The sequence below is a fragment of the Streptomyces sp. NPDC102279 genome (assembly GCF_044766365.1).
GTDB lineage: Bacteria > Actinomycetota > Actinomycetes > Streptomycetales > Streptomycetaceae > Streptomyces.
On record NZ_JBIWLU010000004.1, the window covers coordinates 409,099 to 464,091 of the forward strand.

At 70.5% G+C, this 54,993-nt stretch carries 56 protein-coding genes (2 of these 56 cut by a window edge); 28 read left to right on the forward strand and 28 right to left on the reverse strand.

What is annotated here, in order from left to right; all coding sequences use genetic code 11:
- From dps to ACIRQH_RS11800, 3 genes are all read left to right on the forward strand, one after another.
- Positions 1–508, forward strand: the 3' portion of a protein-coding gene (gene dps, locus ACIRQH_RS11790; RefSeq protein ID WP_388873153.1) for a DNA starvation/stationary phase protection protein Dps. Its footprint begins 53 nt before the window's first position; only the last 508 of its 561 coding nucleotides appear in the window; the start codon falls outside the window, past its left edge; its stop codon occupies positions 506–508.
- Positions 509–634: 126 nt separating this feature from the next.
- Entirely contained in the window at positions 635–1,201 is a 567-nt protein-coding gene (locus tag ACIRQH_RS11795; protein ID WP_404225445.1) for a type 1 glutamine amidotransferase domain-containing protein, read from the forward strand.
- 301 nt (positions 1,202–1,502) lie between these two features.
- Positions 1,503–3,083: a GMC oxidoreductase gene (locus ACIRQH_RS11800; protein WP_404225447.1), complete on the forward strand. Its 1,581-nt coding sequence runs from the start codon at positions 1,503–1,505 to the stop codon at positions 3,081–3,083.
- Between the two features lie 10 nt (positions 3,084–3,093).
- On the opposite strand, the gene ACIRQH_RS11805 is transcribed toward ACIRQH_RS11800, so the two are convergent.
- The 3 genes from ACIRQH_RS11805 to ACIRQH_RS11815 form a co-directional block, all read right to left on the reverse strand.
- Complete coding sequence (locus ACIRQH_RS11805) at positions 3,094–3,633, reverse strand: gluconokinase (protein WP_388873144.1); 540 nt, start codon at positions 3,631–3,633, stop codon at positions 3,094–3,096.
- A 70-nt stretch (positions 3,634–3,703) separates the two neighbouring features.
- Positions 3,704–4,690: a cyclase family protein gene (locus tag ACIRQH_RS11810; RefSeq protein WP_404225449.1), complete on the reverse strand. Its 987-nt coding sequence runs from the start codon at positions 4,688–4,690 to the stop codon at positions 3,704–3,706.
- Complete coding sequence (locus tag ACIRQH_RS11815; RefSeq protein WP_404225721.1) at positions 4,665–6,524, reverse strand: glycoside hydrolase family 15 protein; 1,860 nt, start codon at positions 6,522–6,524, stop codon at positions 4,665–4,667. The genes ACIRQH_RS11810 and ACIRQH_RS11815 overlap by 26 nt, the downstream gene beginning before the upstream one ends.
- Before the next feature lie 174 nt (positions 6,525–6,698).
- Here ACIRQH_RS11815 and ACIRQH_RS11820 point away from each other — a divergent pair, with 174 nt between their 5' ends.
- Complete coding sequence (locus tag ACIRQH_RS11820) at positions 6,699–7,133, forward strand: hypothetical protein (protein WP_404225451.1); 435 nt, start codon at positions 6,699–6,701, stop codon at positions 7,131–7,133.
- 84 nt (positions 7,134–7,217) lie between these two features.
- Here the strand turns inward: ACIRQH_RS11820 and ACIRQH_RS11825 are convergent, their stop codons facing one another.
- The 9 genes from ACIRQH_RS11825 to ACIRQH_RS11865 all read right to left on the reverse strand — a co-directional run bounded on the left by ACIRQH_RS11825 (position 7,218) and on the right by ACIRQH_RS11865 (position 16,836).
- On the reverse strand, positions 7,218–7,688 hold the full coding sequence (locus tag ACIRQH_RS11825; protein ID WP_404225453.1) for an STAS domain-containing protein: 471 nt from the start codon (positions 7,686–7,688) through the stop codon (positions 7,218–7,220).
- Positions 7,685–8,770, reverse strand: coding sequence for a B12-binding domain-containing protein (locus tag ACIRQH_RS11830; RefSeq protein WP_404225455.1), 1,086 nt, complete (start codon positions 8,768–8,770; stop codon positions 7,685–7,687). Before ACIRQH_RS11830 ends, ACIRQH_RS11825 begins: the two co-directional genes overlap by 4 nt.
- A complete protein-coding gene (locus tag ACIRQH_RS11835; protein WP_388932610.1) occupies positions 8,767–10,389 on the reverse strand; it encodes a PP2C family protein-serine/threonine phosphatase in 1,623 nt (540 codons plus the stop codon). Before ACIRQH_RS11835 ends, ACIRQH_RS11830 begins: the two co-directional genes overlap by 4 nt.
- Before the next feature lie 390 nt (positions 10,390–10,779).
- Positions 10,780–11,256, reverse strand: a complete 477-nt coding sequence (locus ACIRQH_RS11840) for a DUF6210 family protein (protein ID WP_388873127.1) — start codon at positions 11,254–11,256, stop codon at positions 10,780–10,782.
- Positions 11,257–11,339: 83 nt separating this feature from the next.
- Positions 11,340–12,248, reverse strand: coding sequence for a Gfo/Idh/MocA family protein (locus ACIRQH_RS11845; protein ID WP_388873124.1), 909 nt, complete (start codon positions 12,246–12,248; stop codon positions 11,340–11,342).
- 34 nt (positions 12,249–12,282) lie between these two features.
- The gene (locus ACIRQH_RS11850; protein WP_404225458.1) at positions 12,283–13,497 is read right to left on the reverse strand and encodes an ROK family protein; all 1,215 of its coding nucleotides are present in this window, start codon (positions 13,495–13,497) and stop codon (positions 12,283–12,285) included.
- 3 nt (positions 13,498–13,500) lie between these two features.
- On the reverse strand, positions 13,501–14,367 hold the full coding sequence (locus tag ACIRQH_RS11855; RefSeq protein WP_388873604.1) for a carbohydrate ABC transporter permease: 867 nt from the start codon (positions 14,365–14,367) through the stop codon (positions 13,501–13,503).
- A 14-nt stretch (positions 14,368–14,381) separates the two neighbouring features.
- Complete coding sequence (locus ACIRQH_RS11860) at positions 14,382–15,401, reverse strand: carbohydrate ABC transporter permease (RefSeq protein WP_388873118.1); 1,020 nt, start codon at positions 15,399–15,401, stop codon at positions 14,382–14,384.
- Positions 15,402–15,432: 31 nt separating this feature from the next.
- On the reverse strand, positions 15,433–16,836 hold the full coding sequence (locus tag ACIRQH_RS11865) for an extracellular solute-binding protein (RefSeq protein WP_358816177.1): 1,404 nt from the start codon (positions 16,834–16,836) through the stop codon (positions 15,433–15,435).
- Between the two features lie 125 nt (positions 16,837–16,961).
- Here ACIRQH_RS11865 and ACIRQH_RS11870 point away from each other — a divergent pair, with 125 nt between their 5' ends.
- The 4 genes from ACIRQH_RS11870 to ACIRQH_RS11885 are packed head-to-tail and all read left to right on the forward strand — an operon-like array spanning position 16,962 to position 22,123.
- On the forward strand, positions 16,962–18,008 hold the full coding sequence (locus ACIRQH_RS11870) for a zinc-binding alcohol dehydrogenase (protein WP_388932617.1): 1,047 nt from the start codon (positions 16,962–16,964) through the stop codon (positions 18,006–18,008).
- Positions 18,009–18,021: 13 nt separating this feature from the next.
- Positions 18,022–18,822, forward strand: coding sequence for a sugar phosphate isomerase/epimerase family protein (locus ACIRQH_RS11875; RefSeq protein ID WP_358816179.1), 801 nt, complete (start codon positions 18,022–18,024; stop codon positions 18,820–18,822).
- A complete protein-coding gene (locus tag ACIRQH_RS11880) occupies positions 18,819–20,183 on the forward strand; it encodes an MGH1-like glycoside hydrolase domain-containing protein (RefSeq protein ID WP_404225461.1) in 1,365 nt (454 codons plus the stop codon). Before ACIRQH_RS11875 ends, ACIRQH_RS11880 begins: the two co-directional genes overlap by 4 nt.
- Positions 20,180–22,123 (forward strand): glycogen debranching N-terminal domain-containing protein, encoded by a 1,944-nt coding sequence (locus tag ACIRQH_RS11885; protein WP_388873111.1) that lies wholly within the window; start codon positions 20,180–20,182, stop codon positions 22,121–22,123. Before ACIRQH_RS11880 ends, ACIRQH_RS11885 begins: the two co-directional genes overlap by 4 nt.
- A gap of 26 nt (positions 22,124–22,149) precedes the next feature.
- Here the strand turns inward: ACIRQH_RS11885 and ppk2 are convergent, their stop codons facing one another.
- The gene (gene ppk2 / locus ACIRQH_RS11890; protein WP_404225464.1) at positions 22,150–23,103 is read right to left on the reverse strand and encodes a polyphosphate kinase 2; all 954 of its coding nucleotides are present in this window, start codon (positions 23,101–23,103) and stop codon (positions 22,150–22,152) included.
- Between the two features lie 250 nt (positions 23,104–23,353).
- Between ppk2 and ACIRQH_RS11895 the strand changes: the two genes are divergently transcribed.
- Positions 23,354–23,560, forward strand: a complete 207-nt coding sequence (locus ACIRQH_RS11895) for a hypothetical protein (RefSeq protein ID WP_388873105.1) — start codon at positions 23,354–23,356, stop codon at positions 23,558–23,560.
- Between the two features lie 69 nt (positions 23,561–23,629).
- Here the strand turns inward: ACIRQH_RS11895 and ACIRQH_RS11900 are convergent, their stop codons facing one another.
- A complete protein-coding gene (locus ACIRQH_RS11900; RefSeq protein WP_404225466.1) occupies positions 23,630–24,571 on the reverse strand; it encodes a LysR family transcriptional regulator in 942 nt (313 codons plus the stop codon).
- Between the two features lie 70 nt (positions 24,572–24,641).
- On the opposite strand from ACIRQH_RS11900, the gene ACIRQH_RS11905 reads away from it, so the two are divergent.
- Both ACIRQH_RS11905 and ACIRQH_RS11910 read left to right on the forward strand, forming a co-directional pair.
- On the forward strand, positions 24,642–25,529 hold the full coding sequence (locus ACIRQH_RS11905; RefSeq protein WP_388873100.1) for an SDR family NAD(P)-dependent oxidoreductase: 888 nt from the start codon (positions 24,642–24,644) through the stop codon (positions 25,527–25,529).
- Positions 25,530–25,801: 272 nt separating this feature from the next.
- On the forward strand, positions 25,802–26,092 hold the full coding sequence (locus ACIRQH_RS11910) for a DUF3303 family protein (RefSeq protein ID WP_388873097.1): 291 nt from the start codon (positions 25,802–25,804) through the stop codon (positions 26,090–26,092).
- A gap of 160 nt (positions 26,093–26,252) precedes the next feature.
- Here ACIRQH_RS11910 and ACIRQH_RS11915 read toward each other — a convergent pair whose 3' ends face one another.
- Entirely contained in the window at positions 26,253–26,867 is a 615-nt protein-coding gene (locus tag ACIRQH_RS11915) for a TetR/AcrR family transcriptional regulator (RefSeq protein WP_404225469.1), read from the reverse strand.
- A 191-nt stretch (positions 26,868–27,058) separates the two neighbouring features.
- Between ACIRQH_RS11915 and ACIRQH_RS11920 the strand changes: the two genes are divergently transcribed.
- The 3 genes from ACIRQH_RS11920 (at position 27,059) to ACIRQH_RS11930 (ending at position 29,433) form a co-directional block, all read left to right on the forward strand.
- Positions 27,059–28,192 (forward strand): FAD-dependent oxidoreductase, encoded by a 1,134-nt coding sequence (locus tag ACIRQH_RS11920; protein ID WP_388932628.1) that lies wholly within the window; start codon positions 27,059–27,061, stop codon positions 28,190–28,192.
- Between the two features lie 118 nt (positions 28,193–28,310).
- Entirely contained in the window at positions 28,311–28,952 is a 642-nt protein-coding gene (locus tag ACIRQH_RS11925; protein ID WP_358816188.1) for an HAD-IA family hydrolase, read from the forward strand.
- A gap of 235 nt (positions 28,953–29,187) precedes the next feature.
- A complete protein-coding gene (locus tag ACIRQH_RS11930) occupies positions 29,188–29,433 on the forward strand; it encodes a DUF5133 domain-containing protein (protein ID WP_358816189.1) in 246 nt (81 codons plus the stop codon).
- A 60-nt stretch (positions 29,434–29,493) separates the two neighbouring features.
- Here the strand turns inward: ACIRQH_RS11930 and ACIRQH_RS11935 are convergent, their stop codons facing one another.
- Positions 29,494–31,218, reverse strand: a complete 1,725-nt coding sequence (locus ACIRQH_RS11935) for an MOSC domain-containing protein (protein WP_404225471.1) — start codon at positions 31,216–31,218, stop codon at positions 29,494–29,496.
- 211 nt (positions 31,219–31,429) lie between these two features.
- Complete coding sequence (locus ACIRQH_RS11940) at positions 31,430–31,918, reverse strand: MarR family winged helix-turn-helix transcriptional regulator (protein WP_358818596.1); 489 nt, start codon at positions 31,916–31,918, stop codon at positions 31,430–31,432.
- A gap of 54 nt (positions 31,919–31,972) precedes the next feature.
- Between ACIRQH_RS11940 and ACIRQH_RS11945 the strand changes: the two genes are divergently transcribed.
- The 3 genes from ACIRQH_RS11945 (at position 31,973) to ACIRQH_RS11955 (ending at position 35,252) form a co-directional block, all read left to right on the forward strand.
- Positions 31,973–33,031 carry an ABC transporter permease gene (locus ACIRQH_RS11945; RefSeq protein WP_388932631.1) on the forward strand — a complete coding sequence of 353 codons (1,059 nt, stop codon included), beginning with the start codon at positions 31,973–31,975 and terminating at the stop codon, positions 33,029–33,031.
- A gap of 161 nt (positions 33,032–33,192) precedes the next feature.
- A complete protein-coding gene (locus ACIRQH_RS11950; protein ID WP_404225474.1) occupies positions 33,193–34,695 on the forward strand; it encodes an MFS transporter in 1,503 nt (500 codons plus the stop codon).
- Positions 34,692–35,252, forward strand: coding sequence for a TetR family transcriptional regulator (locus ACIRQH_RS11955; protein WP_388878151.1), 561 nt, complete (start codon positions 34,692–34,694; stop codon positions 35,250–35,252). The genes ACIRQH_RS11950 and ACIRQH_RS11955 overlap by 4 nt, the downstream gene beginning before the upstream one ends.
- Positions 35,253–35,282: 30 nt before the next feature.
- Here the strand turns inward: ACIRQH_RS11955 and ACIRQH_RS11960 are convergent, their stop codons facing one another.
- The gene (locus ACIRQH_RS11960; RefSeq protein WP_404225476.1) at positions 35,283–35,693 is read right to left on the reverse strand and encodes a cupin domain-containing protein; all 411 of its coding nucleotides are present in this window, start codon (positions 35,691–35,693) and stop codon (positions 35,283–35,285) included.
- 130 nt (positions 35,694–35,823) lie between these two features.
- Positions 35,824–36,147: a carboxymuconolactone decarboxylase family protein gene (locus ACIRQH_RS11965; protein ID WP_388878157.1), complete on the reverse strand. Its 324-nt coding sequence runs from the start codon at positions 36,145–36,147 to the stop codon at positions 35,824–35,826.
- A 212-nt stretch (positions 36,148–36,359) separates the two neighbouring features.
- On the opposite strand from ACIRQH_RS11965, the gene ACIRQH_RS11970 reads away from it, so the two are divergent.
- Both ACIRQH_RS11970 and ACIRQH_RS11975 read left to right on the forward strand, forming a co-directional pair.
- A complete protein-coding gene (locus tag ACIRQH_RS11970) occupies positions 36,360–37,262 on the forward strand; it encodes a helix-turn-helix transcriptional regulator (protein WP_404225724.1) in 903 nt (300 codons plus the stop codon).
- A 186-nt stretch (positions 37,263–37,448) separates the two neighbouring features.
- Positions 37,449–37,805, forward strand: a complete 357-nt coding sequence (locus ACIRQH_RS11975) for an N-acetyltransferase (protein WP_404225478.1) — start codon at positions 37,449–37,451, stop codon at positions 37,803–37,805.
- 34 nt (positions 37,806–37,839) lie between these two features.
- On the opposite strand, the gene ACIRQH_RS11980 is transcribed toward ACIRQH_RS11975, so the two are convergent.
- Entirely contained in the window at positions 37,840–39,180 is a 1,341-nt protein-coding gene (locus ACIRQH_RS11980) for a DUF1254 domain-containing protein (protein ID WP_404225480.1), read from the reverse strand.
- A 179-nt stretch (positions 39,181–39,359) separates the two neighbouring features.
- Entirely contained in the window at positions 39,360–40,397 is a 1,038-nt protein-coding gene (locus ACIRQH_RS11985; RefSeq protein WP_388878379.1) for an ArsR family transcriptional regulator, read from the reverse strand.
- A 170-nt stretch (positions 40,398–40,567) separates the two neighbouring features.
- Here ACIRQH_RS11985 and ACIRQH_RS11990 point away from each other — a divergent pair, with 170 nt between their 5' ends.
- The 4 genes from ACIRQH_RS11990 to ACIRQH_RS12005 all read left to right on the forward strand — a co-directional run bounded on the left by ACIRQH_RS11990 (position 40,568) and on the right by ACIRQH_RS12005 (position 44,157).
- Positions 40,568–40,966 (forward strand): hypothetical protein, encoded by a 399-nt coding sequence (locus tag ACIRQH_RS11990; RefSeq protein ID WP_388878169.1) that lies wholly within the window; start codon positions 40,568–40,570, stop codon positions 40,964–40,966.
- Between the two features lie 68 nt (positions 40,967–41,034).
- Entirely contained in the window at positions 41,035–41,460 is a 426-nt protein-coding gene (locus ACIRQH_RS11995) for a hypothetical protein (protein ID WP_358818586.1), read from the forward strand.
- 42 nt (positions 41,461–41,502) lie between these two features.
- Positions 41,503–42,252, forward strand: a complete 750-nt coding sequence (locus ACIRQH_RS12000) for a D-Ala-D-Ala carboxypeptidase family metallohydrolase (RefSeq protein ID WP_358818585.1) — start codon at positions 41,503–41,505, stop codon at positions 42,250–42,252.
- A 330-nt stretch (positions 42,253–42,582) separates the two neighbouring features.
- Positions 42,583–44,157, forward strand: a complete 1,575-nt coding sequence (locus ACIRQH_RS12005) for an N-acetylmuramoyl-L-alanine amidase (protein WP_404225483.1) — start codon at positions 42,583–42,585, stop codon at positions 44,155–44,157.
- A 250-nt stretch (positions 44,158–44,407) separates the two neighbouring features.
- Here the strand turns inward: ACIRQH_RS12005 and ACIRQH_RS12010 are convergent, their stop codons facing one another.
- From ACIRQH_RS12010 to ACIRQH_RS12020, 3 genes are all read right to left on the reverse strand, one after another.
- Positions 44,408–45,001, reverse strand: coding sequence for a VOC family protein (locus ACIRQH_RS12010; protein WP_358818603.1), 594 nt, complete (start codon positions 44,999–45,001; stop codon positions 44,408–44,410).
- Positions 45,002–45,119: 118 nt separating this feature from the next.
- A complete protein-coding gene (locus tag ACIRQH_RS12015; RefSeq protein WP_404225485.1) occupies positions 45,120–45,674 on the reverse strand; it encodes a dihydrofolate reductase family protein in 555 nt (184 codons plus the stop codon).
- A 128-nt stretch (positions 45,675–45,802) separates the two neighbouring features.
- On the reverse strand, positions 45,803–46,549 hold the full coding sequence (locus tag ACIRQH_RS12020) for a DUF1838 family protein (protein WP_404225487.1): 747 nt from the start codon (positions 46,547–46,549) through the stop codon (positions 45,803–45,805).
- A gap of 158 nt (positions 46,550–46,707) precedes the next feature.
- Here ACIRQH_RS12020 and ACIRQH_RS12025 point away from each other — a divergent pair, with 158 nt between their 5' ends.
- Positions 46,708–47,226 carry a GNAT family N-acetyltransferase gene (locus ACIRQH_RS12025; RefSeq protein WP_404225489.1) on the forward strand — a complete coding sequence of 173 codons (519 nt, stop codon included), beginning with the start codon at positions 46,708–46,710 and terminating at the stop codon, positions 47,224–47,226.
- Positions 47,227–47,274: 48 nt separating this feature from the next.
- On the opposite strand, the gene ACIRQH_RS12030 is transcribed toward ACIRQH_RS12025, so the two are convergent.
- Positions 47,275–48,492: a saccharopine dehydrogenase family protein gene (locus ACIRQH_RS12030; protein WP_388932651.1), complete on the reverse strand. Its 1,218-nt coding sequence runs from the start codon at positions 48,490–48,492 to the stop codon at positions 47,275–47,277.
- A gap of 117 nt (positions 48,493–48,609) precedes the next feature.
- On the opposite strand from ACIRQH_RS12030, the gene ACIRQH_RS12035 reads away from it, so the two are divergent.
- The gene (locus ACIRQH_RS12035) at positions 48,610–49,326 is read left to right on the forward strand and encodes a TetR/AcrR family transcriptional regulator (RefSeq protein ID WP_404225491.1); all 717 of its coding nucleotides are present in this window, start codon (positions 48,610–48,612) and stop codon (positions 49,324–49,326) included.
- A gap of 144 nt (positions 49,327–49,470) precedes the next feature.
- Here ACIRQH_RS12035 and ACIRQH_RS12040 read toward each other — a convergent pair whose 3' ends face one another.
- On the reverse strand, positions 49,471–50,214 hold the full coding sequence (locus ACIRQH_RS12040; protein WP_404225493.1) for a transporter substrate-binding domain-containing protein: 744 nt from the start codon (positions 50,212–50,214) through the stop codon (positions 49,471–49,473).
- Positions 50,215–50,490: 276 nt separating this feature from the next.
- Here ACIRQH_RS12040 and ACIRQH_RS12045 point away from each other — a divergent pair, with 276 nt between their 5' ends.
- Complete coding sequence (locus ACIRQH_RS12045) at positions 50,491–51,111, forward strand: TetR/AcrR family transcriptional regulator (protein WP_388878193.1); 621 nt, start codon at positions 50,491–50,493, stop codon at positions 51,109–51,111.
- 72 nt (positions 51,112–51,183) lie between these two features.
- On the opposite strand, the gene ACIRQH_RS12050 is transcribed toward ACIRQH_RS12045, so the two are convergent.
- Positions 51,184–52,467 (reverse strand): YbfB/YjiJ family MFS transporter, encoded by a 1,284-nt coding sequence (locus ACIRQH_RS12050; RefSeq protein WP_388932658.1) that lies wholly within the window; start codon positions 52,465–52,467, stop codon positions 51,184–51,186.
- A gap of 326 nt (positions 52,468–52,793) precedes the next feature.
- Entirely contained in the window at positions 52,794–53,096 is a 303-nt protein-coding gene (locus ACIRQH_RS12055; RefSeq protein ID WP_388932660.1) for a muconolactone Delta-isomerase family protein, read from the reverse strand.
- Positions 53,097–53,305: 209 nt separating this feature from the next.
- Between ACIRQH_RS12055 and ACIRQH_RS12060 the strand changes: the two genes are divergently transcribed.
- Positions 53,306–54,229 (forward strand): LysR family transcriptional regulator, encoded by a 924-nt coding sequence (locus tag ACIRQH_RS12060; protein WP_388932662.1) that lies wholly within the window; start codon positions 53,306–53,308, stop codon positions 54,227–54,229.
- 246 nt (positions 54,230–54,475) lie between these two features.
- Positions 54,476–54,993, forward strand: the 5' portion of a protein-coding gene (locus ACIRQH_RS12065) for an SDR family NAD(P)-dependent oxidoreductase (RefSeq protein ID WP_404225496.1). The gene runs 196 nt beyond the window's last position; 518 of the gene's 714 nt are visible here — the first part of the coding sequence; its start codon is at positions 54,476–54,478; its stop codon lies beyond the right edge, outside the window.

Sequence of the window (54,993 nt, forward strand, 5' to 3'; positions counted from 1 at the left end):
CGCCGGCTCCCTGATCGAAGTACTGCAGCAGCGCCTGCACTCCCTCAACGATCTCCACCTCACGCTCAAGCACGTCCACTGGAACGTGGTGGGCCCGCACTTCATCGCCGTGCACGAGATGCTCGACCCGCAGGTCGACCGCGTCCGTGACATGGCCGACGACGTCGCCGAGCGCATCGCCGCGCTGGGTGGTGTCGCACTTGGCACGCCGGGCGCACTGGTCGACGGACGCACGTGGAAGGACTACAGCGTCGGGCGTGCCGACGCCATCGCCCACCTCGGTGCGCTCGACCTCGTGTACACCGGACTGATCGAGGACCTGCGCGCCGCGGTCAAGAAGGTGGGAGACATCGACCCCGCCACCGAGGACCTGCTGATCGAGCAACTGCGTGACCTGGAGCAGTTCCAGTGGTTCATCCGGGCCCACCTGGAGACCGCGGGCGGCACGCTCGCCACGGCCGGCGCCACGACAGAGAAGGACGCCGCGAAGCGGACCGCCGGCAAGTGACATCGCCGGCGGAGGCGGGGTGAAGACCGGGTCGCCGCGGTACAGCCGTCCGCACGAGCAATCGCTCCACGCGTGCGGCACCCCCGCACACCAGGCTGCCACCAGAACGAAGGGAGACGCATCACCATGTCGGACAAGCCGCTCAACGGTCACCGCGTGCTCGTACTGGTCACCAACTACGGGGTCGAGCAGGACGAGTTGGTGGTGCCGGTCAACCGACTGCGGGAGGACGGCGCCGACGTCACCATCGCCGCCGTGTCCTCGGACCCCATCCGGACACTCGTGGGTGACAAGGACCCGGGCGAGACCGTGGAGCCCACAGCCACCCTCGAAGCGCTCGATCCTGACAGTCACCAGTTGTTGCTGATTCCGGGCGGCACCATCAATGCCGACCAACTACGGCTCCAGCCCAAGGCACTTGAGACGGTCAGGGCGTTCGCGTCGTCGGGCCGTCCGATCGCCGCGATCTGCCACGGCCCCTGGGCACTGGTGGAAGCCGGTGTGCTGGACGGGAAGACGCTCACCTCCTACCCCTCGGTGCGCACGGACGTCCGTAACGCGGGAGCCAAGGAATGGGTCGACGAGGCCGTCGTGAGCGACAGCGCGAGCGGCTACACCCTGGTCACCTCCCGGACGCCGAAGGATCTCGACGAGTTCCTCGGCGCCGTGAACAAGGCACTGGTCGGCGCCTGAGCCAAGGGCCGGTGGGGCGGCTGAACGACTGGCCACGGCAAGCGCCTTCGCTTCGAGCCGTCGCCGCTCCACCGGGGAGGCGGGAACGCCGCGAGGCACCACCACGGGGTGGGCATTCGGCGTTCGGGTGAAGAGTTGGCCCGCGTGCTGCCGCCGCGTCGCCGCCCTCCGGGGCCCGGGGTAGGTTCCGGTCCGGTACAGATGTGAGGTCTCAGCAGGCAGCCGCCCCGACGACCTCGGACCGGAGCCGGCCCGGATCAGGCCGGGGGCGGCGCGGAAACTCCAGGAACGGGGCCGTCGCATGGCCGACGAGCAGCACTTCGACGTCATCATCATCGGCACTGGCGCGGGCGGCGGCACCCTCGCCCACCGCTTGGCTCCCAGCGGCAAACGCGTCCTCATCCTGGAGCGCGGGGACTATCTGCCGAGGGAGCGGGACAACTGGGAGTCCACCGCGGTGTTCGTGAAGGGCAAGTACCGCGCCCCCGAGTTCTGGTACGACAAGCACGGCGAGCCGTTCCCGCCGGAGGTCAACTACTACGTGGGCGGCAACACGAAGTTCTACGGCGCCGCCCTGTTCCGGCTGCGCCCGCAGGACTTCGGCGAACTCCGGCACCACGACGGGATGTCACCTGCCTGGCCCATCGACTACGGCGACCTGGAGCCGTACTACACGCAGGCCGAGCACCTCTACCGGGTGCACGGACGACACGGCGAGGACCCGACCGCGGGTCCGGCCCGCGCGGACTACCCGCATCCTCCCGTCGCGCACGAACCACGGATCCAGCAGCTGAGCGACGACCTCCAGAAGCAGGGGCTGCACCCCTTCCACCTGCCGATCGGAGTGGACCTCACACAGGACGAGCAGGGCCGGGCCGCCCACGGCAGCGCGTGCATCCGCTGCGACCGCGTCGACGGATTCCCGTGTCTGCTGGGCGCCAAGTCCGACGCGCAGGTGATCTGCGTCGATCCGGCCCTCCAACACGACAACGTGACGATGCTGACCAACGCCGAGGTGCGGCGCCTGGAGACCGGCGCGGACGGCCGTACCGTCACCGGTGTCCTCACCCAACTCGCCGACGGATCGACCGAGACGTTCCGGGCGGACATCGTCGTCGTCGCCTGCGGAGCGGTCAACTCGGCAGCCCTGCTGCTCCGTTCGGCCAACGACTGGCATCCGCGCGGACTGGCCAACAGCTCCGACGTCGTGGGACGCCACTACATGCGGCACAACAACCTGGCCCTGATCGCGGTGTCCAAGGAGCCGAATCCCACCAGGTTCCAGAAGACGCTCGCCCTGCACGACTGGTACCTGGGCGCGGACGACTGGGACTACCCGCTGGGCGGCATCCAGATGCTCGGCAAGTCCGACGCCGACCAGATTCACGGCGAGGCACCGCGGTGGGCCGGCGCGGTCGCGCCCGACATGCCGTTCGAGATGCTCGCCCATCACGCCGTCGACTTCTGGCTGTGCGGGGAGGACCTGCCGCTGCCCACGAGCCGGGTCACCCTCGACGGCGACGGCGGCATCCACCTCGCCCTGGACGAGAAGAACAACATCGCGGGACTCCACCGCCTCCGGCACAAACTGCAGGGAATGCTCGGCCACTTGGGGATGCACGAGCACCATCTGCTGTCACACAGCATCTACCTGCACAAGGGCATGCCCATCGGGGCGACCGCCCACCAGGCGGGCACGGTCAGATTCGGCACGAACCCCGCCAGCTCGGCCCTGGACATCAACTGCAAGGCCCACGACCTCGACAACCTGTACGTGGTCGACACGTCGTTCTTCCCCAGCATCGGCGCGGTGAACCCGTCCCTGACGGCGATCGCGAACGCCCTGCGGGTCGGCGACCACCTCCTCGACCGCCTGCGGTGACATGACGCCGTCAGGCCGGCGCATGAGGCTCGAACTCCGCCAGCGCGGCCACGGCCACGTCCACGATCGCCTCGGTTCCGGAGACCGCGTCCACCGTCAGTCCCGGCTCGTCGTCCCGCAGCGGCTCCAGTGCGGCGAACTGGGAGTCGAGGAGGGCGACCGGCATGAAATGACCCGTCCGCCGCCCGGCCCGGGCCGAGGCGACCTCGCGGTCCAGCGCCAGGTACAGGAACCACACCCCTGGACCGGCCGCGCGGAAGAGGCGACGGTAGTCGTATCTGAGGGCCGAGCACGAGATCACGGCACCCCTCCCGCTCTCCGTCGCGGAACGGATCACGTCGGAGACGGCCCGGAGCCAGGGCGCGCGGTCCTCGTCGTCCAGGGCTTCACCGGCCGACATCTTCGCGATGTTCTCCGGCGGATGGAGGCCGTCACCCTCCACGAACGGCTGCCCGCGCCGGCCGGCGAGCAGTCGGCCGAGCGTCGTCTTGCCCGAACCGGAGACACCCATCACCACGATGACCGTCGGTGCCGTGGCCGATCCCACCATGCTGCTCCTTGCGGTCGTCCCCTCGACGGAGGGGAGATGCGGGCGAGGCGCGACCATCCAACCCCGAACGTCAGAGGATGGCGACGGGATTGACGGGGGAGCCGGTCGCCGCGGGGAGGCGCAGGGGCGCGACGACGCACAGGAACGACCAGCGCCCCGCCTCCTCGCAGAGAGGCACGAGGTCCTCGAACCGCAGGTAGTCCATCAGATACACGCCGAGCGCGTGGATGGCGAGGACGTGTACCGGGAAGTCCACGCCGTCGGTGGGGCTGGGGGCCGTGTCGTTGTTGCCGTCGCCGCCCAGCACGGCGACCCGGCGTTCGGCCAGGAACTCCACCGCGGCGGGGTGCAGGCCGGCGCGGCTGTGCGCGACGTCCCAGGGGCCGTTCTCCTCGCGCCTGCGGCGGTGACCGACCCGCACGAGCAGGATGTCCCCGGCACCGACCCGGACGTGCTGCGCGGCTTCCGCGGCCACGAGGTCGTCGTAGGTGACGCAGTCGCCGGGCTCCAGCCACGGAACTCCCCGCAGCCGCGGGATGTCGAGCAGGACACCGCGGCCGACGATGCCGTCCCGCAGGGATTCGACGGAGAGGGTGGCGGCTCCCTCGGCCGTGACGGTGCTCGCGGGGACCCCGCCGTGCAGCGTGCCGTCGTAGGCGACGTGGCACAGGGCGTCTAGGTGACTGTCCGCGTCACCGTGGACGTTCATGGAGAAGCGGTCGGTGGCGAACTGCAGTCCGGCGGCCGCGGTCTTCGGGCGGCTGGTGACCCGGTGGACGGCCGGGTGCGGGTCGTCGGGAGCCGGCCGGGTGTCGATGGGGGACGAGAGCGATACCGTCAGCCCCGAGCGGACCTCGGCCGCCGCGGCCAGAATCGTCGCCCGCGTGACACCCGTCGGCGCACCGGGTCCGGCAGGGGACACGGGGGGCTCGGCGTCGTCCGCCTGCTGCCGCAGACGCGCGTACAGCGCCTCGAAGGCGGCACGGCTCTCGCGGGGCCACGCGCCGCGTCCGGGCTGTTCCCCCGGTGCGTCAGCGGGACTGTCGCTGCCGTTCAATGGCCTCGTCCAGGGTCGATGCCGCCATGATGAGCGACAGGTGGGTGAACGCCTGCGGGAAGTTGCCGAGTTGCTCGCCGCTCGGCCCGATCTCCTCGGCGAACAGGCCGACATGGTTTGCGTAGGTGTGCATCTTCTCGAAGGTGTAGCGGGCCGGCCGGACGCGTCCGGCTCGCGCCAGGGCGTCGACGTAGAGGTAGGTGCAGAGGCTGAAGGTGCCTTCGGCGCCGCGCAGGCCGTCGGGGGAGGCGGCCGGGTCGTAGCGGTAGACGAGGCTGTCCGACACGAGCTTGCGCTCCATGGCGTCCAGGGTGGAGAGCCAGCCGGGGCTCTTCGCGGAGAGGAATCCGACGCGGGGGATCAGCAGGAGCGAGGCGTCCAGGACATCCCCGCCGTAGTGCTGCACCAGTGCCTGCTCGGATTCGCTCCAGCCCTTGTCCATGACCTGTTCGAGGATCGCGTCGCGGGCGTCGCGCCAGCGGGGGATGTCCGCCGGACGGCTCAGCTCCGTCGCCAGGCGCATGCCGCGGTCGAAGGCGACCCAGCACATCACGCGGCTGAACGTGAAGTCCTTGCGGCCTCCGCGCGTCTCCCAGACCCCCTCGTCGGGGCGGTCCCAGTGGTCGGAGAGCCAGTCCAGCGTCCTGGCGAGACCTTTCCAGCCGTGGTACCCCAGCTCCACCCCTACATCCGTGCCCTCGGCCAGGGCATAGAGGGCTTCGCCGTAGATGTCGAGCTGGAGCTGGTCGGCGGCGGCGTTGCCGGCACGGACCGGCCGCGATCCCCGGTAGCCCTCCCAGTGGTCGAGGGTCTCCTCGGTCAGGTGGGGGTCGCCGTCGACCCGGTACATGATCTGCAGGCGCTCGCCGGGCAGGTCGGCCCGGTCCCGCATCCGGTCGCCCAGCCACTTGGTGAACGCCGACGCCTCCTCGGCGAACCCGAGGTCGAGCAGAGCCCGCACCGAGAGGGCCCCGTCCCGCACCCAGGAGTACCGGTAGTCCCAGTTGCGCTCACCGCCGACCTGCTCCGGTAGGCCCATGGTGGCGGCGGCGACGGGGGCGCCGGTCGGATGGTAGGTCAGGAGTTTGATGGTGATCGCGGAGCGGTTCACCATCTCCGCCCAGCGCCCGCGGTAGTGGGAGGTGTGGAGCCACTTCTGCCAGAAGTCCACCTCCTGCCACAGACGCTCCGTCATCCCGTCGACCGTGAGCGGAGGAGGTGCCTCGCCGTCGACGGCGCATGTGGTGAAGACGGCGACGGCGGATTCGCCGACGCCGAGTGTGACGGCGCCCCGCACGTCCTGGCCGTCGCGGGTCAGCGGGAACGTGGCCTGGAGGTGACCCGCGATACCGGGGCCGCGGAAGACGGCGTCCTGGGACCTCAGCTCGAGTTCGTGCTCCGCCCGGCCGTAGTCGAACCTCGGCCTGCACTCCAGGAGGAAACGTACGGTGCCGCGCACCACGCGGATCACCCGAACCACGCTGTGCCGGTCGGTGGGAACGCGGCTGGTGTTCGCCGGCATCCAGTCGACGACCTCGCCCACGCCCTCCGGCGACATGAACCGCGTGACCAGGACGCCCGTGTCGGGATAGTAGAGCTGCTTGCACGACACGTCCGCGTGTTCCGGAGCCAGCCGGAAGTACCCGCCGCGGTCGTGGTCGAGCAGTGAGGCGAAGACGCTGGGGGAGTCGAACCTCGGCGAGCAGAACCAGTTCACCACGCCCTGGGAGGACACCAGGGCGGCGGTCTGCAAGTCGCCCACCAGGCCGTGTTCGGCGATGGGAGGGTAGCGGTCCATGTGCGTCCAATCCCGCGATGGCTCGACGCGGACCACTATCCGACAAGGATCAGGGCGGCGCCTGTCGGAGGTCATGCCTGGGGTCGTCCGAAGGGTGCTCGACGGGGCGCGGCAAGCAGATGCCGGTGGCCCATGGGCAGGGATGACCTCGCGCCCCTTATGGACCACCATCGATGGCGGCACGCCCCGGCGCCGCATCCCATGGATCCCATGCAACGACAAGCCGCGCCGGCCGACGACGCCGTGCCGTCGAGGGAGCGTTCGCACTGGACCGCGTTCGCCGGAATCCTGCTGTTGGTGAGCGCGCTGTTCAACCTGCTCAACGGGTTCGTGGCGATCTTCAACCCTGGGTACTACTCGACGGTCTACTCGCAGGGCGACCGGCTGCTCATCCTCAACTACACGGCCTGGGGCTGGATCTGGGTGGCCGTCGGCATCCTGATGGCGTTGGCCGGTCTCGGCGTGCTGGTGAGCTTCAGAGGGGCACGTCGGACGGGCATCTGCCTGGCCGCGCTGTGCCTGGTCGGGCAGATGATCTTCCTGCCGGTCTACCCGTTCTGGTCCCTGATCGTGATGATCGTGTCGGTGCTGGTGATCTTCGGCCTGCTCGCCGAGCCGCAGCCCGTGCGCGGAGCGCGCGTATAGCGCGGCACACCCCATGGAGACCGCTGTGACTTCGGGTCACCTGCGTCTCCGGCTCGCCCGGCCGCCCCCCTCCGCGTCCCGGGGTCAGCCGCTTATGTCCGGTCCTGCCGCGCGCGAACCATGGCCTGTGGACTCGGCAGACGGGCCGTCCTCCTGTGTCGGGCGATATTCCGCGTACGGGGACTCGGACAGAGCCCCGGCCTCGGCTGCTCGGCGGGGGACGAGGTGCTCCAGGGTTCCCGTGATGTCCAGCATCCGTTCGAGGGCAGCGGGCCGGCTCACCAGGCTGAGGGTGACGTCGGCCGCGCTCGTACGGCGGTGCAGCATGAGCAGCATGGCCAGGCCCGTGGAGTCGATGCCGCTCATGCCGGCACAGTCCACGTGCAGGACGCGCAGGCCGGGGCTGTCGGCGAGCTGCCCGGTGGCGACGGTCAGGAAGTGGTCGGCGCTGTCGTAGTCGAGAAACCCGTGCAGCTCCAGACACACTTCGTCGCCGGACTCACTCGCGGTGGTCAGGCGCAGGTAGGTGGGATCGAACGGGACGGGCGGCGTCATTCGGCGTTCCTGGAGTCGGAGGCGATCACGGACCTTGCACCGGTGAGACGGCCGGCGGCCTGGGTGAGCATGAGGGTGGCACGCGGAAAGTCCCTGAGCTGCTCGCCCAGGATGGCCAGTGCCGGAGTGAGGGAACGGGCGGGAACGCTGCGGGCGGTCAGGATTCCGGCCGTCCAGGTGAGGAAGCCCGTGAAGAGTTCCACGTCGTCGATGTAGAGAGCGGTGGCGAGGAAGTCCACGATGTGCGCGATGTCCTCGGCGGTGTGCGCACGCTGCGCGGCGGTGTACTCGCGCATGGCGGGGAAGCGCTCTTCGAGCGTGCTCATGACGGCGCGCACCAGCGGGGCGCGTGTGCGCGTGACCATCGTGTATTCCTGGTCGGCAAGGTGCGGCAGGTCGTCGATGGGCTGGTGCGCGGGAGCGGGGCGCCGCAGAGGGCTGTGGTTCAGTCGGTCGGCGGCGTCGCGCGCGTCGGCCGCCCAGGCGTCGGCGCCGAGGAGCGCGGCGTACTGGCCGTGGCTGCCGAAGGCCGCCCCGCCGACCAGGACGGGAGTGCCGGTGGCCTGGACCGCGGTGATCGTCGCGTGCGCGGTGGGCAGGCGGGTGGCGATCGAGCTCGACAACGCGACGAGGTCGGGGCCGGTCTGGTGGACGTGGGAGATGAGGTGGCCGGTCGGAACCTGGGCGCCGAGGTAGTCGACCCGCCAGCCGCGCAGCCTGAGCACCTCGGCGAGGAGGCGGGCGGGCAGCCCGTGCCATTCGCCGTCCACGCACGAGACCGTGACGCGGCCCCGGGGAGGCGCGGCGCGGTCGGCGCAGTGGTACGACAGGGCCGCGATCGCACGGTCGTTGATCGCGGTGGCGGCGTGCTCCTGGGCGACGGTGAGGCGGTTGGCGGCCCACTCCTCACCCACCTTGCGCTGGACGGGGGCGATCAGCTCCAGGAGCAGGCACTCCGCGGTCGTCCCCCGGTCGAGCGCGGCGAAGACCGTGTCCGTGGCGGCGTGCTCGTCGCCGGTACTGATCGCCTCCCAGAGCTGCTGTCTCCAGTGCTCCGGGGAGATGGTGGCGGTAAGGGTCATGAGGTGAACCTGCCCCGAGTACGCCCGCCCACCGCGCTGAGATGCCGGGAACGCGGAGCGGCGATGACCATGACGGCCATGTCGTCGTGTCCGTCGGATCCCACCCACTGCGCCGCGAGCATCTGCACGTGCTCCACGATCGCCTCGGCCGGCATCCCCGCGCACAGGGCCAGGGACTCCCGCAACCGGGCCTCGCCGAACATCTCGTCGCCGAGCGGGCCGCCTCGGGCCTCCGTGATGCCGTCGGTGAACAGCACGCAGAACTCGCCCGGTGCCAGGGTCCTGTGCGTGGTCGTGGCGCGGGCCTCGGGGAGCGCGCCGACGAGCGTGCCGCGGCGGGTGCCCTCCTCGACGGTGCCGTCGGCGCGCACGATCAGGGCCGCCGGGTGTCCGGCGTTGGTCAGCCGCAGCTGTACGGAGCCCGCGTCACGCACGGCGGAGACCATGACGAGGGTGGCGAAGCGGGTGCTGTGGGAGTTGAGAAGCGCTCCGTTGAGGAGGTCGATCATCCGCTGGTGGTCGTCGGCCATCGGCAGGAGGGCGTGCAGCGTGTTGCGGATCTTGCCGGTGAGGACGGCGGCTTCGAGGCCCTTCCCGCACACGTCGCCGAGTACCGCGAAGGACGCTTCGCCCTCGGTGGTGGCGGGGTGGACGTCGTAGAAGTCGCCGCCGATCCGTTCGTGGTCCTTCGACGGGCGGTAGCCGCCGGCGAAGTCCACCCCCGAGATCTGGTGCAGGTCCGGCGGGAGCAGATCTCGCATCAGGGTCTGGGAGAGCGAGGCCTGCTCCGCGTAGAGACGGGCCGCGGACATGGCCGCGCCGGCACGGGCGGCGAAGAGGCGGGCGAAGACCTCCTCCTGCTCGGTGAAGGCGGCCTCCTCGCTGCGGCGCAGCAGGATGAGCGCGCCGGCGGGCACGCCATGGCCGGGCAGCGGTGTGACGACGATCGAGCCGACCGGTCCGAACGTCTCGGGGACGAGCCATTCCGGGGCGGATGCGGGATCGATCCAGCGCGAGGGCACCGGCGGGAAGCCCTGCAGAGCCTCCGCGAGACCAGGAACGTCCTCGGCGTTCACGTCCCGCAGGGAGCGCTCCGGCTGTTCGTACCCCGTGCAGGTGACGACGGGCAGACGGTTTCCGCTGCGCGGCGCGACGACGAGCGCCGCGTCCGCGAGATGCCCGGCCGCCAGTTGGGCGGTGACGTCCATGCAGCGCTGCAGATTCAACGACGAGAGCAGGGTGTTGGAGGCCTCGGTGAGGAACGCGGTCCTGTCGCGCTCCGTCTCCAGGGCCTCACGGGCCAGCTGGTGGTCCGTGTCGTCCGTCAGCCACCAGGCGACGCTGCCGTCGTCCTGCACCGAGGGGTGGGCCTCGAACATCCGCTCGGCCACCGAACCCGACGTCACGGTGCTCTCACCCTGGCCGTCCGCCGTCTGGCGGGTGTGCGCCTCCGCGAGCCAGGCCGGGACGCTCGCCCCCAGGCGTGCGCCCGGGACGATCCCCGGGAAGAGCCCCTCGGCTCGCGGGTTGGTGTGGCGCACCGTCCCGGCGGGATCCGCGATCACGACCGGGTAGGGGACGGACGACCATGACATGAGTGCCGTAGCGTGCGCGCTCATGCCGTGTTCCTGCTGGGTTGAAGTCACAAAGACGAAGGCCCGCTGTGCGAACCCCTCACCTCTTCCGGTCGAAGAATTGTTGCCGCGTGGCAACCATCCTCCACCGGTTGCTTCCCTGGCAACCCGCCGTCCCTCGAATGCCCTGCCGGACAGGTGTTTCGCCGCTCTGGGGCTCTGGCGCACACGTCCGTCCGGTCGCGGCCCGCAAGGCGAAGACCTGCCCCGAACGGACAAGCGGGCAGGTCAGCGCCCTGGCGCCGCGTCAACGGGTGCCGGAGGGCAGCACTGCATCCCGACCCCGAGGCGACAAGTGAAGAACCTGCGGAGACGGTGAAGGGTTTCGTGGAGGCGCGCCATCGGGCGGATGCGCGTGTGTGCGGAGGTCGCGATCTAGTCGGAGTTCTGCCAGACGAGGCGGCCCGGTCCGTCCGGAGTCAGGACGGGGACCCAGGCTTCGTCGGTCTCGGCGAGCCGGGACTCGTCGAGGACCAGAGGAGTGGCCTGCACGTCGTCCTGGTTGGCCGACCCCCAGATGTGCAGGTCGGCGACCTCCTGGCGCAGCCGGTCGAGTAGAGTCCGCGGCCAGTCGAGCCGTCTCGATCCCCAGCCTTTGAGCGCGCCGACGAACAGGTCGTTCAGGCCGGCGTCCGCGCCGGGGACGTAGAAGGGCAGCAGGTACCCTTCCTGCTCGTAGGGGATGCAGCCGTATCCGCCGCCCTGGGTCTGGTAGATGACGCCGGTCGGTGCCGCCACCACGACGAACATCCAGCCGGAGCCGGTCTCGTCGATGTCGAGGAAGACGCGTCTCTTGCCGTCGGCCCCCGCGGCCTCGCCCTTCGTGTGTGCAGCTCCACCCGTAACGGTCATGGGCGGCAGGGTCGCACGACTGGCCGTCCACCGCACGCGAGTTGATCCGGCACCACGTTCGGCGTGTTCGCGGGAGGTGGGTCCTAGGCCGCGTCGGTCCTGTTCCGGTGTGCCTCGTTCAGCAGTGTCTGCAGGTAGAGGCCTCGCTGGGCGTCGAGTTCGGACGCGATGCCCGTGCGTACCGCGGTGGCGAACTCCCTGCGCAGGACGGGCCACGCCTCTTCGTGGTCGATCGTGGCGGTGTCGTAGACCAAAGGTGCTGCGGCGCCGAAGAGTTCGACGCGGGTGATGGCGCGCGGCACCTGGACCGAACCGGAGAGGGTGGCCTGGCTGACGGCGCCGTTGGCGTGTTCGACGGTGAGCTCGGTCCAGCGGCGTGCGTCGCCTGTGCTGCGTATGCCCGTGATGGGCGCGATCGCGGTGTCCAGGAGATCGAGCAGATGAGGGCCGAGGTCGAGGAGGGCACCGTGCTCCAGACGCCATCCGGTGGCGAACTCCCCGCCGAGGAAGGCGCCGTGGAGATAGCAGGACCGCGCCCCGAGGACGTCGAGTGACCGTGCCTGCTGGAGGAAGTCGCGGGTGGCGGGGTGGTAGCGCTTGGTGAGGACGAGCTGGGAGACGACACCCGCTTCGGCGACGGCGTCCGCCACACGGCGGGCCGCCGACAGGTCGGGGCCGAGCGGTTTCTCGAGGAGAAGGGCTTTCCCCCGCTTCGCCGCCAGGGGGGCGAGCTCCGCCTGTACGGCGGGGGGCACCGCGAACGCCACGGCCTCGCAGTGGTCGAGGAGTTCCTCGAAGTCGGTGGCGACGTGGGCGCCGTAGGGGGTGGCGGTCTCCCGTGCCGCCTCCGGGCGGCGGGCCCAGACGGCGCTGAGCCGTGTCTCCGGTCCGGCGGCGAGCACGCGCGCGTGCATGGCCCGGGCCCAGGGGCCGGCTCCCACGAGCCCGACCTCGACGGGGGCGTGCGTCCAGGCGGCGAGGTCAGTGGTCACGTTCGTTCTTTCCTTCGGTCGGTGCGGCGGGGCGTCACAGGGTGAGGCGGGCGAGGCGCGTGTCGGCACGGGTGGCGGAGTAGAGGATCTCGACGACCATCGAAGCCGCGCCGATGAGGCCCGCGTGATCGCCCAGCCGGGAGGTGACGACCTGGAGGTTGGCGGTCGTGCGGGGCATGGCGCGCTGGTAGAGGAGTTCGCGTACTCCGGTCATGAAGGGGACGCCGGAGAGGTCACCGGCGAGCATGAGGACTCCCGGATTGAGGAGGGCGACGACGGTCACCAGGACCTCGCCGGCCCGGCGTCCCGCGTCCCGGGCCAGCCGGATCGCGTCGGGCTGCCCCTCGGCGAGAAGGCGCCGGACGTCCGAGCCGGAGGTGGGCTGGAGGCCGAGCTCGGTGAGGTCGCGGGCGAGCGCGCGGCCGCTGGCGACGGCCGCCAGGCAGCCGTAGGAACCGCACATGCACAGCGCATCGGGCCGGTCGTGCAGACGGATGTGGCCGATGTCGCCGGCGCCGCCGTCGATCCCCCGGAAGACCTGGTTGCCGATGACGACACCGGCGCCGATGCCGGTGGACGCCTTGATGAGGACGAAGGCGGAGCAGTCCTGGTGGTTGGCCTGGTGCTCGGCGAGCGCCATGAGGTTGGCGTCGTTGTCGACGAAGACGGGGACGGGCCCGTCCTCCGCGCTGACGCCGACGTGCTGGGCGTAGGCCTTCTGGAGCCGCTCGCGAATGGGGTACTGGTCCCAGCCCGGCATGATCGGCGGCTCGACCACCCGGCCGGTCTCCCAGTCGACCGGGCCGGGGACGGACAGTCCGATCCCGCAGATGTGGGTCGCTTCGGTACCGGCGGCGGCGATCAGGTCGGGGAACCACGAGGACAACTGGTCCAGCACCTCGTCGGGTCCGTCGGTGATGTCCAGCGGCCCGGTGTGTTCGGCGAGGATCGTGCCCGCGAGGTCCAGGACGGCGGCGCGGGCGTGCCGGGTCTCCAGGTCCACGGCGATGACCGAGGCGTGCGTGGGGTCGAAGACGATCTGGTGGGAGGGACGGCCGCCGGTGGAGGTGCCGGTGCTGTGCCGCAGCCAGCCCGCGCGGTTGAGCAGGTCGAGGCGTTGACCGATGGTGGAGCGGGACAGGCCGGTGGCGCGCTGCAGGTCGGCGCGGGTGTTGGCGTGGCCGCCGCGGATGAGCTGCAGCAACTCGCCCGCGCTGACCTGGTTCGGCGTCATCGTGAAGTCCCCCATGACTCAGCTCTTGTCGGCGCCGCTGGTGAGGCCTTCGGTGAGCAGGCGCTCGGCGGCGAAGAACAGAAGTACCACGGGAATGGTCAACACCACTGAACCGGCCATGAGTACGGTCTTGGGCACTTCGATTCCGTTGGACAGCTGGGCCAGTCCGAGGGAGACGGTCCACTGGTCGGGAGCGGCGGCGAGGAACAGCAGGGCGAAGAGGAACTCGTTCCAGGCGATCATGAAGACGTACAGCCCGGTCGCCATCAGCGAGGGCAGCGCGAGCGGCAGGATCACCTTGCGGACGGTCTGGAGCCGGCTGCAGCCGTCCAGGGCGGCCGCTTCCTCGATGGAGTAGGGGATGGTGACGAGGTAGTTCTTCAGCATGTAGATGGACACGGGCACGGTCTGCGCGACGTAGACGATGGCCAGGCCGATGAGGCTCGAGGACAGTCCCAGCTTGGCGAAGACGACGAAGAGCGGAACGGCCAGCAGTGTGGACGGGAAGAGGTAGACGGCCAGGAAGAGGGCGCTCACCTGCCGGTGGCCGAAGAACTTCAGGCGGCTGACGGCGTAGGCGCCGGGTACCGCGGCGAGCAGGGTGAGGACGACCGTGGCCAGGGACACGAGCGCGGAGTTGAGCAGGAACTTCAGGAAGCCCTGGCCTCCGTCGTCGGTGGACTTGAGCACGTCGTGGTAGGTCGACAGCGTGAAGTCCTTGGCGGGGACCCACAGGGAGCCGGGGTCGAGCAGCAGGGCGTCGATGGGCTTCACCGACAGCATCAGCATGTAGTAGAAGGGCAGCACGGTGATCACCACGAGGAACGCGATGACGAACCAGCGCAGGACGCCGAAGAACTTCTCCTCGAACTGGGCCCTGGTCAGGGTGGCCTTGGGGGTCACGATTCCTCCTGGACCTTGTTGCCGAAGAACTTGAAGTAGAAGCCGAGCAGGATCACCAGGGCGGCGGCCAGGACGAGTGCCTGGGCGGCCGCGGCTCCCACGTCGTAGCGGGCGGTGAGGAAGTCGTAGACGCGGACGCCCGCGACGTCCGTGCCCGCGCCGCCGCCGGTCAGCAGGTAGACGTCGTCGAACTTGTTGAAGGTGAGGATGAACCGCAGGACGCAGAGCAGGGCTATGACGGGCATCAACTGCGGCAGCAGGACGTGGCGGAAGCGTTGCGTGGGTGTGGCTCCGTCGACCTTGGCCGCCTCTTCGAGGCTGTCGGGGATCGCCTGGAGGCGGGCGAGGATGAACAGGAACGCGAAGGGGAAGTAGCGCCAGCACTCGAAGGCGATGACGGTCAGCAGGGCGAGCGGGATGTCGAAGTGGACGCCCAGCAGGTGGACTTCGTAGGAACGCGTGGACAGGAAGGCGATGGGGTCGTCCCAGCCGAACAGGCGTCGGCCCCAGTCGTTGACGATGCCGTACTGCGGGCTGAGCGCGACCTCCCAGACGAACGCCACGGCGACGACGGGGGCGCAGTAGGGCAGCAGCATCGCGGCGCGCAGGAGTCCACGTCCGCGGAAGGGTGTGCGCAGAGCCAGGGCGGCGATCAGCCCGAGCAGGATGGAGCCGAACGTGGCGCCGACGGTGTAGATGAGCGTGGTCGTCAGGCTCGACCAGAATCCCGCGGAGTCGAAGACCTGGGTGAAGTTGCCCAGGGTCCAGTTGCCGAAGAGGCCCATGCCCTGGATGTCGACCAACTTGGCGTGCTGGAAGGCCAGGAGGATGGTCCACAGGATGGGCAGGACGACCACGACGAGGACCACGAGGAAGGTGGGCGAGACGAACGCGAGGCCGGCCCGGTTGGTGCGGCGGCTCGCGGTCATCGGGCGGCGTCGGGGCGCAGGGGGCTGCGGCGCCGGCCGGGTGTCGGGGTTCCGGCGCTGCTTTGCGTCGGAGGGGGCTGTAGTCATGGGGAGACCTTCGTTACGTGCAGGCGGGCGGCTACTGAAGGGACTTCTTGAGGGCGGCGACTTCGTCGTCGGCCTCGCGGGCCGCCTGGCTGGGCGAGGTCTGTCCGCCGGTCATCTCGCCGATGGCCTTGGGTACGGGCAGTTCGCCGTTGGTGGCGCCGACGAGGGCTCCTTCGCCCTGGGAGATTCCCCAGCGGCGCATATTGCTGACCCCGGCGGCGAGTTGGTTGAGCAGGGCCGCGGGGTAGACCTGGTCGAACGGCTTGCGGGTGTCGACACCGATGTCACTGTGGCGCCAGGCGTCGATGTAGCGGTTCGGTTCCGCGGCGGTGCCGTGCCGGACGGGGATCTTGCCTTCGGGCGACATGCCGAACCAGGACTCGTAGCCGGAGCCCATCATGTACTCGATGAACTCGCGGGAGGCGGCGGTCTCCGCGGTCTTGGTGGTGACCCAGGAGGTGACCTCGCCGAACTGGGCGGCCTCTGCGGCGTCGGGCCCCTTCAGCGCGGTGACGATACCGCTGTTGCGGGCGAGGTACCCGGAGTCGTTCTTGCACGGGGAACAGCTCGGCAGGGCGTCCTTGCGGAGTCCGGCCAGCTCGTCGAGCAGGAAGGAGGACCAGATGACCATGGAGGAGCGTCCGGCGAAGTAGGTGGCGCGGGTGGAGTCGACGGTCTGGGTGCCGGGGGCTCCGTAGGCGCGGGCCAGCCGGTCGTAGGTGGCGAAGGCCTTCTCGCACCGGGGTGAGGCGAGGGCGATCTCGTGCTGGTCGTCGACGAGTTGGCAGTCGTTGGCCAGGGCGACGCTCTCGAAGCTCTGGGACGTGAACACGTCGGAGGGGTCGGTGGCCGCGGACATGCCGTCGTGGCCCTTGCCGGTGAGGGCCTTGGCGGCCTTCAGGGTGCGGTCGTACGTGGTGGGCGCGGGCAGGTGTTTCCCGTCGAACTGGTCCTTGCGGTAGACCATTAGCTGGAGCCAGGCGTCGGACGGGACGCCGAGGCGCGTGGCGCCGTCGGAGGTCAGATCCAGGGCGTTGGTGTTGAACGTCTTCTGCCCGAGCTCGCTGACGATCTTCTGCGGGATGTCGGTGTTCAGCAGGCCGTTTGTGTACATCTGCCAGACCTGACCCATGGGGGCCGCACCGATGACGTCGGGCAGTTTGCCCGAGGCAGCGGCCGCCATGATGAGCTGGGGCATCTGGCCCTCGTCCACGCCGACGAGATGGACCTTGATCCCGGTCCGTTTCTCGAACCCGTCGACGATCTTCTGCGTCGCGGCGACGCGGTCGGGCAGGTTCTCCTGGGACCAGACCGTGATCTCCCGGTCCGGTGCGCCGGGCCCGGTGCTGCCGGAACAGCCGGTGAGCAGCCCGAGCCCCAGGGTTGACGTGACGCCGACCGCGGTCACCTTCGACCGCAGGTGCTTGCTGAGCATTGCGTGTCCTCGTTCCACTTACGTCTACTGAGCACGCATCTCAGCATTAGTTTTGCTTGTTGACAAGACATAAGTTCGGGTTATTGTCATCTCAACCCGCCACCCGCAACCTTCCGGAGTCATCCGTGGAACGCGTCGTTCAGTTCACCGGCCCACGTCAGGTGGAGGTGGTCGAGCAGCACCGCGCCGACCTGCCGCCCGGACACCTGAGAGTCCGCACCCGCTACTCGGGCATCTCCGCCGGCACCGAGCTCACCGCCTACCGCGGCACCAACCCCTACCTGACCCGCACCTGGGACGCCGAGGCCCGCCTGTTCCGCGACGGAGCGGCCGGCATCGAATACCCGGTGGCAGGCTGGGGCTACTCGGAGGTCGGCGAGGTCGTCGAGGTCTCACCCGAACTCACCGGCACGCCCGGTCTGCCGCGCCCCGGCGACCTCGTGTGGGGCATCTGGGGACACCGCAGTGAAGGCATCGTCCCCGTCGAGCGCATGATCGGCCACACGCTCCCGGCCGGACTGGACACGCTGGCCGGAGCCTTCGCCCGGGTGGGCGCCATCGCCTACAACGCCGTCCTGGCAGGCGACATCCACCTCGGCGAGGACGTCGCCGTCTTCGGACAGGGCGTCATCGGCCTGCTCGCCACGCGCCTCGCCCAGCTCAACGGCGCCCGCGTCACCGCGGTCGACGCCCTCGACGGGCGCCTGGAGACCGCGAAGGCCTACGGCGCGCAGCACACACTCAACGCCCGCACCGACAACGTCGCGGAGCGCATCCGTGAAGCCACCGCAGGCGCCGGCGCCGACCTCGCCATCGAGATCAGCGGCGTCTACCCCGCCCTGCACGAGGCGCTGCGCTCGGTCACCGTCGGCGGCCGCGTCGTCGCCTCCGGCTTCTACCAGGGCGACGGCATCGGACTGCGCCTCGGCGACGAGTTCCACCACAACCGCGTGCAGCTCATCTGCTCCCAGATCGGCGGCGTCCCCCCGCAGTTGGCGGGACGCTGGAGTGTCGAACGCCTCCAGCAGACCTTCCTCCGGCTCGTCGCCGAGGATCAGATCGACGTCGCCTCCCTGGTCAGCCACGTCATCCCGGCCGCCGACGCAGCCGACGCCTACGTCCTGCTCGACGAGCGTCCTGCCGAGGCGCTGCAGGTCGTCCTGGAATTCTGAAAGGCCCTTCTCCATGCTCAAGACCGCCGCCCAGGAACAGCTCCTGCCCGGAGACACCCTGCAGGCCAAATGGGAGTTCGCCCAGCAGGCCGGCTACGACGCCGTCGAACTGCGCGCCAAGGGCGACTTCCACTTCGCCTCCCGCCTCGACGAACTGAAGCGGGCCCGCAAGGACGGGGTGGTCATGCCGACGGTGTGTGTCGACATGCTCCACTTCTTCGGAGCCTTCGACGAGGACGTGCGCCGCGACGCCATCGCCCAGATGAAGTCCCAGCTCACCGTGATCGCCGAGATCGGTGGCATCGGCGCGCAGACCCCCGCCTCCTACGGCATGTTCTCCCGCCGGCTCCCTCCCTTCGAACCGCCGCGCACCGAGGAGCAGGACCGAGAGGTACTCCTGACCGGGCTGACCGAGCTGGGAGAACACGCCCGCAAGGAAGGCGTCACCCTCTTCCTGGAACCGCTCAACCGGTACGAGGACCACATGGTCAACCGACTGGAACAGGCCGCCGACCTGATCCGCGCGACCGGTCTCGACTCCGTGAGGATCGGCATCGACAGCTACCACATGAACATCGAGGAAGCGGACCCCGCGGCCGCGATCCTCGCTCACGCCGAGTGGATCGGACACGCCCAGGTCTCCGACTCCAACCGCTTCCAGCCCGGCGCCGGCCACCTCGACTGGCCTGCCTGGCTCGGCGCCCTGCACACCATCGGATACGAGGGCTACCTCGCCGCCGAATGCCGCCTCACCGGCGACCCCGTCGAGGCCGTCCGCTCCGTTCCCGCCTTCCTCCAGAGGTCCGGCGCATGAACACCCTGCTGGACCGGCCCGCGCCCGCCGCTGCCGCAGCCCTGACCCTGCGGCGCGGCGCGGCGCGGGTCCTCCTCGACAACTGGACCGGCAGCTCCACCGTCCCCTCCCGCACCCTCTACCCCCACCAGTGGAGCTGGGACTCCGCCTTCATCGCGATCGGGCTGCGCCACCTGTCGGCGCGCCGGGCCCAGCAGGAACTGGAGTCCCTGCTCGCCGCGCAGTGGGCCGACGGCCGCGTTCCGCACATCGTCTTCAACGACGCCGTGCCCGCCGACGCGTACTTCCCCAGCCCCGACTTCTGGCGCTCCTCCCGTGCCGGAGGCGCCGCCGGAGCCCCCGCCCACCGGGAGACCTCCGGCATCGTCCAGCCGCCAGTCCACGCCCTGGCGGCGTGGCTCGTGCACTGCGCGGATCCCGCCGAATCCCGGCGCCGCGGCTTCCTCGCCCGGGTCCACCCCCGCCTCGTCGCCTGGCACGACTACCTGCTCACCCGCCGCGACCTCGGCGGCGACGGACTGGTGTCCGTGGTCCACCCCTGGGAGCCGGGGATGGACAACAGCCCCGCCTGGGACCGGGCCCTCGGCCGCGTCGAACCCACGGCACCCGACACCTTCCGGCGCGCCGACCTCGACCACGGCCAGCCGGCGGACCGCCCCACCGACCTCGACTACGGCCGCTACGTGAGGCTGGCCACCGACTACCGCGACGCCGGATACGACGACCGTGCCGCCGACCACCGCTTCGCCGTCGAGGACCCGGCCTTCAACGCACTCCTCGTCGTCAGCGAACTCGCCCTCGCCGAGACCGCCCGCGAACTGGGCCTGCCCGACGCTCCGCACAGGGAACGGGCGGACCGTCTCACCCGGCGTCTCGTCGACCGGCTGTGGGACGACACCACGGGCATCTTCCGGGTCCGCGACCTCGCCGACAGGAGCCTGGTCGCCGAGCGGAGCATCACCGGGCTCGTCCCGCTGATCATTCCCGGGCTGCCACCCGAGATCGTCCGGCGACTGAGCCTGGCGCTCCACGGCCCGCACTTCAGCTCGCCGGCCACCCGCCTGATCCCCAGCTACGACCTCATCGGCCACGCCTTCGCCCCGCACCGCTACTGGCGCGGTCCGGCCTGGTTCAACACCGCCTGGCTGATCGAGCGGGGACTGCGCACCCAGGGACTCCACGGCGACGCCGCACGGCTGCGCCAGGGATTCCTCGCGGACGCCGGACGCACCGGATTCGCCGAGTACCTCGACCCTCTCAGCGGCGAGGCCCGCGGTGCGCGCCACTTCTCGTGGACCGCCGCCCTCACCCTCGACCTCCTGTGCGCCGACGACGCCGACCCCAAGGAGCCCCGTCCGTGACCACGGCCGGCCACCACGTACAGCTCGTACGCGACGCCACCTTCGCCCACCTCGACGCCGACGGCGGCATCAACGCGACCCGCGGTACCCTGCCCGACGGCCTGTTCCTGCGCGACGCCCGCCACCTCAGCCGCTGGCAGCTCACCGTCGACGGCAGCGCCCCCGGCATCCTGGTGCCGGCGGAGACCCAGGACGACGACACGGCCGCGTGCGTCCTCACCCCTCCCGGCACGCGGGACCAGCCGGCCGCGTACACCGTCTTCCGTCAACAGAGCGTTTCCGCAGGCGTGTTCACCGAACACGTACGGCTGGTCAGCAACCGCCCCGAAGCGGTGACGGCGGTCCTGGAACTCGTCGTGGACGCCGACTTCGCCGACCTGTTCGAGCTGCGTGCCGACGACCGGCGGTACCCGAAGCCGGACGCCGAACGCCACTCCGCCGCCACCGACACGGGAGTGCTGTTCACCTACCGGCGAGCGGAGTGGCAGTCACACACCACGCTCACCTGCCGTCCCGCACCGGACGCCACGGAAGCCGCGGAGGGCGAGGGCCGGTCCACCGCCAAGGTCCTGCGCTGGAACCTGCCCCTCGAACCGCACGGGCAGGCAGAACTGCACCTGACCGTGCGCGCCCATCCCCACGGAATGCCACCCCAACCACCCGCGGCGCCACGGCACTCGACCCCCTCCGCGTCCCGGTTCGAGGCCGACGCGGCGACCGACGAGCTGTCCCGCACATGCGAGCGTGGCCTCGCCGACCTCGACCTGCTGACCATCTCCGCCACCGGCGTGGACGGCGAAACGGTCCACGTCCCGGCGGCAGGCATTCCCTGGTTCCTCACCCTCTTCGGCCGCGACTCCCTGCTGACCTCGTACTTCCTGCTGCCGTACCGCCCGGAGACCGCCGCCGCCACCCTCAGCGCCCTCGCCGCCACACAGGGCCGCCACCATGACGCCTTCAGCGGCGAGCAGCCCGGCCGCATCGTCCACGAGACGCGCCACGGAGAACTCGCCCACTTCCGCCAGGTCCCCTACGGCCGCTACTACGGAGCGGTGGACGCCACCCCGCTCTTCCTCGTCCTCCTGCACGCCCACTACGAGGCGACAGGCGACGCCTCCCTCGCCCGCCGGCTGGAGAATCACGCCCGCCGGGCGGTTGAGTGGATGCACACCGACGGCGGCCTGGACACCCACGGATACCTGGTCTACCAGCCGGATCCCGGTGGCCTGGTCAACCAGAACTGGAAAGACTCCGAGGGCGCCATCTGCTTCGCCGACGGCACCCAGGCAGCGGGCCCCGTCGCCGTCTCAGAGGCCCAGGGCTACGCCTACGACGCGCTGCTGCGAACGGCCCGACTCGCCCGCGACGTATGGCAGGACGAGCCTCTCGCGGAGCGCCTCGGCAAGACCGCCGCCGAGCTGCGCGACCGCTTCCACACGGACTTCTGGATGCCCGAGGCGGACTTCCCGGCACTCGCGCTCGACGGCGACGGCCGCCAGGCCGACGCACTGGCGTCGGACGCCGGCCACCTCCTGTGGTCAGGCATCCTCGACACGTCGCACGCCCACCGCGTAGGCCGACGCCTGCTGGAACCCGACTTCTTCTCCGGCTGGGCGATCCGCACCCTCGCCGCGGACCAGAAGCCGTACCACCCGCTCTCCTACCACCGCGGCAGTGCCTGGCCCCACGACAACGCCGTGATCGCCCTGGGCCTCGCACGCTACGGACTGGCCCGCGAACTCGACACCGTGACCGAAGGTCTCGTGACCGCGGCCGCCCACCACGGCCACCGCCTCCCCGAAGTCATCGCCGGCTACGACCGCACCACCACCCCGCGCCCCGTCCCCTACCCCCACAGCTGCTCCCCTCAGGCCTGGGCGGCGGCGACACCGTTGGCACTGAGGACGGCGCGGGAACGGGTGCGGTCGGCCGGCGCGTGAGCCGTCGCCCCCGCGGCCGGTGCGCGTCAGCCGGTCGCGGGGTGTTGTCCCGGTCCGTCGGCGTGACGGGCCAGGGGTGTGGGGGAGAGCGTGGTGTCCTCCTCGCCGGGTTCGAGGAGGGTGTCGGCCGGGCCGATGACGAGCGGGTCCGGCGTTCCGACCGCCTCGGTGTCCTTGTTGGTGTAGTCGATGCGGGCGAGGAGGCTGCGCATGGACTCGAGACGGGCGCGGCGCTTGTCGTTGCTCTTCACGACGGTCCAGGGAGCGTGCTCGGTGTCCGTGGCGCGGAACATCTCGATCTTCGCGAGGGTGTAGTCGTCCCAGCGATCCAGCGAGTCGAGGTCGGTGGGGGAGAGTTTCCACTGCCGTACGGGGTCCACCTGACGGATGGCGAAGCGCGTGCGCTGCTCGGCGCGGGAGACGGAGAACCAGAACTTCACCAGGACGATGCCGTCCTCGACGAGCATCGCCTCGAAGGCGGGACACTGCCTGAGGAAAAGGTCGTACTGGTCGTCCGTGCAGTAACCCATGACGCGTTCGACCCCGGCGCGGTTGTACCAGGAGCGGTCGAAGAAGACGAGTTCGCCCGGTGCCGGCAGATGCGTGGCATAGCGCTGGAAGTACCACTGGCCGGCTTCTCGTTCGGTGGGCTTGTCCAGGGCGACGATGCGTGCGCTGCGCGGGTTGAGCCGTTCCGTGAAGCGCTGGATCGTTCCCCCTTTCCCCGCCGCGTCCCGCCCCTCGCAAACGACGATCACCCGAGCGCCGGTGTCCCTCGCCCAGCGCTGCAGTTTGAGCAGCTCGATCTGCAGGATCCGCTTCTGCCGCTCGTATTCCTTGCGCCGGACCTTGCGGTCGTAGGGATGGTTCTCCTGCCACGTCGCGATCGGCCGGCCGGCCTCGTCCAGAAGGACGGGCTGCTCGGGGCTGCTCTCGTCGACCGTCAGTCCGTCCAGCAGCGATCTCTGAGCCTCGTCCATCGCTCACCTCTCGGCCCGGCCGTACGTAGTCCGTGCGGATCCGCGTCCAGTGCGTGCTCTGTGTGGTTCCCAGCAAGCAGCACGTCAGTCCTCCGCGCGCAGCCGGTGACCGGAACGGGAAGCCCTCCTGTCGACGTGTCGCCCGGTTCGGCCCGGCAGCAGGTGCGTCGTGGGTAGTGCCGGCGCTTGTGGGAACCCGACCTGGGGACGGGCGGAGTCGCCGCGCCGCCCACTCGGAGGGAGTGCAGTGATGGATGTACGCGAGACCCAAGGCCAGGGGACGGGCGTCTGCAGGGCTTGCGGGAGCAGGCCGGCGATCCCGTCCACGAGCGGTCCGATGCTGTGCGAGCACTGCGCGAAGGTGCTGGAGATCCCGGACAGCGCCGGACTGGTCGTGGACGACGGTGCCGGGGTGCGGCGGGAGTTCGAGAACCGGGGCAGGCGGCAAGATCACTGACGGGCGGCCCTCGGGCCACGCCGTCCCGGTCCTGACCGGCCGCTCACGGGCGCAGGCCGCGTGACGCCGTCATGAGGGCGGCGACGACGGCGCGGGAAGGTCGGCCTCCAGGGCCGCCGCGCGCAGGGCGGCTGCCACCCGGGTGACCGAGTCGGTCGGCGGGTGGGGGAGACGGGCCAGGAACAGGCGCCGCGTTTCCTGGGGCCCTCCGCGCACGGGGAGGACGCGGACTCCCGGGGGTGCGGCGGAGGCGAGGGTGGCCGGCACGGTCGTCAGGCCGAAGCCGGCGGCCACGAGGTGGAGTTTGGCGAGCCAGTCGCGGGCGGTGTGGGCGATGTCGGGCCGCTCGTCCAGGCCGGGCCATACGCCGAGGAGCCGGTCCTCTCCCGAGGAGGTGCCGGCGATCCAGCGCCGGCCGCGCAGGTCGGCGACGTCGACGGAGTCGCCCCGGGCGAGCGGGTGCGTGGCGGGCACCGCCAGACGCAGCGGGCGCTCGGTGAGCGTCTGCACCGCGAGGGGTGGCGACTCGGTGTCCGGCGGCCGGAACGGTGGGGCGGAGGCGAGCAGGGCGAGATCCAGGCTGCCGGCCCGCACGGCGCGTACGAGCGAGGGCGTGGTGCCTTCCCGGCCGACCACGTGCAGCCCGGGGTCCGAGCGGCGCAGCGCGGTCAACGCCAGGGGCAGCAGGACGGCGCCGGCGCTGGGGAGCCAGCCCAGGCGGACCGTCCCCGCCTGCTCGGGCAGGCCGGACAGTTCCCTCGCGGTCGCCTCGATCTCGTCGAGCACGACCGTCGCGCGCCGCATGACGATACGACCGGCGGCCGTGAGCCGGACGCCGTCACGCCGCCGCTCCAGCAGTTCGGCGTCGGCGGCCCGTTCGATCGCGGCGATCTGGCGGGACACGGCCGACTGGGTGTAGCCCAGCGAGGCGGCGGCCGAGGTGAAGGTTCCCTGCTCGGCCACCGCGCGGAAGACCCGCAGCGCGGTGAGTGACACATCCGTGAAGTCCATGACGTTCACGCATACTAGACATGCTCAACTCTCGTTGGACTCATGGAGCGCGGGTTTCTAGCGTTGAGGCATGAACGCTTCTCGCATCGCCCTCGTCACGGGTGCCAACCAAGGACTCGGCCGTGCCCTGGTCGAAGGGCTGGCCGCCCGTCTGAACCACGACGACCTGGTCCTGCTCACCGGCCGTGACAGCCGGCGGGTGGCGGACGCCGCCCGCGAGGTCGCCGAGCTTCCCGGTACCCGTGCCCGTGTGGAGGGCCGGGTCCTGGACGTCACGGACACCGTCGCCGTCGCCCGCCTCGCCGAAGACCTCCGGGCCCGCCACGGCGGGGTCGACGTCGTGCTCTCCAACGCGGTCGCCCGCGTACTGCCCGAGGAGTCCCAGGCCGAACGCGCCGACGAGTTCATCGACGTATCCAATACCGCCACGCACGCGATCCTGCGCTCCTTCACTCCCGTCCTGCGGCCGGGCGGCAGGCTGCTCGTGGTGGCCAGCAGCCTGGGAACGCTCGGCCACCTCGACCCGCGGCTGCACCCCCTGTTCGACGGCGCGAGCCTCGACCAGGTCGAGTACGCCGTCGAGTCCTGGCGCGGTGCCGTCCACGCCGGGACCGCCCATGAGGCGGGCTGGCCGGTATGGCTGAACGTGCCCTCGAAGGTGGCCCAGGTCGCGGCCGTCCGAGGTGTCGCGGCCGAGCGCCGGGAGCGTGACCTCGCGGCCGGGATCCTGCTCGCGGCCGTCTGCCCCGGCATGGTCGACACCGCGACCTCGCGCCCCTGGTTCAGTGACTACAGCCAGGCCCGGTCGCCCGCCCAGGCGGCCAAAGCCGTACTCGACCTGGTCCTTGCCGACCAGGTGGATCCCACTCTGTACGGCGAGCTGGTCCGCTTCGGCGAGGTGCTGCCTTGGCACGACGGCGCGCCCCTGGTGGAACAGGACCGCATGGTCAGGCCCTGAACGCCGGCACGCCCGGCACGCCCGGCACGCCCGGCACGCCCGGCACGTCAACGCTTCGCACCGCGTGCGGAGTTGTCCGGGTCGGATGCCGCCGGAGGTTGGCTCTGACGCTCCACACCGGTTCGATTTCGCCTGTCGCGCCTGCCGTGGGCGGGGGTCGCCGCACGGGGGACCCCGGCTGCCGAAGGGGCGCACAAGTGACAAGCGGCATAGCCTGAAAGTGCACGTTGATGTGCCGTCGCGTGCGTCGACCAGGCGAGAAGGTGAGTGCCGTGCGCGTCATGCTCAGGGCGACCATGGACACGGAGAAGACCAACGAACTCATCAGGAGCGGCAAGCTCGCGGAGCTGATGCAGGAGACGATGGAGCACCTCAAGCCGGAGGCGACCTACTTCACCACCATCGACGGCAACCGAGCCTGTTTCATGGTCTTCGACATGCAGGACACCAGCCAAATACCGTTGATCGCCGAGCCGTTCTTCATGAACCTCGGTGCCCGGATCGAACTCGCCCCCGTCATGAACGCCGAGGACCTGCGGAAGGGCCTGTCCCAACTGGGCTGACCGCCCTGCCGACCGGGCGGACTGAGTGCTTGCGCTACGGAGGCGCGCCGTCCCGGCGGCGCGCAACAGGGCGGGATCGTAAGGCGGTTCACGTGAGGAATCCTGAGAACTCCTGCGCCGGGGCATACGTGACAGAGCCGGGACGCCGGGACGCGGTCTGCTAGTGACCGGAGTCGATGGCCGTCCAGCCGTTCTCCAGTAGGGCGAACGCGCGCTTGATGGCCTCGCGGGGGTCGTCCCGACCGTGGGCTGCGCGGGGGGCTTCGAGGGCGAAGTGGGCCATGGCGGTGCAGGCGGGGTCGCCCGGGGGCAAGCCGCTCTCCTCGGCGATGACCCGGGCCAAGGCGTCGGCGTGGCGCAGCCACATGGCGTGGAGGTAGTCGCGCAGGGCCGGCGTGTTGTCGACGAGGCGGAGGAACGCGGTGAACCCGGCGTCGCCGTCCGCGGTGACCAAGCGGAGGCGCAGCGCGTGCTCGCACAGGGCTCCCGGGATCGACTGACCCTCCGGGCGGTCGCGTACGGCACAGAGCAGTCGGGTCTCCTGATCGGCTTCCTCGTCGAAGACCAGCGCTTCCTTGACCGGGAAGTGCTTGAACAGGGTCGTGGTGGACACGTCGGCGGCATCGGCGATCTCGCGGATGCCGACGTCGTCGTATCCGCGTGCGAGGAAGAGACGCAGAGCGGCGTCGGCGATGGCCTGACGTGTGGCGGCCTTCTTGCGCTCGCGGCGCCCCATCGGAGCGGCGGTGGTGGGGGAGGTGTCTGTCTCCGGCATGTCTTCGACCCTACCTCTAAGTGGATCGACTTCAAAAGTGAAACGGTTGCACTTAGTGAGTCGGTGTGCTCTTCTGGAGCAGCGGCCCGCTGACCAGCGCGCCCCGCGTCCCCTCCCTCGTCGGCATGCCCGGAGGGACGTCACTGCCCAGCACGCCCGGCACCACCGGGCGGGACGAACGGAGCACGATCATGAAAGCCCCCACTACTCCCCGCATCGCCATCGTCGGTGCCGGTCCCGGCGGCCTGACCTGCGCACGGATTCTGCAGCAGCACGGCATCTCCGCGACCGTCTACGACCGCGAGAGCGGACCCGAGGCCCGGAACCAGGGCGGCACGCTCGACCTGCACGAGGACAACGGCCAGATCGCCCTGCGCGAGGCCGGCCTCCTGGACGAGTTCTTCCGGCTGTCCCGCCCCGAGGGCCAGGAGATGCGTCAGATGGACTCGGACGCGACGCTCCTCTTCCACCACACCCCCGAAGCGGGCGACCGCTTCAAACCGGAGATCGACCGCGGCCAGTTGCGCGACCTTCTCCTCGACTCCCTCAAGCCCGACACCGTGCAGTGGGGCCGCACGCTGCGGTCGGTCGACGGTCCCGCGGGCGGCCCCCGGCAGGTGCGGTTCGCCGACGGCGCGACGATCGAGGCCGACCTCGTCATCGGGGCCGACGGCGCCTGGTCCACGGTGCGCCGCGCCATCTCGCCGGCTGTGCCCCTGTACAGCGGTGTCAGCTTCCTCGAAGCCTGGTTCCACGACGTCGAGAACCGGCACACCGACATCGCCGGACTCGTCGGCCAGGGTGGCGCAGCCGCGGCCGACGGCGATCGCGGTCTGTTCGCACAGCGCAACAGCGGCGACCACATCCGCGTCTACGTCATCCAACGCGCGCCCGCCGACTGGATCACCGCCGCCGGCCTGACCATCCAGGACACGGACGGCATTCGCGCCCTCCTCCTGGACCGCTACCGCGACTGGTCGCCGCGCCTGCGTCAACTCCTCACCGACAACGACGGCCTCTACGTCGACCGCCCGATCCTCGCTCTGCCTGTTCCCCACACCTGGGAGCACGACCCGACGGTCACCCTGCTCGGCGACGCCGCCCACCTCATGCCCCCGCTCGGCGTCGGCGTCAACCTCGCCATGCTGGACGCCTGCGACCTGGCGCTCGCCATCGCGAAGAACAGCACCATCGGCGAAGCGATCCACGCCTACGAGACCACCATGCTGCCTCGTTCCAACAAGATGCAGTCGCTCCTCGACAAGGGCGCCGAAGAGCTGCTCTCCACCGAACTCCCCGACTTCGCCGACGACGAGAGTCGCTGACCGCACCGCGGCGCTGCTCCCGGCGAAGCCTCGGCATCGTCGCCGGCTCGGGCCGGCCGGGGGTACCGACCGGCAAGATCCCTTACTCACCCTCAGGGACTCCTGGCATGATCACGGCGTGACCAGCGATCCTGTGCAGCACGGCTCCAAGAAATGCGTCCTCCTCGATGTCGACGGCACGCTGATCGACGCGGTGGCCAACCAGCGCCGGATCTGGGCGACTTGGGCGAGCCGATACGGACTGGACGCGACCGAGGTGCACCGGGTGGCGCTGCGCACACGGCCGATGGAGACCTTCGCCGCCGTGGCTCCGGAACAGGATCCGAACGAGTGCCTGAGCGCGTTGCACGCGTTGGAGGACGAGGACGTACGATCCGGCGTCTACGCGGCCTTCGACGGCGCCTCGGAGCTACTGACCGGCCTCTCGTCCGATTCTTGGGCGCTCGTCACCTCGAACTACGAGCATCGGGTGCGGGGGCGCTTCGACCGGACGGGCCTGCCCCTCCCGCGGGTCCTCGTGGACGCCGCCGCCGTGGAGGAAGGCAAACCGTCGCCTGTGCCCTACCTGTCGGCCGCGAAACAGCTCGGTGTCCTGCCCGAGAACTGCCTTGTCATCGAGGACGCCCCGTCCGGGGTCGAGTCCGGGCTGCGGGCCGGGATGACGGTGTGGGCGGTCAACACCGCGGCGGCGACCGGAGCGCACCGCCACTTCGGGACCCTGCGGGCGGCGGTTCCCGGCATCCTCGACTTTGCCCGGTGACAGCTGTGACAGGGGTGACAGGGCGGGATTGACCGCGACCGACGGGCCGACGGGCCCCCGCGCGTCTCGAAATGCTTGGCCGAAAGCAATGGCGTAGGCCTCTCGTCGTGGGGCACTTGAAGAGCTGCGTGACGCCACTCCGTGTCAGGAGCGGTGTCGGACGCCTTACATGTGGCCTGTTTCTCGCGATGGCGGTCGGCCGCCTCGCGAGCTGTTCATGGGGAGAGGAAGAACCATGATCCTTCCGGCGGAGAGGGAACTGCGCGCCGTGCTGGCCCGGTTTGCCGAGGTGCGCATCGAACACGATGTGCGCCCCACCGGCCGTACCAGCCGCGCGCTCGACGACGCCACGTACACGCTGTGCGTGATGACCGGGGCCCGGACGGCCGAGCAGGCACTGCGTGCGGCGGACGCCCTGCTGGAGCGGTACAGCGTCGACCGTGAGGGCGCCACGCAGGCGGACGAGACGTTGGCCGCGTAGGCGCCGGTGATCCGTCCCGGGACGGACCGGCGATGCCGCGGCCGTCCTGGCCGTGAAGCCCTAGAGGTCGAGAACGATCTCGTCGGCTGGTTCGCTGCAGCAGATGAGGACCGTGCCCGCCTCGGGGAGTTCGAGAGGCGGAGTGGTGTACGTGATGTCACCCGAGATGAGCGGGGTGACGCAGGTGTGGCAGACGCCCGTACGGCAGGACCAGCGGGTGCTGACGTCGCACGCCTCGGCGAGTTCGAGGAGTGATGCCTGGGCCTGCGACCAGGGGACGGAGATGCCGCTGCGGGCGAAGGCGACGAGTGGGCCGGTGCCCTTCGGGCCGGGAGGCTGATGCGGCGCGACGGCGGCTGCGGACATGACGCCCGGATTGATGGCCGCGAGCGTGCTGAACTCCTCCGTGTGGATCCGCTCGGGACGCAGGCCGTGATCCCGAAGGCATGCGCCGAAGGTGTCCATGAAGGCCGTCGGTCCGCACAGGTAGGCGTCGGCGTCGACGGGGATGCCCATGGCCGCGAAGGACTCGGCGGTCGGGCGTCCCTGCCGGACGTACGGCTCGTCCGCGGGCGCGGCGGGTTCGTCGGGCGCCGTGTAGTAGACGTATTCGTGGGCGGCGGAGAGCTGTGCCAGGAGGGTGCGCGTCTCGTTCGCGAAGGCGTGATGGGCGCGGTCGTGCGCGACGTGGATCCACCACACCGGGCGGGAGTCCCGTGCGGCGGCCAGTTGGTGCAGCATGGCCAGCACGGGGGTGGCGCCGATTCCCGCGGAGGCGAGGACGACCGGCCCGGAGCTCTCGTCGAGGACGAACGCCCCTCGCGGGCTGGCGATCTCCACGAGGTCGTCGGCGTGCAGAGCGGCGTTGAGGTAGGTGCTGACCTGCCCGCGGGGTTCGTGCTTCACGCTGATGCGGTAGGCGTCCGCGCCCGGCGCGGAGGACAGGGAGTAGCTGCGCACCACCGGGGCTGCGCCGTCGATGCCGAGACGGATGGACAGATACTGGCCCGCCCGGGCTCTGGGCAGGGGAGTGCCGTCGGTGGTGTCGAGGTAGATCGACGACACCGTGGGGGTCTCGGGGGCGATACGGGCGACGCGCATGAGCTTGAAGCCGGGCCACCCCGCGTCCTGCTCGGGCGGTGACGAGGCACCTGAGAGCTCGCGGAAGGACTGCTGCCATCCGGGGCTGAGGGCGGGAACGTTCAGCGCCTTTCGCAGCTGCCCGGCATCGCGGTCGGGGAGGTAGAGCAGCGCGTCGATGTCGGCGACGCTGAGCTGTTCCGGACCTCTGCTGATCAGGGTGATGTCGTCGCCCGCCTGGACGTGTCCCTCGGTGAGTACGCGAAGGTAGAAGCCGGGGCGGTGGTGGGCGACCAGGAGCGAAGGCATGGTGGGTTCGCCCAGGCGCATGCCGACGCGGTAGCAGGTGACGCGGGGCTGGGTCACCTCGAATTCGGCGTCGCCGATGCGGTAGCGGTCGCCGATGCAGACGTCGTCGTCGGGCAGGCCGTCGACGGTGAAGTTCTCTCCGAAGTTTCCGAAGGTCAGGTCGTCGCGACCGAGCTGTTTCTGCCAGTACTGGTAGGACTGCAGCTGGTAGACCAGTACGGCCCGCATCTCGCCGCCGTGACCGGCCAGGTCTCCCTGGCCGTCTCCCTCGATGTTCAGCCGCCGCACCAGCCGTGGGCCCTGCACCGGGGCCTTCCAGACTCCGGTGTGGACGGTCCGCCCCTGCCAGGCGACGTCCTTCGGCATCCCTACGTTGACGGACAGCAGCGTCGCCATTGCGGACCTCCTGCACGGTGGGCGGCCTGTGTTTCCCTTGCCTGCTGTGCGATCTGCGCGATCTGCGCGCCAGGGTCGATTCTATTTCCGGGGCCCCGGGACCGGCCTCCTCAGGCTGCGCGCCGCATGATCGTTCCGGGCGTTCGACGCGTCGTCGACCCTCGACGCTCGACCGCTGAGGCTGCTGAGGCGGAGGCCCAGGCGAGCCCCCTCAGAGCGCGCTGTTGCCGTCGACGGCTGAGGGATTCAGTGAGGCCAGCAGTTTCAGCAGCAGTGCGTGTGCCTGCTCCTGCTCCGTCGGGGTGAGCGCCCGCAACGCCTCGGCGTGGGTCGCGTCGACCGATTTCAGGGCCTCGGTGTGAAGCCGACGGCCCGCCTCCGTGATGTGCAGCCGTTGCGTGCGCCGGTCGCCCGGGGTGGTCCGGCGCTCCAGAAGACCCCTCTCGACGAGGCCGTTGACCGCGGTGCCCATGGACTGCGGCGTGATCGCCGCGCGGCGGGCCGCCGTCGCGCTGGACACACCCGGATCGAGGATCGCCTGGGTCATGGCGTTGTTCTGCGCCAGCGTCAGCTGGAACGGACGCAGGGTGCGCTCGATCTTGGACGCCATGATCTGGCCGATCTGCCAGGCCACATAGCCCGTGCGCCGGTCGGGGTTCTCGTCGAGATGGTTCACGCGGCGTACCTCATTGGAAGGCAACTGATTATGATGTGGAGACATTATCAGTTGCCTTCCAATCTAGGATCTCCTTCGATGGCCCAGCATGTCCCCACCCGGCAACCGCACAAGCACGCTCTCGACGTGGCCCACCCGCCTCCTCGTTCCGGTACGGCACGGGCGGTACTGCTTCCCGTAGCGGTAGTCCTGCTCATCGGCACCGTCTTCGTGAGCGTGTACCTCGCCGCCTTCCATGCGCCGCGCCCCCATGACCTCCGCGTCGGGACGACGGAGGTCGGCGCCCAGCAGGAGCACCTGCGCGAGGACCTGGCGCACGCCGTCCCCGGCGGCTTCGCCCTCGAGACATTCCCCGACGCGCACGCCGCCCGCCACGCCGTCCAGGACAGGGCCGTGTACGCGGCCTACCTCGGCCAGGGGAAGCTGCTGTACGGAAGCGCCAACGGTGCGGCCGTCACCGCCACCGTGACCACCGCTTTCGGTCCCGCGGCCCGAGCCGAACATCACAGCCTCGCCGTCGAGGACGTCGCCCCGGCGGCGGCGGGGGACACCCGCGGCCTCTCCGTCTTCTACGCGGCCTTCGGGCTCGTGCTGGCCGGCTACCTCTTCGGCATGACGACGTATCAGCTCGCCCCCAGGCTCCAGTATCGCTACCGCATGGCGAGCCTTCTCCTGTTCGGCGTGGTCGGCGGCCTCGTCGTGTCGGCGGTCGCGGGGAGTCCGGGATTCGGTGCTCTGCCCGGTCCTTTCCTGCCTCTGGCCCTCGTCGTCGCGCTGATGGGCACCGCGGTCGGTGCCACGACCATGGTGCTGCTGCGCATCTTCGGACCCGCGGGTGTCAGCCTCGCCTCGATACTGATGCTGATCCTCGGGAACAGCACCAGCGGCGGCATCTTGCCACCGGCCTACCTGCCCGCCTGGCTGCGCCCGCTCTCCGAGATCCTTCCCGTCGGGGTGGGTGTCCGTGCGATGCAGGGGCTGTCCCGCTTCCAGAACGACGGCCTGACCAGCGCGCTGGTGATCCTCCCCCTCTGGGTGATCGGAGCGGCGCTGATCCTGTATCTGAAGGACGTGTTCCGGCGCGGTGCTCCGGCCCGCGCGGCGGTCAACGGCGAGCCGCGTCCCGCAGTGGCCTGACGCGACACCGGCGACGCCGAAGGAATCGGATCGGCGTGGCGCGCGCGGTCCCGACGGCGGAAGGGGCCCGGAGCGGTCGCGGTCGGCAAGGTGAGACACTCGATGTCATCGCTTGAAGACATCGACTGATGACAATGACGGACGACAGGAACGATCTGCCAGTGCCTCCGATATCCGGCCCCGCCCTGTCGCCCTGGCGCCGGCGGGCGCTCGTCCCCGTCCTGGTGTCCCTCGGCATGCTGGTCGCCATCATCAGCAGCCTCGGTGCCCCGCTGATCCCCACCATCGCCGCCGTGGACCACGTCTCGGTCTCCGACGCCCAGTGGTCCCTCACCGTCACGATGCTGGTCGGCGCCGTCGCCACCCCGGCGATGGGCCGTCTGGGAGACGGACCGCACCGCAGGATCGTGATACTTACCGGGCTTGCCATCGTGCTCGTCGGGAGCCTGCTGGCGGCTCTGCCGCTGGGGTTCGCCTGTCTCATCACGGGACGGGCCCTCCAGGGCGTGGGTCTGGGCCTGGTCCCCCTCGCCATCGCCACCGCGCGCGACTCCCTTCCGCCGGAGCGGGCACGGTCGGCCCTGGCGACGCTCTCGCTGACAACAGCGGCCGGCGTCGGCATCGGCTACCCCGTCACCGGACTGCTGGCCGAGAGCTTCGGCATGTACGCGGGATTCTGGTTCGCCGTGATCGCGACCACGCTGGCGTTCATCGCCGCGGCCGTCGTCGTCCCCAAGGCTCCTCGACGCCCCGCACGGCCGATGGACGTGACCGGGGCGCTGCTCCTCACGCTCGGCATGACCGGCCTCTTGTTCGCCCTCACCCAGGCGGAACACTGGGGGTGGGGGTCACCTCGGCTGCTCGTGCTGGGCGCCGCGTCCGTGCTGTTGCTGGCCGGCTGGGTGATGCACCAGCTGCGCGTCACGCATCCGCTGGTGGACCTGCGCCTCGTGCGTGACCGTACGGTCTTCGCCGCGCACCTGACCACCATGATGGGCGGCATCGGCATGTATCTGCTGATCTCCCTCGTGACCCGCTACGTCCAGACTCCGCCGAGCGTCGGATACGGCTTCGGAGCCTCCGTGGTGGTCACCGGTCTGGTCCTGGTGCCGTTCTCGGTGGGCAGTCTGGTGGCCGGGCGCGTGGTGCGGCTCCTGGTCCGTACCCAGCCGCCGGTGCGGCTGCTGCCCGTCAGCTGCTTGCTCTCGCTGGCGGCGCTGCTCGTCTTCGTGTTCGCCCACGGCGCCCTGTGGGAGGTGTTCGTGACGATGGCCGTGGCCGGTCTCGGTGTCGGCGTCAACTTCGCCGTCACCCCGGGGCTCGTCGTCGGAAGCGTCCCGGCCCACGAGACCGGGAGCGCCATGAGTTTCAATCAGGTGGTGAAGTACATCGGATACTCGGCAGGCAGCGCCCTGAGCGCCGTCATCCTCCAGGCCGCCACCGCCCCCGGTCACGACCTCCCCCCGGAGAACGGCTACCGCACCGCGGGTCTGGTCGGCTGCGCCGTCTGGGCCGCCACCGCCGTGGTCGCGTACGCGCTGGTCCGGTCGGGTACCCGTGGCCCCTCCGCGCAGGTCAGGATCGGCCGCCCCGCACTCGCGGCGGACGGCGTCTCTGAACCGGACGGCGCGGGCCTCGTCGCGGACACCGGAACCAGTCGATGAGCGCCGAGGCTCCCGGGCGCCGTCGCGACGCTGCCCGCAGCCGCGAACTGCTGCTCACGGCGGCGAGCGAGCTGTTCGCGGAGCGCGGCTTCGACCGCACCACCATCCGGGACATCGGCGAGCGGGCGGGCGTCGATGCGGCGTTGATCGCACGGTACTTCGGCTCGAAGACGCTGCTGTACGTCGCCGCGCTGAACGCCGAACAGGGCGACGCGGCCCTGGCCGACCTCTTCGACGAGCAGCGGCTGCGCCAGGTCTTCGACCGGGCCGACCGGCGGGGCCCGGTTCCGCTGCTGCAGGTCGCCGTGCAGCCGCTGAGCGACCCCGCGGCGCAGGACGCCGCGCGTTCGGCGCTGCACGCCCGACTCGTCGAGCCGCTCCAGGAGCGCCTGACCCGTGAGGGTGCCGAACGGCCCCGACTTCGCGCCGAGTTGGTCGCGGCGGCCGTGACCGGCATCCTTCTGGGCCGGCACTCCGGAGCATTCGACGAACTGGCGCAGGCCGATCCCGGAGACCTGATCGAGCTGCTCCGGAGCACCCTCCTGCGGGAGGAGTGAACGGCCCCGTCGGACGGGAAGCGGCCGTGATCAGCGGAAGTCGGCGAGGGCGCGCTCGTACTGCTCGTCGGTGACGGGCTCCAGCCACGAGGTGCCGTCGCCGTTCCCGTCGCCGACCACCAGGGCGATGTGTGCCATGAGGGTGGTGTCGGTGGCGCCGTGCCAGTGCTCCTCGCCGGGCGGGCACGTGAGGGTCTCGCCGGCGCCGACCCGTACGACGCCGCCGTCCCGCGTGCCGACCAGGCCGACGCCGTCGGTGATGTACAGGACCTGGCCCAGGGCATGGGAGTGCCAATTGGTGCGGGCGCCGGGGGTGAAGCGGACCAGGCCGGCCGCGAGACGGGCGGGTTCGGTCGGCGTCGCGATCATGTTGAGGTGGACGTCGCCGGTGAAGCGCTCCGCGGGGGCCTTCATGGTGGGCGTCGAGGTGATGTGCTCCATCGTTCTGTTCCTTGATCGTTCAGCGGTGAGGGAAGGCGGGACGGTGATGGTCCGCAGCTCAGGCGTCGTCGTGGGCGAGGTGCTCCGTACGGGTGATGACGGGATCGGGAACCGGGGTGGGGCAGGCGTATCAGTCGGCGTCGCGCTCTTCTGCGACCTTCTTGAGCTGGTTGACGGCGGTCATGGCGTTCGGCCAGCCCGCGTAGAACGCGAGGTGGGTGATCGCCTCCGCCAGCTCGTCCACGCTCAGCCCGTTGTCCAGGGCCACGCCCAGGTGGTAGCCGAGCTGCTCGGTGCGATACAGGGCGGCCAGCACGCTCACGGTGACCAGGCTGCGGTCGCGCGGGGACAGGCCCGGGCGCTCCCAGACATCGCCGAACAGCACCTCGTCGGTGATCTCGACGAGCTTGGGGGCGATCGCCGCGAGTTCCTGCGGCGCGGACTGCTTCGGCACGGTGACTCCTTCTGGAAAAGCGGGATCGATCGGCACGGGCCAGTCTCGGGTGGCGAAGGCGTTCCGGGCGGCTGCCACGTCGCGCATCCGGCCCGTGCCACGGGCCGCGCTCGCTCGCCGATATCGAGGAAACCGCAGATCAACGGGCTGGGGGAGGGTCTGGCATCACAGGTACTGACAGGACCCCCCACCGGCGCGGCGACCGGCTTAGCCTGGAACGCGTGAGCACCGAGAGCGACATCCGCGAGTTCCTGGCATCCCGCCGCGCCAGGATCACCCCGCAGCAGGCCGGCCTGCCCGCCTACGGCGGCAACCGCCGTGTGCCGGGGCTGCGTCGCGAAGAGGTCGCCCTGCTCGCCGGCGTCAGCATCGACTACTACATCCGCCTCGAGCGCGGCCACATCGCAGGCGCCTCCGAGGAGGTCCTCACCTCGATCGCGAACGCCCTCCATCTGGACGACGCGGAACGCGCCCACCTCCACGACCTGGCCCGCGCCGCCGCGAAACGCCCGGCCCGCCGCGCCGGGCGCCCCCGGGGGCCGCTCCCGGACAGCGTCCTGCGCGTCCTCCGGTCCATGACCGACTCGCCGGCGTTCATCCGCAACGGCCGCTTGGACATCGTCGCCGTGAACGGCCTCGGCCGGGCCCTGTACGCCCCCCTCTACGCGGCCGGCGCACCGCAACCGGTCAACATCGCCCGCTTCCAGTTCCTCGACCCCGGTGGCCGCGACTTCTTCCCCGACTGGGACGAGTCGCTCAACACCACCGTCTCCCTGCTGCGGACCGAGGCCGGACGCGCCCCCTATGACAGCGACCTCACCGGCTTGATCGGTGAACTCGTCACCCGCAGCGAGGAGTTCCGCACCGCCTGGGGCAAACACAACGTGCGCCTGCACCTCACAGGCCGCAAGTCCTTCCGCCACCCCGCCATCGGCGAACTCACGCTCGACTTCGACGCCATGGAACTGCCCGCCCAACCCGGCCTGACCCTCACCGCCTACACAGCCGCCACCGGCACGCCGGACCACGACGCCCTGCGGCTCCTTGCCAGTTGGGCCGCGACCGAGAACGCGGCGCCCGTCGGCGACGCCGGCCCCACGGGCCGAGCGAAATGACGCATTGGCGTCTTTAGGGCATGCGCCCGGCGCGAGGGGGCACTCGCGATGGCTATGCAGGCAAACCAGTTGAACACCCCGAGCAATGCGCCGGATGAGGCCGGACCTCAATTGGACGCGCCATCGGTGCCCGCCCCCGGAAGGCACCGGCGCACCGGACGACGCCGGGGCCGGTGGCATCGAAGGGTGCTGGCCTACCGCAACGTGGAGCTCATGCCGTCCTCGTCCCCCGACAGCGTCGGCGCGGAGTGTCTGCTCCTGGTGCACATCCGCAGGGTGGTCGGGCTGGTGACCTATCGAGCGTGCGAGGAGTGCGCCGAGGGCGTCATCACCGACGTGGTCCTGGACGAACCGTTCCGCGACTGCGGGCTCGGCACGAGGGCCCTGTCGCACCTGCGTTCCCTGCACCCCGACGTCACCTGGCGCACCACCCTCGACGCCCGCCTCACCCGGGCCCTGCTCCGTCGGATGCGCATCCCCAAGGCGACCGGCGGACGCTGCTCCCACGGCCGCCCCGGCGTCGTTTCCCCGGCGGGCGTCTGACCAAGGCTCGGCCGGGTTCACGCGGTCGGCCACGCTAAGCGGGGTGCTCCTGCCGAGTGATCGGAGGGATCGTGTACCTGCCGTCGAAAACGGCGGGGTGCGGCTGGTACATGCGCAGGACGGGGCGGAACGGGCCGGGCGGGGTGGGGAGCCAGTTGGCCGCCGCCACCCGGTCGGCGGGCCGTTCGGGCTGGAGGTGGAGGGTCAGGGAGTCGTCGCGGTCGTAGTGGAGGTCCGCGGTCCGGTCACCGATGGAGTAGCGGCCGATGGGATTGTCGACCAGGTAGTACCGGGGCGTGTCGTACATCGTGATCGACCAGAAGGCGTCGACCGGCGGGGTCGTTTCGAAACGGATCGTGTAGGCCTGGGACCCGTCGAGAGGCTTGCCGTCCTCGTCGTCCCAGGCCATCGCGTAGGCCGCCTCGTATCCGTGGTTGCCCCACAGTCCGGCGCGGGCGGCCGCGGCGCGTACGGTCCGGGAGGCATCCCGGTCCTGGAGGACCCACTGCGGAGAGTTGACGGTGCCTACCTCGAAGAAGTCGAGGTTGTAGTTGAAGGCGTCGTAGGTGAGCTTCCAGCCGTTCTGTTCGGGGCCGGCGCCGTGCGTGGTGGCGTACTCCACGCGGTCCCTGCCCCGCTGGTAGCCGGTTCGGAGGGCCCGCTCCAGTTCGGCGGAGGGCGAGACGTACGGGCTGCTGCTGTCCAGGAGCCCGAGCGGGGCGAACCTCTGCTGGTAGGCCTGGTCGGTGGGTGCGGGCGGGAAGGCGCCCATTCCGGTGCGCAGCTTCTCGAAGAACAGCAACTCGGCTTCGGTGACGGCACTTTCAGGCACCGGAAGCCCGTCGCATGGCAGGCTGTCATCCAGGGGCTCCAGCGTGGTCGCCTGCTGGAGGGCGTGGACGGCGGGAAGGTCATGGACGCCGTCACAGGCCCAGCGGCCCACGATCGAGGCCACCGTCGTCGGCACCGTGATCCTCTTCGCGCCCGGCGGCACCTCGCCGGTCCAGTCCGGCGGAGCCAGCAGGAACTCGCCCGCCGCGGTGCCGGTGGCACGTCGGCCGACGTAGGCGAAGTTGTCGGTCCACGCGTCGACGAACTGCAACACGTAGTAGCGGCCGCCGGTGTCGGGTACCCGGAGCAGGAGCGGTCCGCCGCTCAGATCCAGCTGCGCTGCCGAGTAGACGGTGTCGTTGTTGATGCTGACAAAGGTGTCCTTCGGACCGGCCAGGGCGGCTGCGTGGCTGAACCGGTTGAAGGGAGCTGGTTCCACCGATCCCATGCCGTCGCGGGTGAAGCGGCCCACCTCGTCCAGGTCGACCACCATCGGAAAGCCGTAGACGTACGCCTCCGCCGCCAGCTCCGCAAGATCCGACACTCCGTACCGCCCTCTCGTGACCAGTCCCGACCGCCATCGTTCCCCGGCCCGACAGAGCCCGCCACACGGAGATCGAAAAGCCACCCGCAAGGCTGCCGTCCGTCGCGGGAGGAGATCGTGGACCGAGACCGCAAGCGATACAGGGGCCGGAACCGGGTCACGGACCGTCGCCGTGCGGATCAGACTCGGGGACGACGGGCTGACGAGGATTCCTGGAGGGACCCCGTCTGGTTCTTGCTCAGCATGGTCGCTCCCATCAGGGTCAGCGTGTGAATGACCGTGTTGCCGTGGCGGTGGCTGGTGATGAGCCCGGCGTCGCGGAGCGCTGTCGTGTGATGGGTCGCGGTGGCCGGTGTGACGCCGGCTCGATGGGCGGCTTCGGTGGTGGTCGCCCCGGCTGCCGCGGCCTGCAGCACCGCCGCGCGGGACCGGCCCAGCAGCACCTGCAGGGGCGGTGACCCCGGGCTGTCGGACGCGGTCCTGGCGGGCCCGGCGAGCGCTTCGCGGTGAGTGGAGTACATCAGGACGGGGGGTAACCCCGGATCGGCGAGGGAGATCGGCCCCTTCCAGCAGAAGTACGACGGAATGAGGAGCAGTCCGCGGCCCTCCAGCCGGATGTCGTGTTCCGTCGGATAGGTGCTGATCTCCAGACGCGGGTGCTTCCACCGGACCGTCGGCCCGAGCCCCCCGAGCAGGCCTTCTGTGCCCCCGTCGAGCAGGTGACGGGCCAGCCGGATCCGCTCGGTGTGCAGGCTCTCGTACATCCACTCCTCGTGCGGGGCGATGACGGCCCGGTGGTAGGCGCGCAGGATCTCCGCCAGCTCGCGTCGGGTCTCCTGCTCCGTGAGGCGGCCGAGCCAGGCGGGCATTCGGGTGACCCGGGCGAGCGCCGCGAGTTCCGTCGCCACCTGGTCCGTCGGGGCGCCGAGGATCGCCTCCAGTCCCGCCTCGAGTCCGGCCGTGCCCTCCAACGGCGTCAAGAAATCGGGGAAGTAGGAAGCGCGCGGGAAGAGGGGCAGGAGGACCCGCCGCACCACATCCTCCAGCCCGGCCTCACGCAGCCGCTCCCGCGCGAGGCGGTACCAGTGCGCGTACGCCCAGCGGCCCGCGGGAGTCTGGAAGCGGTGGAGGCTGGCGGCGATCTCCCACAGCGGGTGCGGAGCGGCGGCGACCCGGGTCCGGGCCAGATCCTCAGCAGAGAAGTGGAAGCGGAGCACGGCCAACACCCTTTCCGCCTGCGTCATTTCAGCACGTTCGAATGAGCATGACAGTTCGAGGCGCAGACCGGAGCATGAACTCGCTTCGTCGCACCGGTCCCACAGAACGACTCGCGGTTCCCCACGTCCCTCCCGCTACCTGGTCCGCCCCCCAACTGAGAAGGAATCCGATGGCGAAGACCCCTGCCCGCCCGGTCGTGGCGGCACTGTTCACCCTCCTCGCCGTCATCGTCCCCGGAACCGCCCCGGCGTCCGCCTCTCCCGCTCGGATGGCAGCCACCAGTTGCTACGGCGGCGCGGTCACCGTGTCCACCAACGACTCCATCGAGTTCGGGCCATACACGTCGTCCGCCCGCTGCAAGGACATCAACGTCCGCATCGTGGGCGGCGATGCCGGCTCGGTGAACGCCTGCGTGAGGTTCGTCCGCTACGGCACCTGCAACTACTGGACCACCATCGGCTGGGGCTGGAAGACCATCGCCACCGACGTCCTCGACGGCACCCGGTTCACCGTTCCCCTCGGCGTCGACCTGGAAGGCGCCACCGCCCGCGTCGAGATCGCCTACTGAGAGCCACCGGTCCGGCCCGCCCAGGGCCCGGACCTCTCCCGGTCCCACCCAGTGAACGGAGAGTTCAGATGACTCGCACCCGGCGAACGGCCACCGTCCTGGCGGCCGCCGTAGCGCTCCTGGCCGGCGGTGCCGCGACGCCCGCCGTCGCGCAGCCCGCCGCTGCCGCCGCGGCCACCTCCTGCTACGGCGGCGCCAAGTCGCTCACCTACCACTACTCGGCCTCCGCGGTGGAGTTCGGCACCTACACGACCAGTTCACGGTGCTCCGACATCAACATCAAGCTCAACACCACAGCGTCCGGTGTGTTCCTGGACGCCTGCATCGTCTTCGTCGACCACACCTCGCTGTGCAACCACGACAACACGTACTCGACCTTCGGCCCGCAGTGGGCCACCGTCGCCACCGACGTCAAGGACGGCACCCGCTTCACGTTGCGCGTGCACGCCTACGACACCGACGCGCAGGTCGTGCCGTTCCAACTCGCCTACTGACGACCCCACTCACCATCCCGCCACATCCCCGAAGGAATCACGATGACCTCCCCCCAGCGCATCCCGAACCGCCGCGCCGTCCTGCGCGGAACCTTCGCCGCGGCCCTCGGCGCCTTCGCCGGCCCCCTGCTTCTGTCGGGCACCGCGCAGGCCTACAACTGGACGCGCACCATGAACCAGGGCGCGACCGGAGCGGACGTGACGGAGCTGCAGATCCGGGTCGCCGGCTGGGCCGCGGACTCGGCCGGCCACTCCCGGGTCAGTATCGACGGTGACTTCGGCCCGGGCACGGCCGCCGCGGTCCGCCGGTTCCAGGCCGCCTACGGTCTCTCCGCCGACGGCAGCGCCGGACCCGCCACTCAGGCCCAGCTCAACGCCCTGGAGCAGTCGGACGGTTCGACCGTTCACTTCAACTGGAGCGAGTTCACGGATCGTTCGAGCGGCACCTTCGACGGCGGCAAGGTGAGCGCCGCCAGCGCCAAGGAGAACGCCCGCCGTGCCATGTACAAGCTGGAGGCGCTGCGCAAGAAGCTCGGCAACACGTCCATCACGGTCAACTCCGGCTTCCGCAGCATCGCGCACAACGCCGAGATCGGCGGGGCCAGCGACAGCATGCACCTGTACGGTACCGCCGCCGACCTCGACGTACCCGGCGTGGCCAACCGCACGGTGTACCAGAAGGCGGAGACCTGCGGATTCTCCGGCCTGGAGACGTACACCGTCGACCACCAGCACGTCGACAGCCGGGCGGACCTCGGGCGGGCCTGGTGGTGGGAGAACGGCACCATCTGAGGCCCCGTCGCTCCGAGTTCGCCCGACTCCGGCCCGATCGAGCCGGCCTGACCCGACCCACTCGGTCGGGTCAGGCCGGCCCGGGTTGTCGTCCCGGGCTGGAACTGTGCAGAGCGCTGCCCCTTCGTGCACGCAGGGCTCCGTGAGCGCACCGGCGCCGGCAACCCCGTAGCTCCCCAGGCCGCTGCCCCACAACCTGCCGCCCATCGTCTGCAATGTGCACGCTGCACTGTGCACCGCGTCTTCGCGACCTGTCGTCCGCCCCTCCCGAAGCCATGGGCCCTGCGACTGCGCGCGCCCGAAGCCACAGCCCCCACCGGAGGCACACGCATGAACCGCAGAACGACCCACTCACTTCAACTGCGCGCCGCCCTCGCCGTTCTGGGCACTCTGACCGTGCTCGTCGGCGTCGTTCAGCCCGCCATGGCCGCGCCCCGCCCGGAGGGCGGCACGGCTCCCGGACCGGTGAGCCGCGACTTCACCCGGGCAGCCGCCGAGTTCGACGTACCGCGCGACGTCCTCATCGCGCTCGGATACGGAGAGACCCACCTCGACGACCACGCCGGCCTGCCGAGCCAGGCCGGCGGCTACGGGGTGATGCACCTGGTGAGCAACCCCGACCAGCACACCCTGGAACTGGCGTCCCGGATCACCGGTGAGACACCTCGCGACCTGCGCAGGAACACCGCGGCGAACATCCGCGGGGGAGCGGCGGTCCTGCGTGCCTACGCCGACGACGCGGGTCTGGGCCGAGCCCGACGACACGACGCGGACGCCTGGTACCCGATCGTCGCCCGGTACGGCGGCGCCACCGAGCCCTCCTCCGCCCGCCTCTACGCCGACACCGTCTACGCCTTCCTGGCCGACGGGGTGCAAGCCCGCACGCCCGACGGCGAGGAACTGACCCTTCCCGCCCGCCCCGTCGCACCCGAACGCGGCCGGTACGAAGCGGCCGTGGCGCCGGCGGCGCAGAGTCCGGACTACCCCTCGGCACTGTGGGTCCCCGCCAGCACGTCCAACTACGCGGCGGGCCGCACGGCCTCGATCAGCAAGGTCGTCATCCACGTCACCCAAGGTTCCTACGCCGGGACGATCAGCTGGTTCCAGAATCCGACGGCCGAGGTCAGCGCCCACTACGTCGTGCGTTCGTCCGACGGCCAGATCACCCAGATGGTCCGTGACAAGGACACGGCCTGGCACGCCCGTTCGGGCAACGCGTCAGGCATCGGCATCGAACACGAGGGATACATCGACGACCCGACCTGGTTCACCGACGCGATGTACCGCTCGTCAGCGGCTCTGACGGCCTACCTCTGCGACCGTTACGGCATCCCCAAGGACCGCGCCCACATCGTCGGCCACTCCGAGGTACCCGGCAACGACCACACCGACCCGGGGCCGAACTGGAACTGGACGTACTACATGCAACTCGTGGGCGGCAGCACGGGTGGCGGTGGAGGCGGCGTCCAGTTGACCTTCCCGTCCTACGACACCCTGCGCGCCGGTTCCTCGGGAGCCCAGGTGGCGGCGGCGCAGTCGCTCCTCAACGCGCAGGGCTTCGGCGTCGGCACCGTGGACGGCAGCTTCGGCGCGAAGACCACCACGGCTGTCACCGCCTTCCAGCGGGCCCGCGGACTCGGCGCCGACGGGGTCGTCGGCGCCCGCACCTGGACCGCGCTCCTCTCCGCGGGCACGGTTCCGGCACTGCGCCAGGGCAGCACGGGCGCCGACGTCCAGCGTCTCCAGAGGTCCCTCACGGCCGCGCTCGGCCGCACCGTCTCCGCGGACGGCGACTTCGGCTCAGGGACCGAACAGGCGGTCCGGGACTACCAGAGCAGTCGCTCACTGAGCGTCGACGGTCAGGTCGGCCCGGCCACCTGGGGCGCGCTGCAGGCGGGTCGCTGAGCGGAGGCCGGCAGCAGGGCCGCGGCGCGTCACTCCCACGCCGCGGCCCTGTTCCTCGCCACCGGCGGGCGCGGTATCGCCCGGACCACGAAGATCCGGCGCAACGTTCGCGCGGTGCTGTTCGACAAGAGTCACCTCCTGGTCCTGCGCCGAGGCCGGCCGGGCGGCCTCTCGTACTGCACGCCCGTGGTCGGAGGCGCCGAACCGGGCGGCCCGGATCTGGAGAGTAGACAGGAGAGTGATCCGGTGTTCAGCCCCTGACGTGGAACTCGTTGCCGCCGGCGTCGCGGAACTCGCCCGGCTCCCAATCGCGTTGGCTGACCTCCAGGCGCAGCCTGTTCCGGCCGGCCTTCGGCGCGGCGGGCGGCCCCATCACCAACGAGACGCTGCTGAAAGGCTCCTTGCGCAGCCGTACGCCCCAGTCGTGGTAGTCGACAGCGTGCCAGTCGGCCTGGGACTGCCAGAAGGCCGACTGCGCGTGGCGATCGTGCTCGGCGACGTCGAGGCAGATCGCGACGAGACCGGAGTCGGCGAGCACACCGGGGTGACCGGGACGCAGCACGCAGAACTCGTTGCCCTCCGGATCGGCCAGCACATCCCACGGGACGTCTCCCTGCCCGATGTCCACCCGCCTCGCACCGAGCCCGAGCAGGCGCGCCACCTCGGCCTCCCATTCCACCCCGCCCGCCAAGTCGAGATGAAGCCGGTTCTTGTGTGCCGGCTTCGGCTCCGAAGCCGGCACACAACGCAACTCAAGGCCGCCCGTCCGCCCCCGAGTTGCACCCAGCCAGAAGCGGCTCATGCCCGCCACATCAAGCGCGTCGATCACGATCCCGGCGAGCATCCGCTTCCTTCCCTCCGCCGAACGCAGGCCCGCTCATTGTCTCCAATGGTCGGACTGAGGGGGTTGCGGAGGGGCGCGATCGTGGGATGCCCCCGGTGAACCCATGCCGCACACGCAGCTATGGGGCATACGTCAGGGTGACGACACCCGTCGCGCTCGGTGTCGCCGCCACGAACTTCAACGCGTGCGGTAGCGCGGTGTCGAAGAGGCGTTGTCCCTCGCCGACGACTACGGGGTGGACGCTGAGGTTGAGTTCGTCGATCAGGTCGTGCTGCAGCAGCGTTCGCATCAGGGTGAAGCTGCCGTACATGATGATGTTGCCGCCGGGCTTCTGCTTGAGCTCGGCGACCGTCTGTGCCGCGTCACCGGGGAGGGCGGTCGCGTTCCAGGGCAACGGGCCCCTCAGCGTGTTCGTGACGACGACCTTGGGAAGGCTGTTCATCGCCTCGGCGTAAGGGCCGGTGTTGTTCGACCAGGCCTTCTCGAGGGTCTCGTAGGTCGCTCGTCCCAGGAGAAAGGTGTCGCTCGCCAGCAGCGCGTCGGTGGCGTGCCGGCGTGAGGCGTCGTCGAAGTACTCCAGGGCCCAGCCGCCGCGATCGATCTCGCCGAACCCACCCGGATCCTGTACGACGTTGTCGAGCGTGACGAATGATCCAGCGAGCAGCTTGCGCATGACGGTCTCCGTCCTCGGGGCCGGCCGATCCGGCCCCTCTGGATGGAGAGACTCGGGCCGGCTCCGAAAGGAATCGGTCGAGCTGTCGGGACGGTCGCCGAAATGCGACCCGCCCCGACACGATGCGTCTACGCCGGCGGGTTGAGGCTGCGGAAATACGTCCAGCTCGTCTCGTTCGGCTCGCTCCACTTCTCCGGGGCCTGGGCGAACTTCGGGCGGTGGTCCGCGATGTAGGCGCGGGTGCGTTCGGGGACGTCGGCATAGGAGCTGAGCTTGCGGCCGCGGCAGTGGTACGTGAGGCCGCCGGGGCGCTGCCCGCGTGCCATCCAGGGGAGCCACGGGGACATCCGGGTCCACGACATCGTGGCGGGGACGCTGGGCGCGGTACCGGCCAGGTCGGCGCGGTCGGCGAAGAACTGGAAGAGTTCCAGCGCCTTGTAGGTGTCGCCGGCCGAGTGGACGGGGTACTGGGCGACCGGCAGCGGTGAGGGGTAGGAGAGCGGGATCTCCAGGCTGAAGCAGACCTGTCCGCCGAGGTCGGTCATCGGGACCGGGAAGGGACGCCACTTCTGGTTCGCAGGATCGTTCCAGACGTGCACCACCGGCAGATCCTGCCAAGTCTCCAGGATGTCGCGGGTGAGGGGATCCAGATAGAAGGCGGCCTCACGGGTGAGCAGACGGTAGGCGTCCGGGCCGTCCTCGGGATCCTGGACCAGGCGGGCGACATTGATGCCTTCGAAGCCGAAGACGCGCTGGTACGGCTCGTCGGGCGACCAGGAGTACACGTCTCCGGTCCACCAGTACGTGATCTCCTCGCCGTCGAGCGACGCTCGGGTGCGGGCCAGGGAACGGAGCAGCTCAGCGGGTGTCGTCATAGGGAGTACTCTGCGCGACGGCCGCTCCGGCCGGACGGCATTCACCGCGATCGGGCCCGGGGGCGACCGGAACAGGCCGCCCCCGAGCACCTGGCCGCCCCCGAGCACCCGGGCGCCCGCGCGGCCGTCGGCGCAGCCACCGGGACGAAGGAGTGCGCGTGAATCACCGACTGCAAGGCCCGCCGCCCACCGCAAGGCTCTCCTTCCGGCAGATGACCGAAGGCGATCTCGACGACATGGCCGCACTCCTCGGGGATCCGGACGTCATGCGCCACTACCCGAGGCCCAAGACCCGGGAGGAATCCCTGGCCTGGATCCAGTGGAACCAGCGTCTCTACCGGCAAGAGGGGTTCGGACTCTGGCTGGTGACTCTCCGGGCCACCGGAGAGTTCGTCGGAGACTGCGGCCTGACACCCCAGGAGATCGAGGGAGTCACGGAGTTGGAGGTCGGCTACCACGTGCGGGCCGACCTCCAGGGGAACGGCTGTGCCACCGAAGCCGCGATGGCCTGTCGCGACCACGCCCGCGACGCCCTCGGCGCGACGCGCCTCATCGCGATCATCCGACCGGACAACCTTTCCTCGCAACGGGTCGCCACGAAGATCGGTCTTCCCTTCGAGCGCGAGGCCGTCTCCCGGTCAGGTCTGCCGGTCCTCGTTCATGCCGCGTCGCTGTGACGACCGGGCCTCGAACGCGGTGCGGACCGTCACGGCCCGCACGGCGGGTCACTGCTCGCGCATGCCCCAGGGGGAGCCGTACGCCGTCAGCAGGTCCAGGAAGGGGCGGGCCGGGAAAGCCTCCGGTCCGAGGACACCGGCACCGGTCCAGGCGCCGGTCGCGACGAGTTCGAGGGCGACGACCGGATTGATCGCCGTCTGCCAGACCACCGCCTGGCTGCCGTACTCCGCCATGGACCACTGGTTGTCGACCACGTGGTAGAGGTACACCTCGCGCGGTGCGCCGTCCTTGCTGCCGCGCACCCAGGTGCCCGCGCAGGTCTTGCCGTGCATGCGCTCGCCCAGCGTCGCCGGGTCGGGCAGACAGGCCGCCACGACGTCCCGGGGAGACACCGCGACCGGGCCGTCGGCACCCGCGACCGTCACGGGCTCCGTGCGGTCCAGCCCGAGCAGGTGGAGCGTCTTGAGCGTGTCGATGAACTCGTTCCCGAGGCCGTACTTGAAAGTGACGCGCCGGGCATCGACCCAGCGGGGCACCAGCAGCACCTCCTCGTGCTCCACGTTCACGCACTCGACCTCACCGATGCCCTCGGGAAAGTCGAACACCTCGGGTTCGCTGAACGGCTCGGTGGTGAACCAGCCGCGGTCCGCCTCGTACACGACAGGCGGGTTCAGGCACTCCTCGATGGTGGTCCAGATACTGAAGGACGGCGCGAAGTCGTAGCCGTCGACGGTGAGGTTCGCGCCGTCACGGATGCCGATCTCCTCGATCTCGTCGAAGAGTTCGTCGGCCGCGAACCGCGCGAACACATCCGACAGGCCCGGTTCCACCCCCATGCCGACGAGTGCGAGCGCGCCCGCCTTCTCCCAGTCGGCCGCCTCCGCGAACTGGCCGTCGCCGAGCTTGACCCCGCACTCCTCGTACGGCCGCTCCGGGTGCGGCCGGGACAGCGACATCGCCATGTCGAGGTAGTTCGCGCCGCTCGCGCGTGCCGCCTGGAACAGCGGCATGACGAAGCGGGGGTCGGTCGCGTTCAGCAGGACGTCGCAGCGGTGCAGGGCCAGCAGGTCCGCCACCGCCGCGGTGTCACTCGCGTCGACGCGGGCCGCGACGAACCGCGGGTCGTCGCCCACGGCCGTGACGGCGGCCTCGGCCCGGGCAGGGTCGTAGTCGGCGACCACCATCGCGTCGAAGAACGTACGTCGCGCCGCGATCCGGGTGATCGCGGTCCCCACACCACCGGCTCCTACGAGCAGTACACGCATGGCAAGAACTCCCTGTCGGTCCTACGGAGAACGAGGCGCGCCCTCGTGAGAGATACAACGCCCCGGTGTCGCGTAAGGTCAATGGCGTTGGCGTAAACGTCCACCGTGGAGGTCAGCGTGGCGAAACCGGTGGTGCCCGAGGAGAAGCGGCGGCGCCGCCGACCCACCCGGAGCGGTACCGTCCTCTCCGAGCAGCTGATCGTCGAGACCGCGCTGCGCATACTGCGCGAGCACGGCAGCGCCGGCTTCACCGCGCGCCGCCTGGGCCTGGCGCTCGACTGCGACCCGAGCACGCTCTACCGCTACTTCCGCGGCATGGACGACCTGACCCTCGCCATCGCCGACGCGCTCATGGGCGAGGCACTGCGGGGCTGGGAACCGACGGGGGAGTGGCGGGCCGACCTGCGGGCCATCGGCCTGCGCATCCACGCCGCCTACCTCGCCCACCCGCAGGCCGCCCAGCTGACCACCAGCCGGGTCAGCGGCCGAGCCAACGAGCTGGCGGCCGACGAGGCCGTCCTGGAACTGTTGCGCACGGCAGGCTTCCAACTGCCCGACACGGTGCGGATCTACCACGCCTTCATCGACCAGACACTCGCCTTCGCCGCCCTCGACGCGGCCTCCCTCGCCCTGCCCAGCGCCGCGCTGCGCGCCGACGAGGCCATGTGGCGTTCCACGTACGCCCGACTGCCCGCCGCGACCCATCCCCGTATCGCGGAGGCGGCCCCCCTCCTCGCCACCCGCATGGTCACCAGCGCCTACCCGACGGCTCTGGACATGCTGCTGGACAGCGCTGCCGCGCAATTGGCGCGGTCGGCCTTCCGGGAGGGATGAGTGCGTCCGGCTCCGCGTCGCCCTCCATCGAAGCAGCCGCCCCTGAGTGCACGGGTTCCCGCGTCGCCTCACCGGCGGCCGACGCCCGCCATCGCGCGGTCACTTCCTCACGGTTCGGCGGAAGCGGCGAGGCCTCCGAACGCCTCATCCCTCCATGCGGGCGGGCGGCGCGAGCAGAGTCTCGGACTGGTGTGAACGGCGCAGCGCGTCGGCCACGAAGCCGTCCGCCTTCAGTTCCTCGACCACGTCGTGCAGGAACCGTACGGACTCGGGCGCGCGCTTCCGGGACGTTCCCACCGCCTGCCGGATCTCCATGAAACGATCCTGGATCAGCCGGACCTCGCCCGCATTCGCAGCCACGAACTCGGTCATCGGCTGGCGGATCCCGGCCGCGACCTCCAAGCCGCGCGTACGGAAGACGTCCACGCCTTCGTCGCCGCGCACCACGGTCGCCTGCCGCAGGGTCCGGCTCAGGAAGAGGTCGTACGCGGAGCCGTGCTTCACCCCGACCCTGACGCCGGGCCTGTCGACGTCGCCGGCGGAGCCGAGGGCGGAGTCCACGGGCACGGCGTACACGCCCTCGATCACCACGTAGGGGGCAGTGAACGCGACCTGCGCCTCCCGCGCCGGTTCGACCGCAAGAAAGCAGATGTCCGCCCCGCCCGACGCCATCACCTCGAACGACTTGCGTGCGGCGTCGAAGCACAGCAGTTCCACCGGCACTCCCAGACGCCGGCCGATCTCCCGGGCGACGTCCACCGTGACCCCACCAGGCTCGGCGGGCGTGCCCTGCGCGAGGACGGGGTTGCCCAGGTTGATCGAGGCCCTCAGAACTCCGGCCGACGCCAGGTCCTCGACGACGGAAGGGGTAGCAGTCGCGATCTCCATGGGGGCGGAGTCTAGGGTCTGTCGTTTGGATCATGCGGCGAGACCTGGGGCAGGGCACACACTCGAGTGGGGCAGGGTGCGTGCAGATGCAAGGCGGAGGAGGACGAAGCCGAGAGTGGGGGAGTCGGCAACCGACGACAACGCCGCTGGGGGTCCCCCCTGCTCGAAGAGGTTGGGGGAAATCGACAAGGCGCCGCACCGATGCGCCACCTGATCCGAACGACAGGCCCTGGGTCAGACCGGTCATCGATAGACGACCGGTCGTACACTTCACTCATGGGACGTACCAGCGACGCGAGAGAGAAGATCCTCGGCGCCGCGCAGTCACTCATCGAGCTGCGTGGCTATTCGGCGCTGGGGGTGGCCGAAATCTGCAAGGCGGCCGGTGTGCCGAAGGGGAGTTTCTACTACTTCTTCGAGTCCAAGGAAGCTCTTGCTCTCGCTGTGATCGACGAGCAGTGGGCCGGGCAGAAGAGCGCCTGGGCCAGGGCCCTCGGCAGCGATGACGAACCGCTGATCCGACTCCGGCGGCTGTTCGAGGACACGGAAGCCTCCCAGCTCGCCGGTCAGCAGAGCTGCGGCACCGTATCGGGCTGCATGTTCGGGAACCTCACCCTGGAGATGAGCAACCAGACCGAATCCGTTCGGGAGAGGCTGCAGGCGATCTTCGAGGAGCAGGTCGGCATGGTCGAGTCGGTCGTTTCCGAGGCCCTCGCTCGCCACGACATCGCCGTGGCCGACAGCAGGGAGGCCGCACGAGCGGTCGTTGCCCAGTTGGAGGGCCAGGTCCTGTTCGCCAAGCTCTACAACAACACCCAGCAGCTCGGCCCCCTGTGGTCGAACTGCCTGGCACTGCTCGGCGCGTCCATGCCGCAGGAGCCCGTGGCGGGGATCTGACGGCCGTCGGCCCCGCGGCGACCGTCCGGCTCAGGCCCGGCGCCCGGAGCACCGGGCCGGGCCTCGGCTCCCTCAGCCGGCACGCCCCTCCGTGGCCGCACCACGCTTGGCGGTTCCGGACCGCCCGTCGGGCAGGTCGGGGTGCGCCACGACGATCCGGTGCGGAAACCCGCTCCGGAGGACGGCCGCTGACACGGCCGCCGCGAGAACCACCCCTGACGCCAGCAGCAGCGCCTGTCGGTATCCGTGCTGGAGCAGGGGCGCGACGAGAAGAGGGCCGACGATCTGACCGACGGAGTATCCGGCGGTCAGCAGGGCGACGGACCGAGGGAACCGCAGATGGGCGCCCGTGCCGAGCGCGAGGGTGCTGATGCCGATGAACGTCGCGCCGAACAGGACCGCCGAGATCAGAGCGGCCGAAACGCTGTCGAACAGAGCGGGCAGGGCGATGCCCACCGCCTGGATCACGAGTGCGGCGCACAGCAGGCCCGGCCGGGACCAACGGCGTCCCAGCCAGGCCCACAGGGCGGAAGAAGGCAGAGCCGCCAGACCGACCACCACCCAGGCGCCGCTGCCGATCCAACCGGGTGAGCCCTGCTCGATCGCGGCGACCAGAAAGGTGCCGGCGACGATGTAGCCGACGCCTTCCAGGGTGTACGAGGCGAACAGGGCGGTGAACCGGCGCCCGGTGCGTGCCGTCCGTGCAACGTCGCCGACGGGATCGGGCCCCGCCGTTGCCGCGGGCGGTTCCGGTGCGGCTTCGGGGCGGAGGTTCCACGCCTGGACGGTGAGGAGCGCGGCGAGCAGGGCCGCGGCCCACCATGCGGCCCGCCAGTCGGCGAAGGAACGTACGGCGAGGACAAGCAGACCGGACAGAGCGATGCCGGCGCCGACGCCGCCGAACGCCCAGCCGGGAAGGTGGGCCGGATGCTCGCGCAGGTGGCTGAACAGGGAGCTGACCGCGATGACGAAGACCAGCGCACTGGCCACCCCGGCGAGCAGCCGCAACGTCATCCACAGGGCCGTGCTGTGCGTCACGGGCATGGCCGCCAGACTGCCGACCAGCACGACCAGGCTTGTCCGCAGGAGGGCCGGGGAGCGAACCAGGGAGGGAGCCAGGATGCCGGCGAGTGCGCCGACGAGGTAGCCGACGTAGTTGGCGGTGGCCAGATGGGCTCCCGCGCCAGGGGACAGGCGCGCCTGGGTGTGCATCAGGGGAACGATCGGGGTGAAGACGAACCGGCCGACCCCCATGGCCGCCGCGAGTGCCGCGGCGGCCTGAAGGATGTGGCCCCAGGCTGCGTGCCGCGAGACGGCCTCCTTGGCGGCGGTGGGCAGGGGGCTTCTCAACGGCATGAGGGTCCTCGGAGATCCTGGAGGGCGCGGCGCGGCGCGGCACGGCGCATCGCGGTGGTGGCAGCGCGGGCAGGGCGATGCGCGCGGCGATGGCGGCGAACCGGCGGGGCGGCTGGGCAGGGCATGCCCCGCCGGTGGAGGTGGTCGGGGCGGGTCGGCTGCCGGTGCGGTGGAGCGTCGGCCGGGCTCGGCCCGCGACCAGGGCGGAGCGTGGGTTCGTGGGTCTCCCTGGAGCTGGGGCGCGTCGCACCTCCACGTCGGCCGGGTCCCGGGTGCCGACACCCGAACCCGGGGTCACGCCCGGGGGAGCTGAAGCGGAGGACGGCTCACGCCGTGGTGTCGGTGCGCCCCGGGTCGTTCGGGTGGGATTCCAGCGGGGTGACCTTGAAGGTCATCCACGGGCTCAGCGGAAGGGTGCCCAGCACCTTCTCCCTGAGGTCGTCCTCGTCGTCGCCGCGCCAGATGCCGACACTGCGCAGTTCCCCGACCGGACGCCACAGCCGTGCCAGGTGGCCGGTGGCGGCCAGTTCGCGTGCGTGGACGGCCTCGGCGGCCCGCCGCCGGTCCACCTCTTCCTGCGGTGTCCCTTCGGGGACGGTCGTGGTGATCTCGACAAGGAACTCACGCATGGTCGTTCTCCGTTCGGTTGTGAGGCGGTGCGGCGGTGTGGCCGGTGACGCGCCGCCGCGGCGCGGACGTGAGCGAGCAGCCGCCACCGGCGGGAGCTCTGCGTTCACTCGCCCTCGGGCATGCATGTGTCCATCGTCCGCCCGCTCCCGGAGGCGCGCCACGACCGGCCGTCTCCCTGCTGGTAGCCACACCCTCCTACCGACGTAGCATGACCCGTGTGGAACTGCGCCAGCTGCGGTACTTCGTCGCCGTCGCCGAGGAACTGAACTTCGGCCGGGCCGCCGAGCGTCTCCTGATCGCCGGGCCGTCCCTGTCCCAGCAGATCAAGGCCCTCGAACGCGACCTGGGCGTGCGTCTGTTCGACCGAGATCGCCGTTCGGTCTCCCTCACGCCCGCCGGTTCGGCTCTGCTGCCCCATACCCGAGCCCTCCTGGAAGGCGCCGACGAGCTCCAGATCCGCGCCCGCAGGCTGTCCGGCTCGGAACCCGTCCGCCTCGGTTACGTCAACTGGCTTCCGCCGGACCTGACGGCGCGCACCGCCGCCGTGGCCCAGGTCCACATCGACGCCTGGGTGGCGCCCTCGCACGCCCAGGCCGCACGGGTCGCCGAGGGAAGCCTGGACCTGGCGGTCTGCTGGGTGCCCTCCAGTGCGCTGGAGGATCTCGGCCTGCGGGCCCGTCTGATCGGCGCGGACCGGCTCTACGCGGTCGCCCCCGGAGACGCCACAGGGGAGGTGTCCGCCCCGGACACCGTCGTGCTCCTCGACGACGACACCACCTCCTGGTCGTCCTGGAACGCCTATGGCGAGGCGCTGGCCAAGGACACCGGGTCGCGCGTCGTGCGGATCTCCGACGGGGGCATCACCGGTCCTGCCTTCTTCGATCACGTCCGGCGCATCGGCGGCCCCGTGATCAACTCGCCCAAGGGGCAGACCACTCCGCTGCCGTCCGATCTGGCCCGACGTGCCGTCGTAGGGCCCGAGGTCCACTGGACCTGGTCGCTGGTCTGGCGTCGGAGCGAGGTCCGTTCCTCGGTCCTCTCGGCGGTGGACGCACTGTGTGACGGCGTCGGCGACCTCGGTCTTCAGGAGTCCGGTGCCTGGCTGCCGGACTGCGATCCGTACCGGCGGTAGCCCGATGCGCCAGGGCGCCCCCTGATCACCACCAGCCCCACTGAGCTGGGCTGGGACCTCTGAGCTGCGCTGGAAGCCTGCGCCTACCACCTGGGAGGAACTCGGTCCCGGGGGCAGGCCCGCCGACCGTGGACGCGAGCGTCGGCATCGCTTACCTTCGCATTAGTCGACCGGTCGGCTAGTAAATCGGTCGGCAACCGTCCTCCCTTCTCGGACGGGTCCCTCGATCACACGGAGAACGTCACCATGACCACTCAGGACCAGAAGGTCGCGATCATCACCGGCGCCTCGCAGGGCATCGGAGCCGACCTCCTCACCGCCTACCGCAAGCAGGGCTACGCCGTCGTCGCGACGTCCCGCACCATCGCTCCCGTCGACGACCTCGACGTCCTGACGGTCCAGGGAGACATCGCCGCCCCCGAGACAGCGGAACGGGTCGTCGCGGCGGCCATCGAGCGCTTCGGCCGCATCGACGCGCTCGTCAACAACGCGGGCCTCTTCGTCGCCAAGCCCTTCACGGACTACACCGAGGACGACTTCGCGACCGTGACAGGCGTCAACGTCGCCGGCTTCTTCCGCATCACCCAGCTCGCCATCGAGCGGATGCTCGCACAGGGCGGCGGCCACATCGTCAACATCACCACCAGCCTGGTCGACAACGCCGACGCCCGCGTTCCGTCCGCGCTGGCCTCGCTGACCAAGGGCGGCCTGCAGTCCGCCACCAAGTCCCTCGCCATCGAGTACGCCACGCGCAACATCCGGGT

Excerpts from the sequence above, each read along its gene's own strand:
- ACIRQH_RS11795 (WP_404225445.1), top strand. The coding sequence starts at position 635 with ATGTCGGACAAGCCGCTCAACGGTCACCGCGTGCTCGTACTGGTCACC.
- ACIRQH_RS11800 (WP_404225447.1), top strand. The coding sequence starts at position 1,503 with ATGGCCGACGAGCAGCACTTCGACGTCATCATCATCGGCACTGGCGCG.
- ACIRQH_RS11805 (WP_388873144.1), bottom strand. The coding sequence starts at position 3,633 with ATGGTGGGATCGGCCACGGCACCGACGGTCATCGTGGTGATGGGTGTC.
- ACIRQH_RS11820 (WP_404225451.1), top strand. The coding sequence starts at position 6,699 with ATGCAACGACAAGCCGCGCCGGCCGACGACGCCGTGCCGTCGAGGGAG.
- ACIRQH_RS11825 (WP_404225453.1), bottom strand. The coding sequence starts at position 7,688 with ATGACGCCGCCCGTCCCGTTCGATCCCACCTACCTGCGCCTGACCACC.
- ACIRQH_RS11830 (WP_404225455.1), bottom strand. The coding sequence starts at position 8,770 with ATGACCCTTACCGCCACCATCTCCCCGGAGCACTGGAGACAGCAGCTC.
- ACIRQH_RS11835 (WP_388932610.1), bottom strand. The coding sequence starts at position 10,389 with ATGAGCGCGCACGCTACGGCACTCATGTCATGGTCGTCCGTCCCCTAC.
- ACIRQH_RS11840 (WP_388873127.1), bottom strand. The coding sequence starts at position 11,256 with ATGACCGTTACGGGTGGAGCTGCACACACGAAGGGCGAGGCCGCGGGG.
- ACIRQH_RS11850 (WP_404225458.1), bottom strand. The coding sequence starts at position 13,497 with ATGGGGGACTTCACGATGACGCCGAACCAGGTCAGCGCGGGCGAGTTG.
- ACIRQH_RS11860 (WP_388873118.1), bottom strand. The coding sequence starts at position 15,401 with ATGACTACAGCCCCCTCCGACGCAAAGCAGCGCCGGAACCCCGACACC.
- ACIRQH_RS11865 (WP_358816177.1), bottom strand. The coding sequence starts at position 16,836 with ATGCTCAGCAAGCACCTGCGGTCGAAGGTGACCGCGGTCGGCGTCACG.
- ACIRQH_RS11875 (WP_358816179.1), top strand. The coding sequence starts at position 18,022 with ATGCTCAAGACCGCCGCCCAGGAACAGCTCCTGCCCGGAGACACCCTG.
- ACIRQH_RS11880 (WP_404225461.1), top strand. The coding sequence starts at position 18,819 with ATGAACACCCTGCTGGACCGGCCCGCGCCCGCCGCTGCCGCAGCCCTG.
- ppk2 (WP_404225464.1), bottom strand. The coding sequence starts at position 23,103 with ATGGACGAGGCTCAGAGATCGCTGCTGGACGGACTGACGGTCGACGAG.
- ACIRQH_RS11895 (WP_388873105.1), top strand. The coding sequence starts at position 23,354 with ATGGATGTACGCGAGACCCAAGGCCAGGGGACGGGCGTCTGCAGGGCT.
- ACIRQH_RS11900 (WP_404225466.1), bottom strand. The coding sequence starts at position 24,571 with ATGGACTTCACGGATGTGTCACTCACCGCGCTGCGGGTCTTCCGCGCG.
- ACIRQH_RS11905 (WP_388873100.1), top strand. The coding sequence starts at position 24,642 with ATGAACGCTTCTCGCATCGCCCTCGTCACGGGTGCCAACCAAGGACTC.
- ACIRQH_RS11915 (WP_404225469.1), bottom strand. The coding sequence starts at position 26,867 with ATGCCGGAGACAGACACCTCCCCCACCACCGCCGCTCCGATGGGGCGC.
- ACIRQH_RS11920 (WP_388932628.1), top strand. The coding sequence starts at position 27,059 with ATGAAAGCCCCCACTACTCCCCGCATCGCCATCGTCGGTGCCGGTCCC.
- ACIRQH_RS11930 (WP_358816189.1), top strand. The coding sequence starts at position 29,188 with ATGATCCTTCCGGCGGAGAGGGAACTGCGCGCCGTGCTGGCCCGGTTT.
- ACIRQH_RS11935 (WP_404225471.1), bottom strand. The coding sequence starts at position 31,218 with ATGGCGACGCTGCTGTCCGTCAACGTAGGGATGCCGAAGGACGTCGCC.
- ACIRQH_RS11945 (WP_388932631.1), top strand. The coding sequence starts at position 31,973 with ATGGCCCAGCATGTCCCCACCCGGCAACCGCACAAGCACGCTCTCGAC.
- ACIRQH_RS11955 (WP_388878151.1), top strand. The coding sequence starts at position 34,692 with ATGAGCGCCGAGGCTCCCGGGCGCCGTCGCGACGCTGCCCGCAGCCGC.
- ACIRQH_RS11960 (WP_404225476.1), bottom strand. The coding sequence starts at position 35,693 with ATGGAGCACATCACCTCGACGCCCACCATGAAGGCCCCCGCGGAGCGC.
- ACIRQH_RS11990 (WP_388878169.1), top strand. The coding sequence starts at position 40,568 with ATGGCGAAGACCCCTGCCCGCCCGGTCGTGGCGGCACTGTTCACCCTC.
- ACIRQH_RS11995 (WP_358818586.1), top strand. The coding sequence starts at position 41,035 with ATGACTCGCACCCGGCGAACGGCCACCGTCCTGGCGGCCGCCGTAGCG.
- ACIRQH_RS12000 (WP_358818585.1), top strand. The coding sequence starts at position 41,503 with ATGACCTCCCCCCAGCGCATCCCGAACCGCCGCGCCGTCCTGCGCGGA.
- ACIRQH_RS12005 (WP_404225483.1), top strand. The coding sequence starts at position 42,583 with ATGAACCGCAGAACGACCCACTCACTTCAACTGCGCGCCGCCCTCGCC.
- ACIRQH_RS12010 (WP_358818603.1), bottom strand. The coding sequence starts at position 45,001 with ATGCTCGCCGGGATCGTGATCGACGCGCTTGATGTGGCGGGCATGAGC.
- ACIRQH_RS12015 (WP_404225485.1), bottom strand. The coding sequence starts at position 45,674 with ATGCGCAAGCTGCTCGCTGGATCATTCGTCACGCTCGACAACGTCGTA.
- ACIRQH_RS12020 (WP_404225487.1), bottom strand. The coding sequence starts at position 46,549 with ATGACGACACCCGCTGAGCTGCTCCGTTCCCTGGCCCGCACCCGAGCG.
- ACIRQH_RS12030 (WP_388932651.1), bottom strand. The coding sequence starts at position 48,492 with ATGCGTGTACTGCTCGTAGGAGCCGGTGGTGTGGGGACCGCGATCACC.
- ACIRQH_RS12040 (WP_404225493.1), bottom strand. The coding sequence starts at position 50,214 with ATGGAGATCGCGACTGCTACCCCTTCCGTCGTCGAGGACCTGGCGTCG.
- ACIRQH_RS12045 (WP_388878193.1), top strand. The coding sequence starts at position 50,491 with ATGGGACGTACCAGCGACGCGAGAGAGAAGATCCTCGGCGCCGCGCAG.
- ACIRQH_RS12050 (WP_388932658.1), bottom strand. The coding sequence starts at position 52,467 with ATGCCGTTGAGAAGCCCCCTGCCCACCGCCGCCAAGGAGGCCGTCTCG.
- ACIRQH_RS12055 (WP_388932660.1), bottom strand. The coding sequence starts at position 53,096 with ATGCGTGAGTTCCTTGTCGAGATCACCACGACCGTCCCCGAAGGGACA.
- ACIRQH_RS12060 (WP_388932662.1), top strand. The coding sequence starts at position 53,306 with ATGACCCGTGTGGAACTGCGCCAGCTGCGGTACTTCGTCGCCGTCGCC.